This window comes from Proteus terrae subsp. cibarius (assembly GCF_011045835.1).
Lineage (GTDB): Bacteria > Pseudomonadota > Gammaproteobacteria > Enterobacterales > Enterobacteriaceae > Proteus > Proteus cibarius.
This window is the reverse complement of sequence record NZ_CP047349.1, coordinates 3,517,966-3,575,636: the sequence shown is the minus strand read 5'-3', so window position 1 is coordinate 3,575,636 and position 57,671 is coordinate 3,517,966. Positions and strand designations below refer to the sequence as shown.

The following is a 57,671-nucleotide window of genomic DNA, read 5'->3' as shown; positions in this document are numbered from 1 at the left end:
AAAAGCTCAACAGATTATTTTAACGGACCAATTTACAGCACCAACTTACATAGCAGGTGCTGATGTTGGTTTTGAAGAAGGTGGCGCAGTTACTCGCGCCGCCATCGTGATAATGCATTACCCTTCTTTTGAAATTCTTGAATATCAAATTGCACGAATACCTACAACTCTTCCTTATATTCCTGGTTTACTTTCGTTTAGAGAGTGCCCTGCATTACTGACTGCTTGGCAACTAATCAAACAAAAGCCTTCTCTTATTTTTGTCGATGGACAAGGTATTGCTCATCCTAGAAGGCTTGGTGTCGCAAGCCATTTTGGTTTATTAGTGGATACGCCTACTATTGGCGTGGCAAAAAGTCGTTTATGTGGCATTGATAAAACAGTCAATGAAAAGATGGGAAGTCATGAACCGTTAATGGATAAGAATGAGCAAATAGGGTGGATTTATCGTAGTAAGAAAAAATGTAAACCCCTGTATATTTCTCCGGGTCATAAAGTGAGTATGAATGGCGCTTTGCAGTGGGTTGAGTTGTGTATGAAAGGCTATCGATTGCCAGAACCTACGCGTTGGGCTGATGGTATTGCTTCAAATAGGCGATTATTTGAGCAGTTGAATAAGAATAAGCTCTAAATGACCGGGAAATATGTGGATATTTTTAATTTTCAGGTAAACTGCGCCTAAGTTAAGAAAATGAGTAATCACGAATGTTGAAGAACCCAATCCATTTACGTTTAGAAAAGCTAGAAGCTTGGCAACACCTGACGTTTATGGCATGCCTGTGTGAGAGAATGTACCCAAACTATCAGGTATTTTGTCGAGAAACAGGATTTACCGATCCAATGCTTTATCGCCGTATTCTCGATCTGGTTTGGGAAACTTTAACGGTGAAAGATGCAAAGGTTAATTTTGATTCTCAATTAGAGAAATTAGAAGAAGCTATTCCTGATGCATCTCAGTTCGAGATTTATGGTGTCTATCCTGCGATTGACGCCTGTGTTGCACTTAGTGAAATTGTTCACTCTCGTTTAAGCGGTGAATCATTAAGTCACGCTATTGAAGTGAGCAAATTATCAGTAGGGACAGTTGCTTCACTTGAAATGACACAGGCAGAAAGAGAAATGAGCGAAGAAGAGCTTCGATCTCTACCTGCTGTTATTGAAGAGTTCGATATCCAATGGGAAATTTACCGTCTACTTGTAGAATGTGAAGAAAGAGATATCGAACTGATCAAGGGTCTACGTGCAGACCTTCGTGAAGCTGGAATGAGCAATATCGGTATAGAATTAACGCACTAAATCAGAAAAACGTGATTTAGTGCTTGAAAAGCGACGTTTAAAGACTTCACATCACCCCCGTGTATGTTCTACATTGGGTACGAAAAGAAGTGGCTCAGGTGTTTTACTTAATTTATCCTCTTAAAAAGATAAGTTAAGTTTTTTCACCAGATGTTTTTCAAACGATAAAACATACTTTAAGGACTATTTTATGAACAAAGCTGAATTAACCGAATCAGTTGCTGAAAAAGCGGATCTGACAAAAACTCAAGCAAAAGCTGCTATTGAAGCGTTTATCGATTCAGTAACAGGTGCTCTGAAAGAAGGCGATTCTGTACAGTTAGTTGGTTTCGGTACATTCAAGGTGAATCACCGTGCAGAGCGTACTGGTCGTAACCCTCAAACTGGTAAAGAAATTAAAATTGCAGCAGCTAACGTTCCTGCATTTACTGCCGGTAAAGCACTGAAAGACGCAGTAAAATAATTCCTTTGAACGGAATGAACAATAGAGGGGGATTTACTCCCCTTTTGTTGAAACGACAGGGGCTGTTAGCAATAGGATCTGCTTTTTTGCTCAGCGCCTGCTCCTCTACTGTGCAACTACCTGAGTTTTCTGCAACAGGTTATATTGCAGATGAAGGTGTTGTCCGGCTATGGCGTTTAAATAATACAGCGTCAGAGCCTCAAGTGATCATGAGTGTTTATAGCTTTTATAAAAAGCCAGAAACTGTCATCACATTCTATGAGTATCGTCAAAATAAGCTTTGGCAAGTTCGCTCTGAAGTTATCAATCCAAATGATCCCTCCTCTTGGCATCTTCGTTTAAATAAACGAGGAGAAGTTATTTTCATGCAACAAGAAAGCCAGAAGCAAAAACGAGCATTGACAGAAGATGAGCGTTTAAGAATGGTATTTGCTGCAAGTAAAGAGCGTGAAATTAGTGAAGCGCTTACTATTGGGAAAGTAAATTTAGTACAGGGTATTTGGTATCAAAATACGATGACAACATGTGCTGGTGAGAAGGTGAGTGTTTCATTTGAAGGTCCAGAACAACGTTGGTTAAAAACAAGAACACGTAATTCAAGTAAGCCTTCTTATGTTGCTTGGCTTGATTCACCAGAAGGTAAGCAATTACTTATGGTTGCAGAACACGATTTTTGTAAATGGGAACCAACAAAAGAGAGCTTGTGATCACTCCCTTTTGTTGTTGGTAATTTATTTCTTTAAGCGCGCAATCGCTCGATAGCCGATATCATGGCGATAAAAACTACCATTCCAATGAATATCTTTCGCTAAGGCATAAGCATTTTGTTGAGCCTGCTCGATATCATCACCTAATGCAGTCGCACATAATACTCGCCCGCCAGCAGTGATAACGTCGCCTTTGTCATTGAGTGTTGTTCCTGCTTGAAATACTTTTGCTGTTGTTGATGATGTTGGTGTTAAGCCTTTGATAACATCACCTTGACGATAATCTGCAGGGTAGCCGCCAGCTGCAATCACAATTCCTAAAGCTGGACGAGGATCCCAAAGAGAATCTTTATCTTTTAAGTTACCTTTTGCTCCAGCTAAACACAGCTCAACTAAATCAGATTGCATACGCATCATAATAGGTTGAGTTTCTGGATCACCAAAACGACAGTTAAACTCAATAACCTTAGCAATGCCTTGTTTATCAATCATCAGTCCTGCATAAAGGAAACCTTGGTAACGATAGCCTTCAGAAGCCATTCCTTTTACTGTTGGATAAATGATTTTTTCCATTACTTGCTGGTGGATTTCTGGTGTAACTACAGGTGCTGGTGAATATGCTCCCATTCCCCCTGTATTAGGTCCAGTATCTCCATCACCAACACGTTTATGATCTTGGCTTGTTGCCATTGGAATAACGTGTTCACCATCAACCATCACAATAAAGCTAGCTTCTTCGCCATCAAGAAATTCTTCGATAACAATACGATGACCTGCATCACCAAAAACATTGCCAGCCAGCATATCTTTAATTGCGGCTTCAGCCTCAGCTTGTGTCATAGCAACAATAACGCCTTTACCTGCGGCTAAACCATCTGCTTTGATAACAATTGGTGCGCCTACTTTATTAAGGTACTCAAGTGCAGGTGCTATTTCTGTGAAATTTTGATAATCCGCAGTTGGAATTTTATGACGAGCCAAAAAATCTTTTGTGAAGGCTTTAGAGCCTTCTAACTGCGCGGCTCCTTTTGTTGGGCCAAAGATGGTCAATCCCGCTTCTTTAAATGCATCTACAACACCAATAACCAGAGGTGCTTCAGGGCCCACGATAGTCAAATCAATTTTATTTTTGAGAGCAAATGCGACTAATGCAGGAATATCTGTTGCACTGATAGCGACATTCTCAACACCACTTTCTAATGCAGTGCCTGCATTACCAGGGGCAACAAAAACGTGTGTTGTAAGCGGCGACTGAACCGCTTTCCAGGCTAAAGCGTGTTCACGACCGCCATTACCAATAATCAAAATCTTCATATCAATACCTTATTAATGACGGAAGTGACGCATATTGGTGAAAATCATTGCGATGTTATGCTCATTTGCAGCTGCGATCACTTCATCATCACGAATTGAGCCACCAGGTTGAATAACACAAGTCACGCCGGCAAGTGCTGCTGCATCAATACCATCTCTAAATGGAAAAAATGCATCAGATGCCATTGCACAACCTGCAACTTCTAAACCTTCATCAGCAGCTTTAATACCTGCGATTTTTGCAGAATACACACGGCTCATTTGCCCTGCACCAATACCGACTGTCATATCGTTTTTAGCGTAAACAATGGCATTTGATTTTACGAATTTGGCGACTTTCCAGCAGAAGAGTGCATCTTTAAGTTCACGCTCACTAGGTTGACGTTGGGTGACCACTCTTAAGTTTTCTTCTTTTACCATACCTAAGTCACGATCTTGAACTAACAGCCCACCATTAACACGTTTGAAATCTAATGCTGGTTTGGCTTCTTGCCATTGACCACAAGCTAATACACGAACATTTGGTTTAGTTTCTAAAATTGGTAATGCATCATTATTAATAGAAGGCGCAATGATCACTTCAACAAACTGACGTTCGATGATGGCACTTGCTGTTTTTGCATCTAATGGGCGATTGAATGCGATAATGCCACCAAATGCAGAGGTTGGATCGGTTTTAAATGCATTGTCATATGCTTGTGCGAGCGTGTTCGCAATTGCAACACCGCAAGGGTTTGCATGTTTCACAATAACACATGCCGGCTCGGAAAATGATTTCACACATTCTAATGCTGCATCAGTATCAGCAATATTGTTATAAGAAAGTGCTTTGCCTTGTAATTGGTTTGCAGTGGCAATAGATGCTTCTTCTATATTCTCTTCTATATAGAAAGCTGCTTGCTGGTGAGCATTTTCACCATAACGCATATCTTGTTTCTTTATATAGTTCAGATTTAAGGTACGAGGGAAAGTACCTGATGGTTGTGAAGTATCACCATAATAAGGTGCAACCTTCTGGCCGAAGTAGTTAGCAATCATTCCGTCATAAGCAGCTGTGTGTTCAAAGGCTTTAATCGCCAAATCAAAGCGTGTATCTAAAGTAAGGCTATTTTCGTGATTATCCATTTCTTCAATCACTCTTTCATAGTCATTACTATTTACTACAATCGTAACGTCTTTATGATTTTTTGCCGCGGAGCGAACCATTGTTGGTCCACCAATATCGATATTCTCCACAGCATCTGCTAATGAACAATCTGGATGAGCTACTGTTTTAGCAAAAGGATAAAGATTTACGACGACCATATCGATAGGACGAATTTCATGTTCTTCCATAATTGCATCATCTTGTCCACGACGACCTAGGATCCCACCATGTACTTTAGGATGCAGTGTTTTCACTCTGCCATCCATCATTTCTGGAAAGCCTGTGTAGTCGGAGACTTCAATAACCGGTAAGCCAGCTTCTGCTAATAGACGTGCGGTTCCACCTGTAGATAAGAGTTCTACTTTTCTTTCAACAAGTGCTTTAGCAAATTCTAAAATACCTGCTTTATCAGACACACTTAAAAGTGCACGGCGGATAGGACGAAGATGTTGCATGAGTTTTATCCCTTGGGGTTGGTATAACGGTAGTAATGGTGAAGTTAAATCACATTAATACAGTGAGATTGTGTTTGCTTAACTAACATTTCAGAAGATGGACACAAAATCAATCTTACTTAATCGACCGTCATGATAACGCAAACGATTGCGTTTGACATGCTAATTTTATATAAAAAGGTGCTCTGTGGATAAAATTGTTGATAAGTGCGTATAAGTGGGTGTTTTGCTGTGGAATTAAGCAAACGATTTTTTTTCTTAAAAAAACTATTGCCAGCCTCAGAAAACTCCCTATAATGCGTCCTCGTTGTCACGGCAAACCACGCTAAGTGAGTTAGCCGAGAGAACGAAGAAAAAAGTGGAAGGCCTTGTAAATAAACGCTTGACACTGAATGAGGAAGATGTAGAATGCACCTCCTCGCAATAACGCAGAAGACCGGAAACGGCAGCGAATGTTGCACTGCTCTTTAACAAATTATCAGACAATCTGTGTGGGCACTCGCAGAGACGATATCTTCTAAAATATTAGATGTATCAAGTCTTGAAGAGTGAACAACAAAAGTAAATTCATTTATGAATAGCTAAGTTTTCGATTTCTTTGAGCATCAAACACTTTTAATTGAAGAGTTTGATCATGGCTCAGATTGAACGCTGGCGGCAGGCCTAACACATGCAAGTCGAGCGGTAACAGGAGAAAGCTTGCTTTCTTGCTGACGAGCGGCGGACGGGTGAGTAATGTATGGGGATCTGCCCGATAGAGGGGGATAACTACTGGAAACGGTGGCTAATACCGCATGACGTCTACGGACCAAAGCAGGGGCTCTTCGGACCTTGCGCTATCGGATGAACCCATATGGGATTAGCTAGTAGGTGGGGTAAAGGCTCACCTAGGCGACGATCTCTAGCTGGTCTGAGAGGATGATCAGCCACACTGGGACTGAGACACGGCCCAGACTCCTACGGGAGGCAGCAGTGGGGAATATTGCACAATGGGCGCAAGCCTGATGCAGCCATGCCGCGTGTATGAAGAAGGCCTTAGGGTTGTAAAGTACTTTCAGCGGGGAGGAAGGTGTTAAGATTAATACTCTTAGCAATTGACGTTACCCGCAGAAGAAGCACCGGCTAACTCCGTGCCAGCAGCCGCGGTAATACGGAGGGTGCAAGCGTTAATCGGAATTACTGGGCGTAAAGCGCACGCAGGCGGTCAATTAAGTCAGATGTGAAAGCCCCGAGCTTAACTTGGGAATTGCATCTGAAACTGGTTGGCTAGAGTCTTGTAGAGGGGGGTAGAATTCCACGTGTAGCGGTGAAATGCGTAGAGATGTGGAGGAATACCGGTGGCGAAGGCGGCCCCCTGGACAAAGACTGACGCTCAGGTGCGAAAGCGTGGGGAGCAAACAGGATTAGATACCCTGGTAGTCCACGCTGTAAACGATGTCGATTTAGAGGTTGTGGTCTTGAACCGTGGCTTCTGGAGCTAACGCGTTAAATCGACCGCCTGGGGAGTACGGCCGCAAGGTTAAAACTCAAATGAATTGACGGGGGCCCGCACAAGCGGTGGAGCATGTGGTTTAATTCGATGCAACGCGAAGAACCTTACCTACTCTTGACATCCAGCGAATCCTTTAGAGATAGAGGAGTGCCTTCGGGAACGCTGAGACAGGTGCTGCATGGCTGTCGTCAGCTCGTGTTGTGAAATGTTGGGTTAAGTCCCGCAACGAGCGCAACCCTTATCCTTTGTTGCCAGCGCGTGATGGCGGGAACTCAAAGGAGACTGCCGGTGATAAACCGGAGGAAGGTGGGGATGACGTCAAGTCATCATGGCCCTTACGAGTAGGGCTACACACGTGCTACAATGGCAGATACAAAGAGAAGCGACCTCGCGAGAGCAAGCGGAACTCATAAAGTCTGTCGTAGTCCGGATTGGAGTCTGCAACTCGACTCCATGAAGTCGGAATCGCTAGTAATCGTAGATCAGAATGCTACGGTGAATACGTTCCCGGGCCTTGTACACACCGCCCGTCACACCATGGGAGTGGGTTGCAAAAGAAGTAGGTAGCTTAACCTTCGGGAGGGCGCTTACCACTTTGTGATTCATGACTGGGGTGAAGTCGTAACAAGGTAACCGTAGGGGAACCTGCGGTTGGATCACCTCCTTACCTAAGAGATACGTGTTATGTGCAGTGCTCACACAGATTGTCTGATGAAGAACGAGCAGAAATACCGGTATAGGCTTGTAGCTCAGGTGGTTAGAGCGCACCCCTGATAAGGGTGAGGTCGGTGGTTCAAGTCCACTCAGGCCTACCAAATCGTATTGATACTGCGTTGTGAAATCACTCGTTTACTGATGTAAACTTCGTGACTTCACGCCTTGTCTCACTGCGATTGGCTCAATTCTTACTTAAAGGAACACTTCCAATAAGAAAGAAACCTGAGAAACAAAACGGTATTAAAGAATGCATTATGGGGCTATAGCTCAGCTGGGAGAGCGCCTGCCTTGCACGCAGGAGGTCAGCGGTTCGATCCCGCTTAGCTCCACCATAATCTCTTGAATATAAAACAATAATTCAGAGTATATTAGCAATAGTATACTGCGAATTATTTTGCTCTTTAACAATCTGGAACAAGCTGAAAAATTGAAAACAAATCAATATATCACCGAGGTATATTGATGAGTCTCTCAAAATCTCAAATCTGAAAATACTCTTCAGAAAGGATATGCGAGCAAAATGATTTCAAGGCGGACAGCGCACAGCAAGCGGAGCATACTTAAAGTATGTGAGCATTGCGAGCACTGCCCAACGTCGAAATCATGAAGCGTAGCAATCCGTTTTAGAAGACATCTTCGGGTTGTGAGGTTAAGCGAATAAGCGTACACGGTGGATGCCTAGGCAATCAGAGGCGATGAAGGACGTGCTAATCTGCGATAAGCGTCGGTAAGGTGATATGAACCGTTATACCCGACGATTTCCGAATGGGGAAACCCAATATCCAATGGATATTATCATTAACTGAATACATAGGTTAATGAAGCGAACCGGGAGAACTGAAACATCTCAGTACCCCGAGGAAAAGAAATCAACCGAGATTCCCCTAGTAGCGGCGAGCGAACGGGGAACAGCCCAGAGTCTTAATCAATAGCAGCATCAGGAGAACGGTCTGGAAAGTCCGGCAGTAAAGGGTGATAGCCCCGTATCCGAAGATGCTGTTATTGTGAACTCGACGAGTAGGGCGGGACACGTGTTATCCTGTCTGAATATGGGGGGACCATCCTCCAAGGCTAAATACTCCTGATTGACCGATAGTGAACCAGTACCGTGAGGGAAAGGCGAAAAGAACCCCGGCGAGGGGAGTGAAAAAGAACCTGAAACCGTGTACGTACAAGCAGTAGGAGCCCCATCACTCAAGTGCCTCGCACTGAGTGATTGGACAAACCACTCGAAAACAGCGCAGCGTTTACCTACAAAGTGGATTGATTTTTTCAAGCCGTCGCGCAGTGTACATAGAAGTACACGAGCAACGGAAGTTAAAAAATCGAGCCAGTTTGACAGTAAAAGCAAGCGGGACATTTGAGGATGGGGTGACTGCGTACCTTTTGTATAATGGGTCAGCGACTTATATTCTGTAGCAAGGTTAACCGTATAGGGGAGCCGTAGGGAAACCGAGTCTTAACTGGGCGAATGAGTTGCAGGGTATAGACCCGAAACCCGGTGATCTATCCATGGGCAGGTTGAAGGTTGGGTAACACTAACTGGAGGACCGAACCGACTAATGTTGAAAAATTAGCGGATGACTTGTGGATGGGGGTGAAAGGCCAATCAAACCGGGAGATAGCTGGTTCTCCCCGAAAGCTATTTAGGTAGCGCCTCGTGAATTCATCTTCGGGGGTAGAGCACTGTTTCGACTAGGGGGTCATCCCGACTTACCAACTCGATGCAAACTGCGAATACCGAAGAATGTTATCACGGGAGACACACGGCGGGTGCTAACGTCCGTCGTGAAGAGGGAAACAACCCAGACCGCCAGCTAAGGTCCCAAAGTCATGGTTAAGTGGGAAACGAAGTGGGAAGGCTCAGACAGCCAGGATGTTGGCTTAGAAGCAGCCATCATTTAAAGAAAGCGTAATAGCTCACTGGTCGAGTCGGCCCGCGCGGAAGATGTAACGGGGCTAAACCATGCACCGAAGCTGCGGCAGCGAACGTATCACTTAAATTTGTTTGAGTGAGACACGATTGACGGAACGAAGTGACGTCAATGCGTCCATGAAAGTCGAGGCGAAAGCCCGATAAGCGAATTTAAGGATACGTTCGTTGGGTAGGGGAGCGTTCTGTAAGCCTGCGAAGGTGTACTGTGAGGTATGCTGGAGGTATCAGAAGTGCGAATGCTGACATAAGTAACGATAATGCGGGTGAAAAACCCGCACGCCGGAAGACCAAGGGTTCCTGTCCAACGTTAATCGGGGCAGGGTGAGTCGACCCCTAAGGCGAGGCTGAAAAGCGTAGTCGATGGGAAACGGGTTAATATTCCCGTACTGGTGGTAACTGCGATGGGGGAACGGAGAAGGCTAGGTTGTCCGGGCGACGGTCGTCCCGGTTCAAGCATGTAGGCAGAGTGATTAGGCAAATCCGGTCACTTAATGCTGAGGTGTGATGACGAACCACTAAGGTGGTGAAGCAATTGATGCCCTGCTTCCAGGAAAAGCCTCTAAGCTTCAGGTTACCAACAATCGTACCCCAAACCGACACAGGTGGTCAGGTAGAGAATACTCAGGCGCTTGAGAGAACTCGGGTGAAGGAACTAGGCAAAATGGTGCCGTAACTTCGGGAGAAGGCACGCTGGCGGTAAGTGAAGTCCCTTGCGGACGGAGCCGAAGCCAGTCGAAGATACCAGCTGGCTGCAACTGTTTATTAAAAACACAGCACTGTGCAAACACGAAAGTGGACGTATACGGTGTGACGCCTGCCCGGTGCTGGAAGGTTAATTGATGGGGTTATCCTTAGGGAGAAGCTCTTGATCGAAGCCCCAGTAAACGGCGGCCGTAACTATAACGGTCCTAAGGTAGCGAAATTCCTTGTCGGGTAAGTTCCGACCTGCACGAATGGCGTAATGATGGCCAGGCTGTCTCCACCCGAGACTCAGTGAAATTGAACTCGCTGTGAAGATGCAGTGTACCCGCGGCAAGACGGAAAGACCCCGTGAACCTTTACTATAGCTTGACACTGAACATTGAGCCTTGATGTGTAGGATAGGTGGGAGACTATGAAGTGTGGACGCCAGTCTGCATGGAGTCAACCTTGAAATACCACCCTTTAACGTTTGATGTTCTAACCTAGGTCCATAATCTGGATCGGGGACCGTGTCTGGTGGGTAGTTTGACTGGGGCGGTCTCCTCCTAAAGAGTAACGGAGGAGCACGAAGGTTGGCTAAGCATGGTCGGACATCATGCGGTTAGTGCAAAGGCATAAGCCAGCTTGACTGTGAGAGTGACGGCTCGAGCAGGTACGAAAGTAGGTCTTAGTGATCCGGTGGTTCTGAATGGAAGGGCCATCGCTCAACGGATAAAAGGTACTCCGGGGATAACAGGCTGATACCGCCCAAGAGTTCATATCGACGGCGGTGTTTGGCACCTCGATGTCGGCTCATCACATCCTGGGGCTGAAGTAGGTCCCAAGGGTATGGCTGTTCGCCATTTAAAGTGGTACGCGAGCTGGGTTTAGAACGTCGTGAGACAGTTCGGTCCCTATCTGCCGTGGGCGTTGGAAGATTGAGAGGGGTTGCTCCTAGTACGAGAGGACCGGAGTGAACGCACCACTGGTGTTCGGGTTGTCATGCCAATGGCATTGCCCGGTAGCTAAGTGCGGAAGAGATAACCGCTGAAAGCATCTAAGCGGGAAACTTGCCTCGAGATGAGTCTTCCCTGTCACCTAGAGTGACCTAAAGGAACGTTTAAGACTAAGACGTTGATAGGCTGGGTGTGTAAGCGTAGCGATACGTTGAGCTAACCAGTACTAATGAACCGTGAGGCTTAACCTGACAACACCGAAGGTGTTTTGTCTGAGAGACGACAGTAGATGAAGTAAGCTTGTTTAAGATTGAACATTGCTGGTTATAGCGTAGAGATACAAAATAACGGGTAATTAGACAGAATTTGCTTGGCGGCCATAGCGCAGCGGACCCACCTGAATCCATGCCGAACTCAGAAGTGAAACGTTGTAGCGCCGATGGTAGTGTGGGGCCTCCCCATGTGAGAGTAGGGAACTGCCAGGCATTAAATAAGACGAGAAAGCCAACCCAATGGGTTGGCTTTTTTGCGTTTGGGGTTTTTATATAGCTTAAAAGTCTAAAAACACGAGTTGTTTGTTTTATATTGAGGCTGTTAATAGGATAATTGCTAAATAATACCTTGGCTCCAACGAGAAAATTGCTCAATCCCCATCCTGTTCAATATATAACGAAACCAAACACTGTAATTTTGTGCATTCTCTTGAATATCTTGATAAAGAGAATCAAGAGAGATCCAGCGATAATTCATTACTTCATCTGGATTGCTATGTGGTAATTCGTTACTAAACCCAAGAAATAGGTGATCAAATTCATGCTCTATCAGATCATCTGTCACTTTTTCGTTATACAGAATAGTTCCAATAGATTGCATATCACATTTCATACCTAATTCTTCATCTAGACGACGATGAATAGCATCTGAAAGTAATTCGTTTGGAAGCGGGTGACTACAACATGTATTTGCCCATAAACCACCAGAGTGATATTTAGATATTGCACGTTGCTGAATAAGTAACTGCTGTTTTGAATTAAAAATAAATATTGAAAAGGCTCGATGTAAGGCGCCTACAATATGAGCTTCAAGCTTTGGCATTGTTCCCAGCTCATTATCATTTTTATCTACGAGAATGACAGCGTCTTCCACAAGAAATCACCTTAATAAAATAATATATTGTTATAGCGTGAATATAACATGACTGTATATCAAATAATGATTTATTGTGTTGTTCTTTTTATGGCATCACAGGAATGATGCCTAGAATAAAAGGAAAGGAAGATCTAAGGGGTATAATATTGAACACCAATCTTAATAAGTTCTCTACCTTGTGATTTTCGATGCTTATTTGTATCTCTTAATGAATAAATACAGCCGCAATATTCTTGTTGGTAGAATTGTTCACGTTTACTTATTTCGATCATTCTGGCTGAGCCTCCTTTTTTACGCCAATTATAATCCCAATAAACCATATTAGGATAAGGTGCTACTGCTCTTTCACCACAGCCATTTATCTGTTTCATATCTTTCCAACGTGAGATCCCAAGTGAACTGGAAATAACGGAAAAGCCATTTTCAAAGGCATAAAGGGCTGTTCTTTCAAAGCGCATATCAAAACACATTGTGCATCGAATACCACGCTCAGGCTCTTTTTCCATTCCTTTAGCTCTTTCAAACCAATTATCTGTATCATAATCAGCATCAACAAAAGGAATATTATGTTTTTTAGCAAAACGAATATTCTCTTCCTTACGAATTAAATACTCTTTTTGGGGATGAATATTGGGATTATAGAAAAAGATAGTGTAATCAATACCTGAAGCTTGTAATGCTTCCATGACTTCACCAGAACAAGGAGCACAGCAAGAGTGTAGTAAAAGCTTATTTGCATCTGCAGGTAATGTGAGCTTTTCTCGTATAAGAGTCATAGATGATCCTAAATAACATTATTTTAGTTGTAAAATGATGTCTTTATTATAGTAATAAATACGTAGGTAATCTGCTTTTTTAAAATTATTTAAAAATAACCACTTGTTTTATATAAATTAAAAATGATGAACGAAAATGATTTAGGTAATGACTATCAGAGAGTTTACTAGATTCATATTATGATGAGAGGTAAGATGAAATACTAATTCTGCTACTGTTTGTAGCAAAATCTAAAATAAAGGAATTTAGTTATGTCATCTATATTACCTCGCTCTGTAACCTCGCCAAAAAAATTCTTTATTGGTAGCCAATTACTGTCTTCTGTCGGCAAATATGTAAAAGATTTTGGTGATAATGCATTTATTATTAGTGATGAGTTTTTTTTAGAAAAAGTAACTAAAGAAGCAGTTCCTTCTCTAAAAGAAAATGGCATTGTTTCAATGGTTGAAAAATTTAATTATGAATGTACTGAGGCAGAAGTTAATCGCTTAGGTAAAATTGCCGTTGAAAATAAAGCGAACGTTATTATTGGTATTGGGGGCGGTAAGACATTAGATGTGTCTAAAGCAGTTGCTTATTATCAGCACATCCCTGTTATTTTATTCCCAACAATCGCTTCAACGGATGCACCTTGTACTGCATTGTCTGTGCTATATAAAGAAAATGGTGAGTTTGATAAATATTTATTCTTACCACAAAACCCTGATGTTGTTATCGCAGACACCGCTATTATCGCATCAGCCCCACAACGCTTTTTCTCGGCGGGTGTTGGTGATGCACTAGCAACTTACTTTGAAGCTCGTGCTTGTTATCAAGCTGACGGCTTAAATTTAGTTAATCAACGTCCATCACGTACAGGCCTTGGTTTAGCGCAACTTTGCTTTGAAATGCTAAGTGAAAATATTGATAAAGCAATGGATGCGATTCGCCATAAAATTACCACTCCTGCATTAGAGCAAACTATTGAAGCAACAATCTACCTTAGTGGTGTTGGTGCTGAAGCAGGTGGCTTAGCAGCTGCTCACGCAGTAAATAATGGTATGTCTGCAGTTGAGTCTTTACACCGTGTTCAACATGGTGAAAAAGTAGTATTTGGTTTATTAACTCAGCTAGTGTTAGAAAATGCAGCACAAGAAGAAATTGATGAAGTGATCCGTATTATCAAAGCGGCAGAATTACCACTGACACTTGAAGATATGGGTATGAAAGAATTTATTGAAAGCGAATGGCGTACTGTTGCTAAAATTGCCTGTGCTGAAGGCGACACAATGGGCAATATGCCAATGAGAGTGACTGAAGAAGATGTTTATAATGCAATGATTGCAGCTAACGCATTGGCTCATCGCTATAAATAATTCTTAGCTTGGCAAATGATTATCTTAAAACCCCAAATTAAGTTTGGGGTTTTTCTTTAGTCTAATGTTGGATTCATTTGAGCAAGATCGAACGGTGTTATCTGATAAACATAGTAGTTCAACCAATTTGCAAACAATAAATGTCCATGACTACGCCAAGAAGCGATAGGTTTTTTGTTCGGATCATTATTAGGAAAATAGTTTTCTGGTAATTGAGGATCTAATCCTGCTTTAACATCACGGTGATATTCATCTGCGAGTGTATTAGGATCGTATTCAGGATGTCCTGTTGCAAAAACAACTCGTTTATCTTTTGATGCAAATAAATAAGCACCTGCTTCTTCCGAAGTTGCAAGGATCTCCAAATCAGTATTATTTTGAATAAAGTCGATAGGAAAACCGGCATAACGAGAATGGGGAGCAAAGAAAGTCTCATCAAATCCTCGCGTTAACAGTGAATATGGTGAGCAAGTATTATGGCTATATACGCCTGAAATTTTTTGTTCTAGCGTATATTTAGGAAGGTTATATAAGATATTCAATCCAGCTTGAGCCGCCCAACAAATAAAGAGTGTAGAAGTAACATGCTCTTTAGCCCATGTAATCACCTCTTTTATTTCATCCCAATAAGCTACATCTTCAAATTCAACTAACCCTAATGGCGCGCCCGTGACAATAAGGCCATCAAAATTTTGCTCTTTAATTTGGTCAAAATCGCAATAGAAAGTATCGAGATGCTCTACAGGTGTATTTTTAGGAATACGAGAGTCAATACGCAATAATTGAATATCAATTTGAAGAGGACTATTAGAAAGCAATCGCAGAAATTGATTTTCTGTTTCTATTTTCTTTGGCATTAAATTAAGGATAAGTACTTTTAAAGGGCGAATGTCTTGAATACTCGCTCTGCTGGATGTCATAACAAAGACATTCTCTTTTTGTAAACAACTGACTGCGGGTAGCTCATCGGGTACTCTAATTGGCATTTCAATAACCTCTAAAAACTTCTAGACATCTAGAAGCCTAAATTTAGCTAATAACCTTTTGAATGTCGAGGTCTTCATGTTGTGCATGAAGAATATTCATATAAGAAAAAGCTATATAGCTAAAATCATCAAGCATTAACCATTCCTTTTCTCTGTTTATTATCGATCTCTTCCAGATCCCTCGAGTTATTTTTGAAATTCTGATTTTTGTACAATAAAAAAACACCGATGTAATCACATTGTTAAAAATTATTTAAATAAAAATGGAATTCATTTTTGATTTTTGTAAAAACTGCATTAGTCTTAATCAGGTGTGCAAAAGCTTTTAGGGGAATGCAGAATGTCACAATCATTAACTACAGAAGAATTAAATTTTACGCAATCTTTTGGTGATCAGGAAAAAGAGATATTAAATCAAGATGTTAAGTTATTCTTGGCTGATTTGGTAAATCAATTTTCAGATAGACGCCATGCTTTATTAGCTGAAAGGGATAGCTGGAAATACAGAGTTGATAATGGCGAGCTTCCTGATTTTATTTCGGAATCTGATTCCATTATAAAATCGGAATGGAAAGTTAATCCTATACCAAAAGATCTTCAAGACCGTCGTGTTGAAATAACGGGACCTGTTGATCGCAAAATGGTCATTAATGCATTAAATGCTAACGTAAAAGTCTTTATGGCTGATTTTGAAGATTCCTTAGCACCTACATGGGACAAAGTGATTGATGGTCAAATCAATTTGCGTGACGCCGTCAAAGGCACCATTTCTTATACCAATGAACAAGGCAAGTGTTATCAGCTTAAAGCGTCACCTGCGGTATTGATTGCCAGAGTAAGAGGTCTTCACCTTCCTGAGAAGCATGTGTTATGGCAAGGCAAGCCTATTGCAGGGGGATTATTTGATTTTGCTCTGTATTTTTACCATAACCACAAAGCCTTATTAGAAAAAGGGAGTGGCCCTTATTTTTACATTCCTAAATTGCAAACATGGCAAGAGGCTAAATGGTGGAGTGATGTTTTTCATTTCACAGAGAAACGCTTTGGTTTAGCAACAGGAACCATTAAAGCCACAGTATTAATTGAAACCTTACCCGCTGTTTTCCAAATGGAAGAAATTCTATTCCATATGAAAGAGCATATCGTTGGACTTAACTGTGGTCGTTGGGATTATATTTTTAGCTATATCAAGACATTAAAAAATTATCCTGATCGTGTATTGCCTGATAGACAAGGGATCACGATGACTCAACCTTTCTTAAGTGCTTATTCACGTTTACTGATCCAGACTTGCCATAAACGTGGTGCTTTTGCGATGGGGGGAATGTCTGCGTTTATCCCAAGTCGAGATCCAGAGCAAAATGGCATTATTTTGAAAAAAGTATTTGATGATAAAGAGCTTGAAGCAACAAATGGCCATGATGGTACTTGGATTGCTCATCCAGGCCTTGCTGAAACAGTATTGTCTGCTTTTGATGCTGTATTGGGGGCACGTTCAAATCAACTTGATGTGCAACGTAATGAAAAAATAACAGCAGAAATGTTATTGGCACCTTGCACTGGAGAGCGCACAGAAAAGGGCATGAGAGCTAATATTCGTGTTGCTGTGCAATATATCGAAGCTTGGATTTCGGGTAATGGTTGCGTACCTATCTATGGATTAATGGAAGATGCGGCAACAGCAGAAATATCGCGTACCTCTATTTGGCAATGGATCCGCCATCAAAAAACACTGTCTGATGGGCAAGTCGTGACTAAAGATCTCTTTCGTAAAATGCTGAAAGAAGAGCTTGAAGTCATACACCAAGAAGTCGGTGAAACTCGTTTTGAAGAAGGGCGTTTTAAAGAAGCGGCTTCTTTGATGGATAAGATTACAACCCAAGATGAATTAGTCGATTTTCTGACTTTACCGGGTTACCAACTTTTAAATTAAAAAAGATACGTCAAAACGTATTTATAAACTGCAAACATCATCACTATCGTATTTATAGGAGCTGTTTTTATGACTATTAGTAGATCAGAGCAAATCGCCCAATTAGAGAAAGAGTGGGAACAACCTCGCTGGAAAGGTATTACCCGTCCTTATAGCGCTGAAGATGTCATTAAATTAAGAGGTTCGGTTAACCCAGAACATACCTTAGCAAGACGCGGCGCTCAAAGGCTTTGGTCATCATTAAATGGAAAATCAAAGAAAGGTTATGTTAATGCATTAGGTGCTTTAACGGGTGGACAAGCATTGCAACAAGCAAAAGCAGGGTTAGAAGCTGTTTATCTTTCAGGGTGGCAAGTAGCAGCAGATGCTAACACGGCAGCAAGTATGTACCCTGATCAATCTTTATATCCGGTTGATTCTGTTCCTAATGTTGTTCAGCGTATCAATAATACATTTAGACGGGCTGATCAAATTCAGTGGTCAAATGGTATTGGTCCTCAACATAAAGATTATATTGATTTTTTCCTTCCCATTGTGGCTGATGCTGAAGCAGGTTTTGGAGGAGTATTAAATGCCTTTGAATTAATGAAAGCGATGATTGAAGCTGGAGCTGCGGGCGTTCACTTTGAAGATCAGCTAGCAGCGGTAAAAAAATGCGGACATATGGGAGGAAAAGTATTAGTTCCAACCCAAGAAGCGGTACAAAAGCTGGTCGCTGCGCGTTTAGCTGCGGATGTGTCTGATGTGTCTACCTTACTTGTTGCGAGAACAGATGCCGATGCCGCCGATCTTTTAACTTCAGATTGCGATCCTTATGATAGCTCGTTCTTAACTGGAGAACGTACGCCTGAAGGTTTCTTCTGTACTCACGCGGGAATTGATCAGGCTATTAGCCGTGGTCTTGCCTATGCCCCTTATGCAGATCTGGTCTGGTGTGAAACATCACTTCCTGATCTGAAAATGGCAGCTAAGTTTGCAGAAGCTATTCATGATAAATATCCCGGGAAAATGCTGGCTTATAACTGTTCGCCTTCCTTTAATTGGAAAAAGAATCTTGATGACCGCACGATTGCGCATTTCCAGGATGAACTTTCTGCGATGGGCTATAAATTCCAGTTTATTACTTTAGCTGGCATTCACAGCATGTGGTTCAACATGTTCGATCTAGCACATGATTATGGCAAGGGCGAAGGTATGAAACATTATGTTGAGAAGGTACAAGAAAAAGAGTTTGCGGCGCTTAATCAAGGCTATACCTTCTCATCGCATCAACAAGAGGTGGGAACAGGGTATTTCGATAAAGTAACGACAATTATTCAAGGTGGTATGTCTTCTGTAACGGCACTAACAGGCTCAACAGAAGAGCAACAATTCTAAGATCCCAAAATATCATTATCTGTTTTTGTGGTGATAATTCAGGAGCAGGATGCTCCTCTTTTTCGTGAGGTTGTGAATGACGCCAGAAAATTTGATTGCTCAAACAATTTTACAAGGCTTTGATGCTCAATATGGTCGCTTTCTTGAGATAACATCAGGAGCACAATATCGTTTTGAGCAAGCAGATTGGCATGGTGTCCAAATCGCGATGAAAGAGCGCATCCGTTTATACGATAATCATGTGGGATTGGTGGTTGAACAACTTAAATGTATTCGACATGATATTGACAAAGAAAGTCTTTTTCTACAAAAGGTGAAAGAGAATTATACGCAATTATTGCCCAATTACCCTCGATTTGAGATTGCCGAAAGCTTTTTTAATTCTGTTTATTGTCGTCTGTTTTACCATCGTGAATTGAATAAAAAGAATCTTTTTGTTTTCTCATCACAACCGGCTTACCGCTTTACACAAGCACCTCGACCATTATCAAAGCAGTTTGTTATTCAGAGTGATTTACCGACATTAGTGCAAGATATTTTATCGCGCCTACCTTTGCGGTTACCGTGGCAAAATAAACAACGCGATATTCACTCTATCTGTGATGTACTTACTGCTCAGTTCACTTCTGAACAATTGCACAATGCGATATTTCATATTGCAAACGAACTCTTTTATCGTAATAAAGCTGCGTGGCTAATAGGTAAAATTGTTATTGATAATCAATATATTCCATTCCTATTACCCATTCATAATATTGAGCAACAGCTACTGATTGATACTTGCCTTATCTCTGCGGATGAAGCGAGTATTGTTTTTGGTTTTGCTCGTTCTTATTTTATGGTTTATGCCCCATTTCCTGCGGCATTAGTTGCTTGGCTAAGAGATATATTACCAGGTAAATCTATTGCTGAGCTTTATATGTCTATTGGATGCCAAAAGCATGGTAAAACAGAATATTACCGAGAATATCTTGCCTTTATGAATTTTTCATCAGAGCAATTTATTGAAGCTCCTGGGGTAAAAGGTATGGTGATGTTGGTATTTACATTACCAACATATGATCGTGTTTTTAAAGTGATTAAAGATAAGTTTGCACCACAAAAAACGATCACTGCAGAGCGAGTAAAAGAGTGCTATCAATTGGTTAAAGAGCATGATCGTGTTGGACGAATGGCGGATACTCAAGAATTTGAAAATTTTGTGATCGATAAGAAAAGAATTAGCCCTGAATTAATGGCGATCCTTGAACAAGAGATCCCCAATAAGTTGGAAGATCTGGGTGATAAAATACTGATCCGCCATCTTTATATGGAACGTAGAATGATACCGCTCAATATCTATATGGAGCAGTGCGATGAAAATCAACTTAAAGCTGTTGTTGAAGATTATGGGCAAGCGTTGAAAGAGCTTATCGCGGCGAATATTTTTCCCGGCGACATGCTGTTTAAAAACTTTGGTGTGACTCGGCACCATCGTGTGATTTTCTATGACTACGATGAAATTAGTTATATGACAGATATGAATTTTCGTGCTATCCCGTCGGCTCGTTATCCTGAAGATGAATTAGCGAGCGAGCCTTGGTATAGCGTTGCAATCAATGATGTATTTCCTGAAGAATTTCGCTATTTTTTATGTAGTGATAAGCAAGTTTGCCACTATTTTGAAGCTCAACATCGTGAGCTTTTATCCCCAGAATATTGGCAGCAACAACAGCAAAAGATTAAAGAAGGGTATATCGAAGATGTTTATGCCTATTCTCAATCTAAGCGATTTATTTAATAAATAATCCGGAGAAAAGATAAAAATAAAGGTAGGTACAAGGGGATACCTACCTTTATTGGATAAAACTTATTCTTATACAGAAATAATTAACGCTGAGTGCCAGCGACGGCTTCTTTAGCTAATTCAGTAATACGCTGGAAATCACCTGCTTTCACTGCATCATTAGGCACTAACCAAGAGCCACCAATGCAAAGCACACTCTCAAGTGCAAGGTAATTACGGTAGTTTTCTGGCGAAATACCGCCTGTTGGGCAGAAGCGGACTTTTGAGAATGGTCCTGCAATTGCTTTTAATGCCTTCACTCCACCATTAGCTTCAGCTGGGAAAAATTTAAATTCATTTAACCCGTAGCTCATTCCCAGCATTAATTCAGACACTGTCGAAATGCCCGGAATTAAAGGGATAGTTCCCGCAACAGCTGATTTGAGTAACGCTTCTGTTAATCCTGGGCTGATAGCAAATTGAGCACCTGCTTCAGTGACTTGCGCTAATTGTTGAGGATTAATTACTGTACCTGCGCCCACAATAGCTTCAGGAACTTCTTTGGCAATACGGCGGATCGCCTCAATTGCGCATTCTGTACGTAATGTTACTTCTAAAACTTTTACACCACCGGCGACTAAAGCTTTTGCAACAGGGACGGCATCATCAATATGGTTGATAACAATAACAGGAACAACAGGCCCTGATTTTAGTACAGACTCTGCACTTGTATTCCAATGATCCATGATTGTATTTCCTAATCAGAAAGTGGTGAGCAAATGAATTTAATCTGCTCCTCGTTAAGCTTCAAAACTTGCCTACATTAAAAATCAATGCAACAAGCACCTTGTTCAGCACCTGATAAATGACGGCGTAAATTAACGAATAACTCACGACCACAGCCTGTATTATTGGCACTTAAATCAGGAATTTCATCTTGGCGAGCATTTAATGTTTGCTCATCAACAAGCAACGTTAACTCACCTGTTTGACCATTAACGCGAATGATATCACCATCACGTACTTTGGATAGTAAACCACTATTTACCGCTTCTGGAGTAACATGAATTGCGGCGGGTACTTTACCTGAAGCCCCTGAAAGTCGGCCATCTGTAACTAATGCGACTTTATAGCCTTTATCCATTAATACACCTAAAGGTGGCATAAGTTTATGTAATTCAGGCATACCATTCGCTTGTGGTCCTTGATAACGTACAACAACCACACAATCTTTATTTAGCTCACCAGCTTCAAACTTAGCAGCAATATCATGTTGGCTATTAAACACAACAGCAGGCGCTTCGATGATTTTATTTTCATCAGGTACCGCAGAGGTTTTCATTACGGCTCTACCTAAATTACCTTGCATCACTTGTGTGCCACCATGTGATGAGAATGGGGTATTAATATCCGCAATCACATCTTTATCTAAAGAGCTTATAGCGCCTTCACGCCAATCAAGTTTGCCGTCATTTAACCAAGGCTCTAAGGTATAACGCTCAATACCAAATCCTGCAACAGTGTTTACATCCCGATGGATTAAACCTTTTTTCAGTAGCTCACGAATGATCAGTGCAATACCACCGGCTGCTTGAAATTGGTTAATATCAGCAGGGCCATTAGGATAAATGCGTGCAATAAGAGGAACAACTCGTGATAGTTCAGAAAAATCATCCCAATTAATAATAATACCTGCCGCGCGTGCCATTGCGACTAAGTGCATGGTTAGATTAGTTGAACCTCCTGTTGTTAGTAGCGCAATAATGCCGTTAACAATGACTTTTTCATCAACTAATTGACCGATAGGAAGATAATTACCTGAATTTTCGGTTAATCGTACAATCTGATTTGCCGCCGCATCAGTTAATGCATCACGTAGTGGTGTATCTGGATGAACAAAGGAAGCGCCGGGTAAATGTAATCCCATCATTTCCATGACCATTTGATTAGAGTTTGCGGTGCCGTAAAAAGTACAGGTTCCAATGCTATGATAAGACGCTGCTTCGGCTTCTAATAAAGCATTACGATCAACCTTACCTTCAGCATAAAGTTGACGAATACGAACTTTCTCTTTGTTTGGCAAACCGCTAGTCATAGGGCCTGCTGGGACAAAAATAGCAGGAAGATGACCAAAAGAGAGAGCAGCCATAGTCAGCCCAGGAACAATTTTATCGCAGATCCCTAAATAGAGTGCGCCATCAAACATATTATGAGACAAACCGACCGCCGCAGACATTGCAATAATATCACGACTAAGGAGCGACAACTCCATGCCATCTTGACCTTGAGTAACACCATCGCACATTGCAGGAACACCGCCTGCGACTTGTCCTACTGCACCAACAGCATGTAATGCTGTTTTAATTTTTTGAGGATAATCTTCATACGGCTTATGAGCCGATAACATATCATTGTAAGCAGTGATAATGGCAATATCATTATGAACCATATTTTTCAGGCGATTTTTATCTTCTACCTGACAAGCTGCGAAACCATGAGCCAAATTACCGCAAGCCAATTGAGCACGATGCACGGTTTGGCTTTTTGCTGTTTCAATTTTGTTCAGATAAGCACGACGAGTCGCTTGTGAACGAGCAATAATACGCTCAGTCACTTGTTTTACTGTCTCGTTAAGGGGGACAAAGTCGTTCTGAATTGGGTCATGATTTTTAGGGTTCATAATGATGCTTCCTTTATTCACACAAGGGTGATGAGCGTTACTATTAGCTTTAGAAAAAGAATATTTAAATTCGCTATAGTATTTGTTACCGGTAACATTGTTACGGGTAACAAGAAGAGTTGCAATACTCTTAATAGGTCTTAAACAACATCTGTGATCGACGTCAATTTTTTAAGGTGATAAGTAACAGTTTTTTAATATTTGATGGGAATAAAGAGGAAAAAGTAGGTTTTTTACCAAGCTGAATCGTTTTATTTTGGAAAATACCTTCCTTGTTGTTGATGACAAGGAAGGCAAAAATTGGATTAACTTTTTACGCCACCGTATTCACGGCTAATTTGTTTTGCTGCTTTGATAACCATCGCACCTAATTCAGTAATGCGTGAATCTGTCATTCTAGAAACTGGACCTGAAAGTGAAATAGCCGCAAAAGGCTGGTGGTGTTCATCATAAATACAAGCACCAATACAGCGAAGACCTAAAGCATGTTCTTCATCATCGAAAGAAAAACCTTGTTTACGAGCTTGCTCTAAGTTTTCTTTTAGAGATGAAGGGAGTGTTCGGGTGTGAGGTGTATAAGCCATTAAGCCTTTTTTCTGGAGCAAAGGCAGTAATTTATTTTCTGGTAAAGTAGAAAGGAACGCTTTACCTGCACCAGATGCATGCATTGGTAATTTACCGCCAATAGGGGCAGACATTCTCATTAGTGCATTACATTGCACTTGATCGACAATCACCGCATCAAATTCAATTTGGTCAAGAATAGCCAGATTAACGGTTTCGCCAGAATCTTCCATTAATTGACGCAAAATAGGATGCACCATTACCAAAAGATTACGAGTTTGTAGAAAACTACTACCAACAATAAAGGCGTGTGTTCCCACAACCCATAAACCTAAATCCCCGACTTGGCGGACAAAACCATGCTGTTGAAGTGTAGTGAGTAGGCGGTGTGTTGTGGAATTAGGTAATCCAGCTTGAAAGGCAAGATCTGTTAAGGCGATACCACCCGGAGATTCGGAAATATATTCCAATAATGTCAGTCCACGACTTAACGACTGAACAGGACCTCCTTGTGCGGTGCTTTGAGTGGCGGTTGTTTTCGTCTTACGCACTTTTTTATTTGTTGGGGAAACTGTCATGTATACACTCCAGAAATGCTATCCATATTAATATCTATTATGAACTATCTCGCATAATAAAACTCCTCCGATCACTGCATTTATCAAAACAAGAAGTGCGATAAGAAATATTTATTAAAAACGTTAATCGCTACGTGAAAATCTCTCATCTTCGTCTTAGAAATCTTTGCAAAAAGATATGGTAGGATAAAAAAACAACGAAATAACAATAAAGAAAAACAGTACAAAAGCATTCTCGATTAAGAGGAAACAACGTGGCAAACATAAAACAACAACTGGTGGAAGCATTAGAAAAACGTATCTTAGTACTTGATGGCGCAATGGGTACGATGATCCAGCAATATCAACTTACAGAAGCCGATTATCGAGGTGAGCGTTTTGCTGATTGGGACTGTGATGTTAAAGGGAATAATGATCTTTTAGTCTTAACACAACCTCAGATTATTGCAGATATACATGATGCTTATTTTCAAGCTGGTGCTGATATTGTTGAAACTAACACTTTTAACTCAACATCCATTGCGATGGCTGACTATCACATGGAGTCGCTCTGTTTTGAGTTGAACGAAGAGGCGGCAAAATTAGCGAAAGCCTGTGCAGATAAATGGAGTGCCTTAACACCGGATAAACCTCGCTATGTAGCGGGCGTTTTGGGGCCAACAAACAGAACAGCATCCATATCTCCTGACGTTAATGACCCCGCTTTTCGTAATATTTCATTTGATAAGCTGGTGGACGCTTATCGAGAAGCAACGCGTGGATTAATTAAAGGCGGTGTCGATTTAATTATGGTCGAAACTATTTTCGACACATTAAATGCGAAAGCAGCTATTTTTGCGATTAAATGTGAATTTGAAGCGCTGAATATTGAATTACCTGTGATGATCTCTGGCACCATTACAGATGCTTCAGGAAGAACTTTAACGGGTCAAACAACAGAAGCGTTCTACCACTCTTTACGTCATGCTGATGCGCTCTCATTTGGTTTAAACTGCGCGTTAGGCCCTAAAGAATTACGCCAATATATTCAAACACTCTCACAAATTTCTGAAACTTATGTCAGTGCTCACCCTAATGCGGGTTTACCTAACGCATTTGGAGGCTATGATTTAGATGCCCAAGAAATGGCTGAGCAAATTAAAGAGTGGGCACAAGCGGGTTTTCTCAATATTGTTGGTGGATGCTGTGGAACAACCCCTGCGCATATTCTCGCGATTTCACAAGCAGTAGAAGGTATTGCGCCAAGAGTATTACCTTCCTTGAAAAAAGCATGTCGTCTTTCAGGTCTTGAACCATTAATCATTGATGAGAATTCACTGTTTGTGAATGTGGGAGAACGAACTAATGTTACAGGCTCTGCTAAGTTTAAGCGATTGATAAAAGAAGGTAATTATCAAGAAGCGTTAGATGTTGCACGTCAGCAAGTTGAAAATGGCGCTCAAATCATCGATATCAACATGGATGAAGGCATGTTAGATGCTGTTGAAGCCATGACGCGTTTTCTTAACCTTATTGCTGGTGAGCCTGATATTGCTAAAGTACCCGTGATGATTGACTCTTCTAAATGGGAAGTGATTGAAGAAGGCTTAAAATGCATTCAAGGCAAAGGAATTGTTAACTCCATTTCGATGAAAGAAGGAGAAATACCGTTTCTTGAACATGCTAAGTTGGTGCGTAAATACGGTGCCGCTGTTGTCGTTATGGCATTTGATGAAGTAGGACAAGCAGATACTAGAGAACGCAAAATTGAAATTTGCCGTCGAGCTTATCAATTATTAACAGAACAAGCGGGTTTTCCACCTGAAGATATTATTTTTGATCCTAATATATTTGCTGTCGCAACAGGAATTGCAGAGCATAATAATTATGCTGTTGATTTTATTGAAGTCTGTGCAGATATTAAATCTCAACTACCTTATGCTTTAATTTCTGGTGGGGTATCTAACGTTTCCTTCTCATTTAGGGGGAACGATCCTGTTCGTGAAGCAATTCACTCTGTTTTTCTTTATTACGCCGTAAAAAATGGCATGGATATGGGGATTGTAAATGCAGGGCAACTTGCTATTTACGATTCATTGCCAGATGAACTGCGTAATGCGGTTGAAGACGTTATTTTAAACCGTCATGAAGAAAGCACAGACAACTTACTCGCGTTGGCAGAGCGTTATCGCGGAATAAAAAGTGATGAACAAAACCATCAACTGGCTGAGTGGCGACAATGGGATGTAGAGAAACGTCTAGAGTATGCTTTAGTTAAAGGGATCACCGAATTTATTGTTGAAGACACTGAAGCTTGTCGCCAACAAGCATCAAGCCCCATTGAAGTGATTGAGGGGCCGTTGATGAATGGTATGAATACTGTGGGTGATTTGTTTGGCGAAGGCAAAATGTTTTTACCTCAAGTTGTGAAATCAGCAAGGGTGATGAAACAAGCTGTTGCTTATCTTGAACCTTATATCCAAGCGACAAAACAGGCAGGCACTTCTGCAGGTAAAATTTTACTGGCTACTGTAAAAGGGGATGTTCACGATATTGGTAAAAATATAGTGGGTGTTGTTTTGCAGTGTAATAACTATGAGATCATCGATCTTGGCGTAATGGTGCCTTGCGATAAGATCCTACAAACAGCGATTGATGAAAAAGTCGATATTATTGGTCTTTCAGGGCTGATAACCCCTTCACTTGATGAGATGGTGAATGTTGCCAAAGAGATGGAAAGGCGCGGTTTTTCTTTACCCTTAATGATTGGTGGAGCAACAACTTCTAAAGCGCATACCGCAGTAAAAATAGAACCTAATTACAGCCATCCTACCGTTTATGTACAAAATGCATCGAGAACTGTAGGTGTTGTTGCTGCACTATTATCTGAAACACAAAAAGCCGATTTTGTTGCTAAAACGCGCCGTGAATATGAAGTCGTACGCCAGCAATATGCCAGAAAAAAACCTCGTACACCGCCTGTTTCTTTAGATATTGCGCGAAAAAATGCGCTATACATTGATTGGCAAAATTACACACCACCAAAACCCAATCAATTAGGTGTGCAGGAGATCACTACAAGTATCGAAATCTTGCGTGAATATATCGACTGGACACCTTTCTTTATGACGTGGTCTTTAGCAGGTAAATATCCTCGTATTTTAGAAGATGACGTGGTCGGTGAAGAAGCGAAACGGGTATTTGCTGATGCGAACACGATGCTGGATAAGCTAAGTCGTGAAAAATTATTAACACCTAAAGGAATAATGGGGATCTTCCCTGCTAATCGTTTGGGTGATGATATTATTATTTATCAAGATGAAAGCCGACAGCATGAGTTATTGCACAGCTGCCATTTGCGTCAGCAAACAGAGAAAAAAGAGTTTCCTAACTACTGTTTAGCCGATTTTATTGCGCCAGTGGAAAGTGGTATCCCTGACTATTTCGGTGCTTTTGCTGTAACTGGGGGACTAGAAGAAGATGCCCTCGCAAATGCTTATGATAATGCTCATGATGATTACAATAAAATCATGGTAAAGGCGTTATCAGATAGATTAGCAGAGGCTTTTGCGGAATATCTTCATCAATTGGTTAGAACAAAAATTTGGGGTTATAGCCCTGATGAGAACCTCTCCAATGACGAACTTATTCGAGAAAAATATCAAGGAACGCGACCTGCGCCGGGATATCCTGCCTGTCCTGAACACACAGAAAAAGCCAAAATTTGGCAATTACTTGATGTTGAAAATCGCATTGGGATGCAACTGACAGATGCTTACGCCATGTGGCCCGGTGCTTCGGTATCAGGTTGGTATTTTAGTCATCCTGAAAGTAAATATTTTGCTGTTGCGCAAATTCAAAAAGATCAGGTTGAAGATTATGCGAAACGTCGAGGAATGAGCATAAGTGAAGTTGAACGTTGGTTGGCGCCTAATTTAGGGTATGAGTCTTAGTTTATTTTTATTCTCAGATCTCAATAATGTAATAAATAGTGAGGGGATAGTAATATCCTCTTGTTATTTCCTCTAGCCGTTCCCATTAAAGATGTTTAAGCTATAAGCTTGTATCAGAAAAAAGGACATTACAATGAGCTATACTTTGTACCTTCAGAAAACACCACCTGCTGGCGCTGAGGTGCCGTTTCCTTCTTTAGCAAAAGGAAATTATCCACTAAGTGAAGTTTTAATTAATGCTTTTTTAAATCTGATGCAACTAACAGGAAATTTAGACACTGATGCTGTTTTAGATGAAAAAGCATTTGATAAAATTTGGCTAAAAGCAGAAATGACGCCTGCACGAATTGAAGAAGTCGGGGACTATATTTATCATAAAACTCCGACTTCCCCAGAGCCTGTTGAAGAAGAAATAGCATTATTTAAGCAGGCAATGAAAGAAGAAGAAGCGTTGCTGGCTCAAGAGAGTAAAAAAGAAGGGAATATCCCTATTCATAAATTCGCTACTAATGATGGTTGGATTGTCACGCCGAAAGAGTGTGAGATTATTGCTTCTACACTTACCGCTAACTTGTTGGAAGATAACCGACTTTTTGTTGAAAAAATTGCAAAGATGTCTCATTTATCGCATAAAACTTTAGAGATTGCCTTAATTGATTTTGGTAAATTTAATCAATTTGCTAAGAAATTTGGTGGTTATAGGGTTTATTAAATTATTAAAAAATAGGCTTCTAAAAAAAGAAGCCTTAATTAAATATTAAAATTTAAGATAAGTAGTATTTATTTTTTCTATGCTTTCTTTATGATTTGTTATTAATTCTAATATTTTATTGTGATCTTTTAATTGGTCACTATTTTCTAATATGGAGATATAATTTGAAGTAATTGTGCATAGTTCATCAATGACTTTATTTAAGTTTTCATTATACTTATTGGCTTTACTTGTTTCTTTTTCAATTTTCATCCCTATGTTTTTCTGTGATGTATTGTATTTAATTAAGCTTGATAGAATTTTATTTTGGTCATCGTATTCATTTATTTTCTTTTCGAGTTCTGGTGTTTCATCTAGTTTGTCTTTAAGATTTTGAAAATAACTATCTAGAATTTTTATTGTGTCTTTTATTATAGTATGATTATCTATGATTTTATCAGATAATTTCATAAATTCCTTTGTAAGTTTAATTTCTTTATTTATAGTATTTATGCGTATTTTTTCTAATATATTTGAATAAATGCTAATAGCTGAATAGTCTTTTTTCTTTTCTCTATGATGTATATCAATCATAGAGAAAAGGCTATCCTTATCGACTAATTCTAGATTGTTTATAGCATCTATATTTTCAGAAATAGGACGATTATTTTCTATATGTTTTAAAAGAGAAAGCGTAGTGTCGAGAGGAGTATTCAGCGTAACTGAATTATTGTACAAAGAATTAATCTCTTTTTTTATGTCTTTAAGAATACGAGTATTAGGATTCTGATTAATTTTATTATTTATAATTTCATTTATATTCATGCTGCTATTGCTAGTTATATTTATGTTGTTATTGTTATTTATCTTCATTTTTTATTACTCCATTAATAAAGTTAGATTTTGATTCTAATTATTATTAAATGAAGTTCTTTAAAGCTTACACCCTTTCAGCAATAAAGGTTGAATTTTGAGAGAGATAAAATTTTATCTCTCTTCTATATATTGGAATTTGTTATTAATTAAAACAAAGTATCATGTAATTTACGCACAATATTATCCGCATCTTTGCCATCAACTAATAAACATAAATTATGAGTACTTGCACCATGGCTAATCATACGAATATTGTAATCTTCTAATGTGCCGAAAATCTTAATACCTAATCCATTTACCTGTGAAAGTGAGTTTCCAATCACAGCAACTAATGCCAGATCTTCTTCTACTTCAACACGGCATAATGCAGAAAGCTCGGTTAATAGGGCATTGGTTAATAAACTGCCCGATGAATTTGTTGTGCCCGTAGTATCAAGGGTTAGAGCAATACTGACTTCAGATGTTGTTATCACATCAACCGAAATATGGTGGCGCGATAAAATAGTAAAAATTTCAGCCAAGAAGCCACGCGCATGAAGCATTTTCAAGCTATGTAATGTGAGCAATGTTTGCTTTCTACGCAGTGCAATTGCGCGAAATACCGGTGGGTTTTCTGTTTGCGCACAAACTAAAGTACCACCTTCTTCGGGAGCTTTGCTTGATCCAACAAACACTGGAATACCGCTACGAACAGCAGGTAATAATGTCGCAGGATGTAATATTTTAGCGCCAAAAGTTGCCATCTCTGCCGCTTCATCAAAGGCGATTTGATCGATACGATGTGCCTCTGGCACTATTCTTGGATCGGTACTGTAAATACCAGGTACATCTGTCCAAATATCGACACGAGACATTCCTAGAGCTTCGCCAATCAAGGCAGCTGTATAGTCACTTCCACCACGACCTAGTGTTGTGGTTCTGCCTTTTGGCTCTTGACCAATAAAACCTTGCGTTACGATAACTGTTTCTTCTAGGCGAGGTTGAATAAGGCTTTTTGTGAGTTCAGTAAGCTGTGCCATATCGGGTTCAGCGTGACAAAATAGATCATTCGTTTTCATCACTTTTCTGACATCAAACCAATCTGCCTGTATGCCTTTTTCACGCAATAATTCAACAAAAAGCAAGGTTGACATTAATTCACCGTGACTGACTAATTCGTCTGTCAATGCATCCGATGTGGCAAGTGAAGCAGCTTCAGAAAGCATCTCAATATTTTCAAGCAGACGGTTTATTTCTTGAGAAATAATCTCTGGCTGAGAAAGCTGGTTGATAATCGCGTATTCAATATCACGAACTTGTGAGAGTAAAGCTTCTCGTTGTGAAGGTTCAGTACCAGCTGCAAGCTCAATCAATAGATTAGTAATTCCCGCAGATGCCGAAAGAACGACGACACGAACTGACTTTTGTTTAAGAATAATATCTGCACATTTTTCCATTGCTGAAAAGTTAGCAACACTGGTGCCACCAAATTTAGCGATAGTGTATGGTGATGATGCAGTTGAAGGCGTAGCAGTATTATCAGTCATTGTCGTATTCCTTTAGGCAAAAATGAGATGTTGGACACACTTAGGAATATCGGTTATTAAGTAGAGAGTCAATGCAGAGTGAAGAATAATCAATTTAATTAATAATCAGCTCCGCATTATCGGTTTTACCTATGTAAGTAATTAGTACTAGATTTGTTGAATGGTTTTGACCAATATCATCAAATGAGAAAGAATTGACTGTAACTATTAAATGTCAGGCTACAATCTGAGAATATTGGATTGTAATCTTAAGAGAGTATTGTGAATGAAAAATGTAAACCCAACCCAAACCTTAGCCTGGAAGGCATTAGAAAACCATTTTTCGGTTATCAAAGATACCGAGATGAAAACACTGTTTTCTCAGGAACCATCACGCTTTGAGCAATTTTCAAAGACGTTTTCAGACCAAATTCTAGTGGATTTTTCAAAAAACCGTATTACGAAAGAAACATTAGAGAAATTGCAGGCTTTGGCTAAGGAATGTGATGTTGAAGGTGCGATAAATAGCATGTTTATGGGTGAAAAAATCAACCGTACTGAAGATCGTGCTGTATTACATACCGCATTACGTAATCGTAGCAATGCTCCCGTTATTGTTGATGGCAAGGATGTCATGCCAGAAGTTAACGCTGTGCTGAATAAAATGAAGAAATTCAGTGAGCGTATTATTAGTGGTGAGTGGAAAGGTTATACAGGTAAGGCGATTACTGATGTTGTAAATATTGGTATTGGTGGTTCTGATCTTGGCCCTTATATGGTGACAGAAGCATTACGCCCGTATAAAAATCATCTTACTATGCATTTTGTTTCTAATGTCGATGGTACGCATATCGCAGAAACGCTGAAAAAATGTGATCCTGAAACAACGTTATTCCTCATCGCATCAAAAACATTTACCACACAAGAAACCATGACAAATGCGCATTCAGCAAGAGATTGGTTCTTAGCTTCTGCGAAAGAGAGTGCTTTTGTTGCTAAACACTTTGTGGCGTTATCGACTAACAGCACCGAAGTGGCAAAATTTGGTATTGATACCGCCAATATGTTTGAGTTCTGGGATTGGGTTGGTGGCCGTTATTCATTATGGTCAGCAATTGGCTTATCTATCGCATTATCTGTTGGTTATGACAACTTTGAGCAATTGCTGGAAGGTGCTCATGCTATGGATAACCACTTTAGAACAACAGATGCTGAAAATAACATCCCAATGATCCTCGCTCTGATTGGCATTTGGTATAACAATTTTTTTGGCACAGAAACTGAAGCGATTCTGCCATACGATCAATACATGCATCGTTTCGCTGCTTACTTCCAACAAGGCAATATGGAATCTAATGGTAAGTATATTGATCGTGATGGAAACAAAGTGAATTATCAAACGGGTCCTATCATTTGGGGAGAGCCGGGTACAAACGGTCAACATGCGTTTTACCAACTGATCCACCAAGGAACCAAAATCATCCCTTGTGACTTTATTGCTCCAGCAGTTAGCCATAATCCATTATCAGATCATCATGCAAAACTGATGTCTAACTTCTTTGCTCAAACAGAAGCACTTGCTTTTGGTAAAACCCGTGAGCAAGTTGATGCTGAATTTGCCGCAGCAGGAAAAGATCCTAAAACCATGGATTATGTTGCACCTTTCAAAGTGTTCGAAGGTAATCGTCCAACTAACTCTATTCTGCTAAAAGAAATTACGCCTTATTCATTAGGTGCATTGATTGCAATGTATGAACATAAGATCTTTGTACAAGGTGTTATTTTCAATATATTCACGTTTGACCAATGGGGTGTTGAATTAGGTAAACAGCTGGCTAACCGTATTCTTCCTGAATTGAAAGGTAAGGAAAGTGTTAACAGCCATGATAGCTCAACAAATAATCTGATCAATCGTTATAAAGCATGGCGTTAATCGAATAATCTGAATATAAGTAGTTGGTTAGATAAAAAGGAGGTTTTTATAACCTCCTTTGCTTTTTGATTGTTTAGTGCTCAACCTGATTTTCTTTTAACGCTTTTTTAGATTATTTATGCGAAATGTTATCAGCTTTTAACTTCCATTAGTCACATCATGATATCCTTATGCATCATGACTCACACAAGCTAGGATCATCAAAGCGTGATGATGAATAAATGTTCAAAAAATCAATAATTACCCCTGCACCTATTCATTGGCTACCCAGTGAGGAACATGCAACTATTCAAGAAAGTACATTAAGTTGGTTAATGGAATTAGGCTCAATGACACGGCGATTTGAACAATATTGCCAGAAAGTTACTGTAATGCCTTATCAAGAAGGATTTATTGACGTTATTGAATCAACTGATGAATGCGCGTGTTTACCCAAAAGTCAGCGTTATTGGTTAAGAGAAGTGGTATTGTGTGGTGACGATACTCCTTGGTTATTAGGGCGGACGTTAGTACCAGAAGAGACATTGACAGGCGAAGATAGAAAACTGGTCAATCTAAGAACCGTTCCACTTGGGCGTTATCTGTTTCAGGAAACAACCTTAAGTCGCGATTTTATTCATATCGGGCAACAAAATGGGTATTGGCTACGCCGTTCTCGTTTCCAGCTTTCAGATAAACCTTTATTATTAACCGAGATGTTTCTACCGGCATCACCAGTGTATAAGAAGTAATTAGGGGGAGCTAAAATTGGAGGGAAGTATGACGCAAAGTAAATGGCAAGCATATAGCCGTTTAATGCGTATAGATAAACCTATCGGAGCGCTATTATTACTTTGGCCAACTTATTGGGCTTTATGGATTGCTGCTAAAGGCTTTCCTGATTGGCATATTCTGATTGTCTTTACTATTGGCGTGTTTTCTATGCGTGCCGCTGGGTGTGTAATAAACGACTTTGCTGACCGAAAAATTGATGGCAGTGTTGAACGAACTAAAAATCGACCATTACCTAGTGGGGCTGTGACAGAAAAAGAGAGCAAAATTTTATTTATCGTATTGGTGCTCTTGTCCTTTGCATTAGTCCTAACACTTAATACTATGACTATTTGGCTCTCTGTTGCAGGGCTTGCGCTGGCATGGTTTTATCCTTTCGTTAAACGGTTTAGTAATCTACCTCAGCTTATTTTAGGTATGGCTTTTGGCTGGTCAATCCCAATGGGATTTGCTGCCGTTTCTGAAAGCTTGCCGTTAGTGTGTTGGCTATTATTCCTTGTCAATATTGTCTGGTCAGTGATTTACGATACCCAATATGCGATGGTTGATCGTAATGATGATATAAAAATAGGGGTTAAATCTACCGCTATTTTATTTGGTCGTTATGACAAAATTATTATCGGTATTTTACAACTGGTGATGTTAGCACTATTAGTGGGTATTGGTATTTTGTTAAATTTGAAAGGTATCTATTACTGGTCGCTATTGTTAGCAACGGCGCTGTTTATTTATCAACAGAAGTTGATTGCAGAGCGTGAAAGAGCGCCGTGTTTCCAAGCTTTTATGAATAATAACTATGTTGGCTTTGTTTTATTTGCGGGTATTTTATTTAGTTACTTTTAAGGTAAGTAAGCGCTGAAGTATTCTCTACTATTGAGTAGAAACAAAAAGGGATAAGCATATGCTTATCCCTTTTCTATTCCAATCATACTGCTATTTACTGATTAATCATCAGCTTTAGACTCACTTTTTTCTTCAATAGCTTGTACTGAATTATTATCTTCAGTGACACCGACGCTTTCAATGGTTAAGCGAATTTCTGGTGACATTAATTTTGCAATCACTTGGTAGAGGGTTGATGCATCTGCTTTTAGGATATCTTCATTATCATTGAGATAGCCTTCTTCACGTAGCGTTGAAACTAAGGTAGAGAATACCGCTTTATCAAAGAATTCAGGTGCGTTGATACCATGTAAGACAGAAAGACGTTGTGCCAAGATACGGCTCTCTTTTTCCAATAATGCACGGCTAATTTCAGGAGCAAAATTGAGTAAGGAAAGCGTAATCCCATAGCGTTGCAGTGTTTCTCTGACGCTGGCGGCTAAAAGTTGTAATGGACGAATACGCGCCGGATTAATGCGCAGTAAGCCATCAGTATCACAACAAATCAGGCGCTGACGGCACAGTTCTGTAATCAAAGTATTAATGACTTCAGGGAGCTCTTCTTTCTCATAACGAATAAATAGTTCCGCTTTAATAAGAGGGAAAATTAGCTCAACTTGTTTCATTAAATCATCACGATGAATTTTTTCATGATGTAAGACGATGCTGGCAATTAATGATGGAGTGATCATTAAGTGGATTGTGTTGTTGCGGTAGTAAGTCATTAATACCGCACTTTCACGGGGGAGCACCACAATATCGCCTAGACTATCTTTTTCGACTTGGAATTTATCTGATTGCAACGCGTGTTCTAATAAGGCTTCAGCATTTTTATCAGATACAATCATGTCTGTCGAATAAGGCACATTGCGTAATAATTGCAGATAACAATCTACTTGCTCTAACAGCTGTTCTCTAGTGAGAGCACGTTGACGTGATGCCAACAAGGCTGTTGAAACAAGGTTGATTGCATTAATAGACGCCGCATTATTGATATGAACCATGATGTTGTCTGCCAGTGTGCTTACTGTTGGGTTTAACCAACTTGGGCGTTGTGGTTCAATTGGGTCAATATCATCACGCCATTGTGGAACAGCCTGGTTTAAGTATTGGACAACAGAAATCGGCTCACCAAAGTTCACATAGCCTTGACCAAGGTTACGTAATTTACGTAATCCCCGGACCATCTGCATAAAGCCTTCTTTCTCTTTTGTTGCGCCACGTAACTCTTTGGCATAGGTTGCCACTTCCATAACGTGTTCATATCCAATGTAAATTGGAACAACTGAGATAGGGCGTGTTTCACCGCGTAACATGGCTTGTACTGTCATTGAGAGTGTCCCTGTTTTAGGATCTAACAATCGACCTGTACGAGAACGTCCACCTTCAACGAAATATTCAATCGAGTAACCGCGTGTAAATAGCTCACCTAAATATTCGCGGAAAATGGTGGAGTAAAGCTTGTTACCTTTAAAGGTTCTTCGGATAAAGAAAGCCCCTAAACGACGGAAAATAGGCCCTGCTGGCCAGAAATTGAGGTTAATACCTGCCGCAATATGAGGTGGTACTAAGCCTTGGTGATAAAGCACATAAGAAAGTAGTAAGTAGTCCATGTGGCTACGGTGACAAGGAACATAAACGATTTCATGCCCATCTTGTGCGAGTTTACGTACTCGCTCGGCATTATAAACGTTAATACCTTGGTAGAGCTTATTCCATGTCCAACTTAATACACGATCACTAATACGCACCGCTTCATATGAGAAATTAGCTGCAATTTCTTCCATGATATCTGTGGCATTTTTACGCGCTTTATCGAGCGAAATTTTCTTCGCTTTTGATTCATCTTCAATCGCTTTTTCAATGGCTTTCGAGGAAAGTAATTTATTGAAGAGATCTTGGCGTGCTGGCAATTTCGGACCAACAGCCGCTAAACGCTGACGTGAAAAGTGGATACGTGCAACACGCGCGAGTTTTCGGGCTATACTGGTGTCAGTACCGTGTTCGTTCGCCATTTCACGCATTGAAACCGTGGGGGAAAAACGAACAAAGCTATCACGACCTAGCCAGAGGATAGCGATAAATTTTTGGATACCGTTAAGCACACGTAAATGTGGAACGCCATTATGGCCTTCACGACCAGGAGAGCGCCCAAACATCACGGAAACAGGCAACATCTCGATATCAAGATGTGGGTTATTACGATGTGCATCCAGATAAGCGTGGAATGTCTTCACGGAATCTTTACGAGGATCGGGCGAGTAGTAACGGAATACTCTTGGGCCGTCATCAATAAAGACATACGCAGGAAGCTTAGTTCCACCGATCTCAATAGGTTGTAGCGGATCAGGCAATCCTAAAGAGAGACACTGCTGTCGTAATGTCAGTAAGTCCGCCTTTGAATGATAAGGCAGAACATAAAGGAAAGATCGCGACGTATCTAACCCTAATTCAGCGATAGGATCAGTCGGAACTCGTTTGCTTTTTACCAATAATTTTAGTGGTAAATTCAATGTGTTATAATATAGTTTACGCCAAGCTGACATAAATAGTTGTAGCCTCTTATTAGCAATACTTCGAAAGCATAACAGAAAGTCTTTCGTAGATCTGTGGTGCTGTGACAATATTAATAGAGAAAAGTGGCAAAATAATCGTTTGTTTTCGATAGAGTTTATTATGGCTAATCAAAATAAAGGTCTTACCCGAATCATCAAAGCTGGTGGCTATTCATACAAAGGCATTCGTGCTGCTTGGATTAATGAAGCCGCTTTTAGACAAGAAGCAATTGTGACCTTGGTTGCAATTATCCTTTCATTTTTCATCGATGTCAGTGGTCTAGAGCGCATTTTACTCATTGGTTCCGTTGTACTAGTTGTGATCTTGGAACTGGTAAATAGTGCAATAGAAGCCGTTGTCGATCGAATTGGATCTGAATATCACGAATTATCCGGACGTGCAAAAGATATGGGTTCTGCCGCCGTTCTGATAGCTATTATATTGGGATTATTTACTTGGGTAACCATTCTTTGGGGGCATTTCTTCGCATAAAGTTAAAAAATTCGATTTTTGTCGAAAAATAATCCAAAGATGCGTGTTTTATATTCATTTAAGGTTTCAAATCGTCATATACCTGTATATACTCACAGTCTGACTGTATAAACAAACAGGGGGCGGAATGAAAGCATTAACTGCAAGGCAGCAGCAGGTTTACGATTTGGTTCGTGATCACATTTCGCAAACGGGTATGCCACCAACACGGGCTGAAATAGCTTCCCAACTTGGGTTTCGCTCACCAAATGCGGCAGAAGAGCACTTAAAAGCTCTTGCTCGTAAAGGCGTGATAGAAATTGTCTCTGGTGCATCCAGAGGTATCCGTTTGCTAATGGAAGAAGAGCCAGAAGGACTGCCATTAATTGGGCGAGTCGCTGCTGGTGAACCACTTTTAGCGCAAGAGCATATTGAAAGCCACTATCAAGTTGACCCAATGCTATTTAAACCAAGTGCAGATTTTTTATTGCGCGTTAATGGCATGTCAATGAAAGATATTGGTATTATGGATGGCGATTTACTTGCTGTGCATAAAACGCAAGATGTTCACAACGGGCAAGTTATTGTGGCTCGTATCGAAGATGAAGTGACAGTAAAGCGCTTTAAGAAAAGCGGTAATAAAATTGAACTTCATGCAGAAAACCCAGAATTTTCACCTATTATCGTCGATTTACGCGAACAAAGCTTTACTGTAGAAGGTTTAGCTGTAGGGGTTATTCGTAACGGCGAATGGCTGTAATTTGTACCAAAGTAAGTCAATACAACTTATTTTAAAAAGATGCAGATGATGTGTAAAACCACAAAATCATCTGCATTTTTTATTTCTAATTTGTATAAAAAAACACCATCGCACTACAAATGTAATTACAATATGATGTGTTTTAATTACGGAGGTGCCTATGACAACGATACAAGTTAGAGTAGATGATGAGCTCAAAAAAGAAGCTTATCAAGTATTTGAAAAAATGAACCTGTCTCCTTCAGATGCCATAAGATTATTTCTACGTTATGTTTCTGAAAATGAAAAATTACCTTTCTCAGAAGTTTCTGTCGTTGTTGGGGAACTGGATGAAGATGAGGATATTTTAGCTGTTGTACGTGAACGTTTGAAAAAACCAAGTAAACGTATAAGAGTAAATATTGATGATCTTTAATATTGAGTTTGATAAGCGTGCCTTAAAAGAATGGCAGAAACTCGATCAAAGCATTAAAGAGCAGTTTAAAAAGAAATTAAAAAAATTGTAGGAAAACCCTTATATAGAGTCAGCTCGCTTAAAAGGTGATCTCGCGGGTTGCTATAAGATTAAATTACGAGCATCTGGTTTTCGATTGGTTTACCAAGTTATTGATTCTGAAGTTGTGATTTTAGTTATTGCTATTGGTAAGCGTGAAGAGAGTAAAGCTTATTCATTAGCTGAAGTGAGAATTCAAAAGAACAACATGTATTAGCCAGCATTTAGCTGGCTTTTTGTTTTTATAAGCTCAACGGGGCTTATAGTCGCCGGTTTTTTTCTGTTTAAGATTATCATCCATACTGTGATCATGATGACAACCTTCAGGATGTGTACACTCTTGTGCTTCATGGCACTGTGAACATAATCCATGAATTTCTATGACGCTATGTCGTAAATGAAATCCACTCTCTTTTGCTAGTAATGAAATTGCATCTTCAATTTTATGGCTATTCTTTTCAGTGACAGATAAACAACGATCACAAATTAGCATTACTGACGTATGTTCAACATCATCAAAGTGATGACAAAGCACATAGCTGTTGGTGGATTCTATTTTGTGGATAAATCCTTGCTCAAGTAAAAATTCTAACCCGCGATAGACCGTAGGTGGTTTTGCTTGTGGTTCAACTTGGCGTAATAAATCCAATAAGTCGTATGCGCTGATAGCAGAAGGTTGCTGTATTATCAGACGCAATACTGCCAGACGTTGTGAAGTCAGGCGAACACCTCGTTTCTGGCAGATCTTTTCTGCCTGAGCGAGCAATTTCTCTTCATTCATGGGGATCAGATGCTCTCAGACGTTGTTAATGGCACCAATCCTATCATATTTTTCAAGAGTAAACCTTTGTGTAAAGTGGGGGGTTGTGAAAATAACCTCAGCCTCAATTTTCGTTTAAATGAAGATATTGAGAGAAATAAAGATATTTTGCCTCTGAATTGAGAAATTTTTATCGTGTAAAACTATTTACATGGAGTATGTACTAACTATTAACAACAAAAAACCCAGCTTGAGCTGGGTTAGTTTTTTAGGTGATTTTAGATAAATTGTTCTGAAATTTAGAACGGTTATGGTTACCTTGAGCAAAGGGATGGCCAATTAAGTCATTGTTAAACAACAAATAAGAACCAACCACAACCAAAACCGTAAAGAATTACGTTAAAAAAGTCACGAAAACCAATAAAACTTTACAAAAACACATCAAGCTATCTTGTATGCGATGATACCATTCTAATCGTATATGAGTAACCACACTTGTTTCTCTAAACATATATCAAGGGTTATCAAAAGTAGCGTTTAATGCCTATTGAAATGGGAAAGGGGGTGGGGGCACCTCGACTCTGTAGACACATCCATGCATAAATAAAATTTGGTCAAATGGCGAGTAAATTAGGTAAGATAGAGATGCCTGTTCTAACCAATAATATGGCGAAAGTGAGCTATACGATTTACTTAATTAGTAAGTTATGGATTAGATTAAGTACTGCGATCATCTTAGTGCTTAGTGTAAGTGCCCAAAGTCACAGGAACTGATCTACGTCACTGCTTTTCTAAATGGGAAGTATAAGAATGCAATTGACTGCAACTATTCACTAAATTGTACAAGAGCTAAAAAATGATTAACACCATAACATTAAAAGGTGTAGCTAGTTACTCACCAACTTCGCCAGTGGTTATTCAAACTGACAACAAGAAGATAAACCTATTCTATGGTTTAAATGGTTCTGGTAAGTCCACAATAGGTAAATTTTTACATTCTCCTGAATTACCCGAATATCGAAACTGTTCCATTCAACCTCGTGAGTTGGTTGAAGATATCTTTGTTTATAATCAAGATTTTATACGTGGCAACTTCTATGAAATTCCTGACTTTCAGGGGGTATTCACTCTGAGCGAAGAAAACAAAGAAGCCGAACAAGCAATCGAAGAAGCAACAGAAAAAATAGCTCGCCTACACCAAAGTATCAAGGTTTCCAAAACAAAGATAAGTCGCAAGCAAAGTGACATAGAAAATGAAGAGACTTCACTAAAGGAATCTGTCTGGAAAGCAAAAACCACATATGAAAATGGCGCACTAGATTTTTGTCTAGAAGGATTACGGAGAAACAAAGTTGGCTTTCTGAACAAGGTCAGATCAAGTAGTGGAAGTGTCACATCTACAATTGAATCTCTGCAAAAAGAGGCTCGTGAGTTAACAGGGCAAGACGGTAGTCTACGTCCAAGCGTACCCAAGATTAGCCTTGATGTCAGTAACTTTGAAAATGCTCCGATTTTAACTCAAATTATTGTGGGATCTAAGGATTCATATCTATCCGATTTAGTCGAAAAACTAGGCAATTCTGACTGGGTAAAATCAGGTCTGGGATATATGAAACCCGATAATCCGTGTCCTTTTTGCCAGCAAGAGTTAAGCTCATCGATTACTGAAGCGATCAATCAACTATTTGACGAGACATATTCCCAAAAAGTCAGCCAGATAGAAGGGTTATCTAGCAGCTACAGAGCTTTAGTTAACGATATTCAGAGCAAATTATCGGCTCCAGTATACGCTTTTGAAGATGGTGTAGTTACATATGGCTTCGTAGACAAGAGAGATCTACTGCTTGAAAAGTTATCAGCTAACTTGTCTCAAATTGATCTTAAAATCAGCAACCCGAGTACGGTGGTTACGCTTACCGATACGAGCACTCTAGTGGCAGATGTTAATACTGCGATAGCCAAAATACAAAGAGATATAGATCTATTCAATGATAGGGTCAGAAACAAAAAAAGCCATTTGAATAGAATAGATTCGGAGTTTTGGGTGATCCTGAATGAGCAGTTTAGCGCTCTCATCGCAGCTTCAGATGAAAAGGTTAACGACCTTCAAGCTGAAATAGAAAAACTATCCGATGAAATCGGGCTGTTTCGTAGCCAAGAGATTGCTCAAAGAATTATCATTACTGAAAACCAGAAAAAAATAACTAACATTGATTCGTCGATAAACAATATCAATCAACAACTGGTTGAGCTAGGTATACACAGTTTTAAAATTGTTAAAGCAGCAAACGATCAGCAACGTTACAAAATTGCCCGCCCTACAGGTGAAAGTGCTGACGTATATAACACCCTTAGTGAAGGAGAAAAAACACTCATTAGCTTTCTTTACTTCCTAGAGTGTGCTTCAGGTTCAACAAACGAATCCTCTCCTGTTTTGCTGAACAACCGAATCGTTGTAATTGATGATCCTATTTCTAGCTTGTCACACAACTACGTCTATGATATTGCAGCCCTGATACATCACAAAGTCTTTAGTGAAAACTTCAAACAAGTCTTCCTACTGACGCATAACCTATTCTTTTTCCACGAATTATTAATGCTCAAGAACGCATCTAACAAATGCCCTGCTGGATATAAACTGTATAGAGTTGCCAAATCACAGTTTAGCCTCGTTTATGATTTAAAGAGGGATGAACTTCAAAATGATTACCAAATGTATTGGCAAGTCGTCAAAGACAGTACTTCTAATCCAAGCTACGCACACATGCTACCCAACGCGATGAGAAATATACTGGAGCACTACTTCAATTTTGTTCATAAGAAAGAGTCACTAAAGCAAACATTGGAGCAATTAGGTCAAACAGAGTCAGATTTTAAGCCTTTGTTTAGGTACATAAATAGAGAGTCTCATTCTGATTCGATTAACCTAGTAGACTTTGAAAGAATCAATGCTGAAAGGTACATTGAAAAATTCAAACAGATATTTGTAGAAACTGGTTTCGAAGAACACTACAACAGCATGATGGGGATTGAAAGCACGACTAAGATTGATGCAGAAGCAGAGTCTGCTTAATTGAAGCTTGGTGGGGCTACCGATGACACCTATCGTCTAGGGAGTGAACGAAGATGTTGACAAACATCTTCCCATTTTCCTAGGCGATAGCGTTGATATTTTCTAACATTGACAACTTTCGGTTTCATGTTAGCTACCTCGCATATCTGCGACAGTGATAGTCACTGACAACTCTTGCAAACCATTTACAAGCTGTAATTGTTGCATTTGTTGTTGGCAGTAGGCGGTAGCCCCAGCTCATTTATAGCAAATTCAGATTATTATATCTACCATAAAATGATTTCACGGTATCATTTTTTTCTGTTGCGAAACCATAAACTATTGTAAGGCAGAAACGCCAATCCAAACGTGGCACCTTTACTGTAATGCGTGTTTTGGGCCAAGGATGTGTTTGCAGTGATCGGCTCTAGCACATATCTGGGCAAAAGCATCATAGCACGGAACAGATTGAATCAGAGGTGAGCTGAACTAAATAGAGAAGATGAACCGAGGAACTAATTTAACTGAGGTAAATTAAAGTGCATTGGGTTGAAGGCTGGGTAAACCAGATAACCCCATTGAAACAGCAATAACGGTCGCCTTGACCCAACGCAACATTTTGGTTTTCAGGCTATTATTCATAGGCTTATTCCTCTTAGTTGGTGTTTTCAGAACTGTTGTTTTATCCTTACGGATGGTTGTTGTTTCAGGAAGATTTGAACTTCCAAGTATACATGCTTCTAACTCTATGCTTATTGGCGATGATGTTTCTACGCTATAGGCCAAGCAGATGCCGTTACCGCCTTCATGCCAATGCACTTTAACCAGTTGAATATAGCACGAAAACCTCTGAAGATGAATGTAATTTAAATGTGTATTCACTGTGTATTGAACGGTAACTAGCGTAGATCATTTCTGATTTTTATTGATAAGTTCAAGTCGCCCAAAAAATTCATCAGAGCCTAACTCTTCATTTGGGCTAAATCATTTTGAGGCATAACCGATTTAGAATGACCTGTCAGTTCAAGTCACATCGAGGTGACGAAGCTGACAGATTTCATTCAGACTAATTCACTACACGCTTAGAAACTTCTGTGCTATTTAGTTTTGCACCACGGCTGATTGCTGCCACATCCGTGGCAGACTGTATTTCTTTTTTAGCTAAACTTTCATCGGCTTGCGAGCCATGGAGTTCCGTAGCTATTTTGCTCATTGAGCACTCATTTTTCTTGTTTAGTTTCCAATGGTTCGTTTAGTTGCTCAATCGTAATTCCATGCTGGGTAGCGTTGTACAACCAAGTATGGAATTGCTCAAGTAGTCTGTTGTTCTCGGCTTCAAGTCGCGCAATGGTTCGTTCCCGCTTTTCTAGTTGATCAGCCGCAGCCTTCAAACTGGATGGAAGGTGTCTATTTCGTGCAGCAACAGCCTTAGGAGAATTACCCGAGACAAGCGCCTTAACCTCATTAAATGCGCGCTTGATACGTACCTGCTTTTGCAGTGTTTGCCTCGTGGTAGAAAGCTTGTAATCGTGTGCTACTGCATCTACCAATCTATCCCATGTCAGCTTAGAGTCCGTGGGCCAATCATCTAGAAGCTCACAAACATTGCTAATATCCGTGTCTGTTAAGTGTTTAGCCACAATAATCAATCCTCAAAAAAATCTATTGCATCCATTTCATCTAAAGCATCAAATAGTTCATCATCAAATGATGACGGATTGTTCTCAATACCAATCATTTCATCAACAGTGACGATAGTTTTCTGGCTCTCTTTGATGCGCTGAAAGTTTTCAATCTTAGGTAAACGCTTTTTACCATTCGCATCCATCGCACGATCCAACTGGGTAACATCCTCTACGTTAAGCAGCCTGATTAGAGATCCATCCTCGATATTCGGGTCTCCCATCATGGCAAGCAGTTGCTCACAGCGCTCTGTGGTCAGTTTCCTGCGCTCATAGAACTGCCTAGCCCCTTGAACACCATCATCAACCGCTTTTTTGTCCATTTTGAGAAGTTTTTTCTCCTCTTTTAGACGCTTACGAATGCGCTCACATTTGCCGTCATCGCCTTTTACACAAACTTGCTGGTCGCAGTTAATACAGTCGCGATATTTAGTGCAAACCTCTTCCATGTAGGACGTCACACACATGCCAAATTCGTTTGTATGTGCGGTTAAAGCCGTCTTGGTGTTCAATTCTTGCACTGTTCTTGGGGTAGCAACTTGCACCTGAATTTGTATAGTGCCTGTTGTTGGATTCTCCATCAAACCCTGTGAGACAAGATCTGCCTCTCGGTCTTCAATAAAGTCCGCACCATACTCCTCCGGAGTTGTGTGGTCGTAATAACGATTGTGCCTAGGATCGCTTCGCATCGCCCAATTAGCACGTTGCTCTCCATCCATACCATTGACTGCCGCCATGGTGTCTAACATATGACGAATCTGATGCGAAGTTATGATCAAATCACCATGCCCCCAACGCTGAAAAACTGAACGCACACCTGTCGCTAGCTCTCCTGTGGTTCTGTTCTTTTTTTTCGTTGGAGCAAGGTCTTCATTCAACGTATTAATGGTTGGAATGTACAACTCGGTAGAAATGGTTGATTTTGCAGTGTCCAAGCAATTGGCAAAACCAGCATACAAAGCCTCTGACCATTTAACCTTTACATGTCCATTACCTTTATCAAATGGTATATAAGGGAATCCCTTAGGAAGGTCTTTTCGAAGGATTACATTTAAATCTTGGAGCGTAACTTGGTAATCTTTAGGTAAGATCCCCTTACGCTTTAAGAATTGGTTTCTAGATGTTCGCCATTGTCTGCGACTTTTAATATCAGAAATGTCACCATACTCTGACCAGTCCAGCCCAAGTGCCATTGCAGTTTCATCCATCGTTAGGAGTTGGTCTTCAGGGGCATCAGGACAAAGTTCGTGCCGTGGAAAACACGAATTCTCTTCTAGCATTTTTGCAAACTTTCGTGCAGGCTCTGACATTGCTCTCAAACGCTCCACAGCAGCTTCTACAGCGCCGTACATACACGTAGGGATCCACTTGTGTGCGTGCCCAAAGCCCTTACCTGAGTACCATTTTATGCCTTTAATTTGGATGGTTGCGGTAAGGTCTAGTTCTTCATCGTCAGCATCCTGAGAGTCTTCGGTTTCATTCCCCGCACTGTCAAATACGGCACCATTGTCACCCTCAAATACAATATTGTTCTCTTTTTGGTATTTAAGGATTTCCTTAACATCCTCCTTAGTAAAACCATCCATTTTTAGCACTTCCCAAACTTTCAGCTCATCGGTATGAATAGGATCGGAAAGCAAGTACAGAGGCTCTGAACCACGGTTTGGGGCAACCAGCAACAAGGTCATCGTAGATGTCGTGAAAATATCCCGAGGACTTAAGTCTTCTGTTTTTTGAGCATTAACGGAGGCGAGAGCCATTAACGCATTTTCGTCAGGCATTTTGTCTTGCCTTCTCTTGTCAGCATCATCCCCTGTTGCATTTTCAGCCGGCTTTTTTAGTCCGCTTTTCCACTTAAATGGCTTCAGTAATTTGTACTCAATCAAGAAGTTGAGAAGATTATTTAAACCACGACCAGTCTGATAAGCAGCTCCTGCACTTAACGATTCCTCAGCTGCGCGTTGAGCTGCATCGAAGGCCTTTCCCGTAAGCTTGGTAGTTTCAAAATTTTCGCCCTTGTGTAACTGCTGCCAAGCTGCATTGATTGCGCGTAAGGCTTGGAATTTAACGTTGATGCCTGCTTTGGTTCCGCCGCCATAGGTAACGTAAGCTTTTGCAAAGGGAATTAAAGATTCATCCAGTAACTCATCTGGATTTTTTTGTCGACTATTGGCACCAAAAATGGTGAAGTTCCCTACTTGACGCCAGTAATTTTCATCGTAGACATACTCATCGTTTAATGGTGCTATCTGACGTCCTAATTTGATAAAATCGGTTTGATTTTTAGTATGCTTAAGCTCGTGCTTAGGCTTAAAAATCAATACATCAACCATTGTTATGCTCCTTGCATAGCTGGATTACTTGGCATACTGCTAGAATGGCATTGTCATTGATTGAAACGATTTGCATGTCGCCATTGGCATCTACTTTTAATCGCTCTCGCTCTTCAATCAACCATTCGAGGATCAGGTGATGCGGAGCATGTGCCCACGGACGGAATTTAGGGCATAAATAGCAAGCGATAGGGGCATAATCTTGGCAAAAACTGCTTGAGCCACATGAGCCGACCTCACAGTCTTTTTCTCGACAAGGAATGCGTGCCGCACCTGCATTTTCTGTATTGGCTTCAGCCTCGTCTTCAACCAGTTTGCCTGCGAAAGCAGAGGCATACCGAGCCAGCGGTTGGTTCATGATTTTTGAAATATGCACAGCATGCTCAGGGGCGTTAGCAACATACACTTTTACATTTTGCGTATCAGACTGGTCAAGCAAATTGGCAATAGTAAGTATACCAGCTCCCTCCCTAGCAGCTCTGGTACCCAAGGTATAGCGAAAACGGTAGCTTGTTGATTTTAAAGATTCGCCAGTTCGCTCACTGATGACTTTTAGCTTTTTGACCGCACTGTTTAACTTACTCGTTAGGTTGTTTGTTTTAATATGCGGTAGTTCGGATTTGAGATAGTTCATTAATGAATCTGGAGGTATTGATTGAATTTCTACAGTGGTACCAACATCGATAAACAAAGGTAGTTCACCTTTTTCTTCAAACGTCATTTTCCGCCCTAAAGCTGCTTCCACCTTAGCTGTCTGTTCTTTGATATGTAGTTCAACAACCTGTGCAACCGAATTCACTAAAGCATAAGGCTTTAGGATACTACGGAACTTTCCTCCACGTACTTTTGCCCTAGGGATCAGCACCACATACGTTGGAGATCCGGTATATTTAGTCGAATAAGAAAAGTCTTTACACTTGATAGATGCAATCTGAACAGGACGACGACCGGACGCCTTAAACATCGAGAGACAAGCATACTCATCTGTTCTAAGCGCTCCTTCAGCATATCGATGAGCAGCATGTAAACCAATTGCTTGAAACTCTAAATCACTGAATGGCCCTGTTTCAGGGTCAAGAGTAAGTACAGCTACCCCTTTATCATTGCCACCTAAACTCCATTGATCAGTCAGCTTAAACACTGCATCATCAATATGTTTATCCAGCCCCAAATAGCGCATTTGTCGCAGCATTCCCCGAACAACTGAGACCTTGTACCAATCCTTCTTAGGTAATGCATTTTTAAAGGATGCAAACCCCTGTTCAGTTAAGTCATTTTGACCTGTTATCGTTTGGTAAAGTTTAAGCTGCACGGATATATTTTGGGTGTGTTTAGCAGATGAAGTTTCAGCATAAAACACCAGTACTTCTCGAATATCCTCTTGTAACGGCTGTACAAATGAATCTAAGAAATCCACCAATACCGTGACATTCCGATTGAGAGTCCATCGGTCTGAAAGGTAATTAAACTCAAAGCCATTGTATGACATACATGTTGTTACTTTGCTTTCGTTGGCAAATTCAAAATTCACATGATCGTGATTCATTTTTTATTATTCCCCTGTCCAAACCCCTTCATCACGTTGTTGGACAATTGAATTTATAGTGATTAACTCTTCTTCTTGAAGGTCTAATGCCATGTCCATTGCACGTTTATCATCATGTCGTTTTGAGTAACGTTTTGCGCTACTGGAATCTTCACTCCAGCCCATCAATTTTCGTCTATCGGCTTCCGACTTGGCTTCCGTTGTTTTTCCTTCGGCAATACGTTTATCTGCAAACCTACTGTATTCATCGTTCCACGTATGACGTATCCCATGAGGATGAACCCTAAAGCCAACCACCTCAGAGATCTCACGAAAAATCTTATTTACCTGAGCCATTGATAAGGCGGTGTTGGTTTGCACCTTATGGTTATGAGTAACGAACAGGTACTCGATATGCTCAGAACCAGCAGCATTAGGACGGTGATGGGTAAGGTAGTTTTCATACATATCGGCCAAACGTTTATCCATTGGGACGAATCGCCCCATGGTTTTACCTTCTGGCCTGTGCTTGCGTTTGTCGCGGTAGTCAGTTTGTGAGCGGATCATAACGAAGTAACGGCCATCTTTGTCACGCTTTCTGATATCAGATTGATTGCTGTCTGTTTTTACTCTGATTTTAAGCAGTTCTCCACGGCGACAGCCAATAGCAAACAATATATTTACGATAAGTTGATTACGATATCGAACAGATTCTGATTTCCAAGGATTCTCTGAGGAGTCAGGGTGAACCACATCAAGGACTCGAGTTTTTTCAATTGGCTCTAGAGAGCGCCAATCTCCCCAATCAAGAGCTTCATCACTGGTGCCAAACTTGTTGCCCCTGATTTTCTTGAGTTCGATCTCTGCCGTGGAATCTTTAGAGGGAAACAATTCTTCTTCAAGCCAACCAATAAATTGCGCAAACACAGTTAGTCGGTTGTATACCGTGTGGGGTGAGATGTTCCCCTCATGATTGACGACAAAATTGGCTCTTGCCGTTTCAAGTTTATTTTTCTTGATGATTACGACATTAGAGGATTTATGTCTCGCAACCATTTCACGGAATGACGCTACTGTATGCTTTGAGTATTTCTTAATGTTCTCAAACTCTTTCTTTGTCAGAAAATCACCTGTTTTACATCGTTCAATCAAGTCAATATTTTCAAACCGACAAATTTCCTCAAGAAAGCTAAGGTGATCAAAAACACGAGAACAGGTGTTACTTGCTTTTGATTGATTTCGGTAATGCAGGGTGACAAAAAGGTTATGGTAAGGCAATGGCATACCATCCTCACCTAAAAGAATTGAGTAGCTTTCTCCACTCGCCATTTGAAATACTTTTGTCTTCATTCAGTCCTTAAATTCACTAAAAACTTAACAAATTCTCAAGGTAACCCGTAACCATAAAATCAGCATAAAAAAAGTTTACAGAAGTTGCAAGACTTACTGTAAACTTTTATCTCAAGCCTTTGTTATATTTAATTTAAATAATAAAACTTAACAAAACTAGGTCTCAAGTAACCGTCAGAACGGAATATCGTCATCAAAATCCATTGGTGGTTCATTGTTTGGCGCTGGTGCGGCAGCTGGTTGTTGTGCTGGGCGAGATTGTGCACCACCGCTAAATTGTTGTGATGCTTGTGGCTGTTGTGGTTGACCCCAACCGCCTTGACCACCTTGAGAAGGTGCGCCATCTTGGTTACCACGGCCGCCTAACATTTGCATTGAGCCGCCAATGTTAACAACAACTTCAGTGCTATATCTGTCTTGACCGCTTTGGTCTTGCCATTTACGTGTTTGTAACTGACCTTCGATATACACTTGTGAACCTTTACGCAGATATTCGCCTGCAATTTCCGCTAATTTGCCGAAAATTACCACACGGTGCCACTCGGTTTTTTCTTTCATTTCACCGGTTTGTTTATCGCGCCAGCTTTCTGATGTTGCCAGTGTTAGATTGGCAACTGCACCGCCACTTGGCATATAACGGATTTCTGGATCCTGCCCTAAATTACCGATAAGAATAACTTTGTTTACGCCTCTGCTCGCCATGTGAGGTACTCCTGCGAAAGTAAATTTTTTGAAATCATAAGCGAATAAGTTTATCACGTACGCTAAAATTTGAATATGACGTGTGATGAATTTCTCAATTGTGAACATTGTCGAAATTTTTCTGTCTCAAAATGACAGAGTTACATCACCATTCAATTTCACTATATATACTGTATATCCATTCAGTTAACTTTGTGTCATAATTATCCGATTCTTTCTTTTTCGGCGACTCTTTCAATCCGGGATATATTCATGGATAAAATCGAAGTACGGGGCGCTCGCACCCATAATCTAAAAAATATCAACTTGATCATTCCTCGCGATAAACTAATTGTTATTACGGGGCTTTCTGGTTCAGGTAAATCTTCTTTAGCCTTTGATACGCTTTATGCAGAAGGGCAGCGACGCTATGTAGAATCGCTTTCTGCTTATGCTCGTCAGTTTCTTTCGTTGATGGAAAAACCTGATGTTGACCATATTGAAGGTTTATCTCCCGCTATTTCGATTGAGCAGAAATCTACGTCGCACAACCCACGTTCTACAGTGGGAACAATTACAGAAATTCACGACTACTTGCGTCTTTTATTTGCACGTGTTGGTGAGCCTCGTTGTCCTGATCACGACATTCCACTTGCGGCTCAAACAGTCAGCCAAATGGTCGATAATGTACTTGAGCAACCTGAAGGCAAGCGCTTAATGCTTTTAGCGCCTGTGGTGAAAGAGCGTAAAGGCGAGCATATTAAGTTACTTAATAATCTTGCCGCTCAAGGCTATATTCGTGCTCGTATTGATGGTGAAGTGTGTGATCTTTCAGATCCGCCAACATTAGAGTTACAGAAGAAACATACCATTGAAGTGGTTATTGACCGCTTTAAGGTTCGTGACGATCTAGCTCAACGTTTAGCTGAATCTTTTGAAACCGCATTAGAGCTTTCTGGTGGTACCGCTGTTATCTCTGATATGGACGATAGCAATGCAGACGATATTGTTTTTTCTGCAAACTTTGCTTGTCCTGTTTGTGGTTACAGCATGAGCGAACTAGAACCTCGTTTATTCTCCTTTAATAACCCTGCTGGTGCGTGTCCAACGTGTGATGGCTTAGGTGTTCAGCAATTCTTTGATCCTGAATTAGTGATCCAAAATAGAGAGATCTCTCTTGCTGGTGGCGCAATTAAAGGGTGGGATCGCCGTAATTTCTACTATTTCCAGATGCTTCGCTCATTGGGTGAACACTATCATTTTGATGTTGAAGCACCATTTGATTCGTTACCAGATAATATCCAGAAAGTCATTTTAACTGGGTCAGGCAAAGAGAATATTGAATTTAAATACACAAACGATCGTGGCGATGTTGTTGTTCGTCATCATCCTTTTGAAGGTGTATTAAATAATATGGAACGCCGTTACCGTGAGACAGAATCTAGCGCGGTACGTGAAGAACTTTCTAAATATATTAGTAATCGCTCATGTGCTTCTTGTGGTGGTACGCGTTTACGCCGAGAAGCACGTCATGTGTATGTTGAAAATACAACATTGCCAGAAATAGCCGATTACAGCATTGGTCATGCAATGACCTTTTTCCAAAATCTGAAATTGAGTGGTCAACGCGCGAAGATTGCAGAAAAAGTCTTAAAAGAGATTGGTGACCGACTAAAATTCTTGGTAAATGTGGGATTAAATTACCTCACACTTTCTCGTTCCGCTGAAACATTATCAGGTGGTGAAGCACAACGTATTCGTTTAGCGAGCCAAATTGGTGCGGGATTAGTTGGCGTTATGTATGTGTTGGATGAGCCTTCAATTGGTTTACATCAACGAGATAACGATCGCTTACTTGAAACGCTGATCCACTTACGTAATTTGGGTAACACCGTGATCGTCGTTGAGCATGACGAAGATGCTATCCGTGCAGCTGATCATGTTATTGATATTGGACCTGGTGCGGGTGTTCATGGTGGTGAAATTGTCGCTCAAGGAACTCTTGAAGATATCATTAATAACCCGAATTCATTAACGGGGAAATTCTTAAGTGGTGAGCGTCGTATCGCAATTCCAGAGCAACGTGTACCGGTTGATCGCGAAAAAATGCTGACCATTCTTGGCGCAAAAGGTAATAACTTAAAAAATGTTAATCTGAAATTACCTGTAGGTTTATTTACCTGCATTACAGGCGTTTCAGGATCAGGTAAATCAACGCTTATCAACGATACGTTATTCCCTATTGCCCAACGCCAATTAAATGGGGCTACAAATAGCGTACCTGCGCCTTATTTAGATGTTGAAGGGCTAGAGTATTTCGATAAAGTTATTGATATTAACCAAAGCCCAATAGGTCGTACTCCTCGTTCAAACCCTGCAACTTATACGGGTGTCTTTACACCTATTCGTGAGTTATTTGCGGGTGTACCTGAATCTCGTACTCGTGGTTATACGCCGGGTCGTTTTAGTTTCAACGTCAAAGGTGGTCGTTGTGAAGCTTGCCAAGGCGACGGCGTCTTAAAAGTTGAAATGCATTTCTTACCTGATGTGTATGTACCTTGTGATCAATGTAAAGGTCAGCGTTATAACCGTGAAACCCTTGAAGTTAAATACAAAGGAAAAAATATTCACGAAGCGTTGGATATGACCATTGAAGAGGCGAGAGAATTCTTTGATGCAGTGCCGGCATTAGCTCGTAAACTACAAACATTGATTGATGTTGGTCTTTCTTATATTCGTTTAGGGCAATCAGCTACGACTTTATCGGGCGGTGAAGCGCAGCGGGTTAAGTTAGCAAAAGAGTTGTCAAAACGTGGAACAGGACAGACACTCTATATTCTCGATGAGCCGACAACCGGGCTTCACTTTGCTGATATTGAGTTGTTGCTTGAAGTTCTTCATCAGTTACGTAACCAAGGTAATACTATTGTTGTCATTGAGCACAATCTTGATGTGATCAAAACAGCAGACTGGATTGTAGATCTTGGCCCTGAAGGCGGAAGTGGTGGTGGTCAAATTTTAGTGTCAGGCACACCAGAGCAAGTTGCAGAATTTGAAGGTTCACATACTGCAAAATTCTTAAAACCAATCTTAGAGCGTGGTTATTAAGATTACGTCACTTATTCCCTTATGATCTAAGCGCTACAGACAATAAATACTTTACTGTTTGTAGCGCGCTTTCTTCAAGAAAAGTAAATCCGCGGAGTATGATAGAATTTAATTCTATTGAAAAAAGTATTCTCTTTTGGCTATTCACTTCCTTATCGATTTTTTATCTTATTAACTGCCTATTTTTATAAAAAGCAGATTAAATGGTTAATTATGCTGTTTTGTAACGATATGTTAACCAAATACGAGATAACAAAGCTAAATAGAAAGGATTATCATAGTATATCGTGATGGACAGCACAGTTTATTTGGTGATTTGTTTCAATTGTTATACTTGACTATTATTGTATAACAATGGGTGTTTTTTATTATTAATCAATCAGTTATTTATTTTTGAGGGGTGCAGTAGAGGGAAGGTTATTATTTACTATGCTCTTTGAACAGATAATCCTACTTTTCTCCTTACGATAGAATTTTTTTCCAAATCATTTCAGGCTATCACGATTTATAACAACTTTTTTCTCCGTAATATTCCCTATCATTTACCCATAATAAATAATACCTGCAAAGAGTAAGGCTATTTCGACATCGCAATGTTAGATAGACTTTTTTTACCCCCAAAAATTCGTTTTGCTATTAACAATTACAATATAAAAAGTGAGTACTAAAATGGAAACGGCTTCCTCAAAAACAGAGACAACAAGCTATCCCGCAACTAGTGCTGGCGCTCGCCGCGCAGGTATGACTGAACAAGAATGGCGTGCAGCAATTAAATTCGACGGCAATGATGTGGGCTGGGTTATCATGAGTATCGGTATGGCTATCGGTGCAGGCATTGTGTTTTTACCTGTACAGGTAGGCCTGATGGGATTATGGGTTTTCCTACTATCCTCAATCATTGGTTATCCAGCGATGTATCTTTTCCAACGTCTATTTATTAATACGTTGGCTGAATCTCCGGAGTGTAAAGACTACCCAAGCGTTATCACTGGTTATCTCGGTAAAAACTGGGGTATTTTATTAGGTGCACTCTACTTTGTGATGTTAGTCATTTGGATGTTTGTTTACTCAACAGCTATCACCAATGACAGTGCTTCTTACTTACAAACATTTGGTGTTACAGAAGGTTTACTGTCAGAAAACCCATTCTATGGTTTGATCCTGATTTGTGCGTTAGTGGCTATCTCTTCTCGTGGTGAACAATTACTGTTTAAAGTATCAAGCTTTATGGTACTGACTAAACTGTTTGTTGTTGCAGCGTTAGGGCTCTCCATGATTGGTATGTGGCATCTTTATAACGTAGGTGCATTACCACCGGCTGGACGCTTAATCAAAGAAGCAATCATTACATTACCTTTTACACTGACTTCAATTCTGTTTATCCAAACATTAAGCCCAATGGTTATCTCTTACCGTGGTCGTAATAAAAACCGTGAAGTTGCTCGTCACAAAGCATTACGTGCAATGAATATCGCGTTCGGTGTGTTGTTCTGTACTGTTTTCTTCTATGCAATCTCATTCACATTGGCAATGGGTCACGATGAAGCAGTTAAAGCGTATGAGCAAAATATCTCTGCATTAGCGATTGCTGCGAAATTCTTCCCTGGTGGTTGGGTAACCGTTGTAAGCGTAATGCTGAACATCTTTGCCGTAATGACTGCATTCTTTGGTGTTTACTTAGGTTTCCGTGAAGCGACACAAGGGATCGTGATGAACATCCTGCAACGTTATCTCCCAACAGAGAAAATTAACCAAAAATGGGTACAAAACGGCATCATGATTTTCGCTGTGTTACTGGCATGGGGCGCAATCATCCTTAATGCACCAGTATTGAGCTTCACTTCAATTTGTAGCCCAATCTTCGGTATGGTGGGTTGTCTTATCCCTGCATACTTAGTGTACAAAGTGCCAATGTTACATAAATACAAAGGTGCGTCACTTTACCTGATTATCTTTACCGGTTTACTGCTCGTTATCTCTCCGTTCTTGGCATTCTCATAGTCGCCAACTTCGGTTCTAGTTAGGAGTTGTTTTTAAAAACTAAATTAATCCAAGGTGTTAGATTATGAGCCAGAACAAAAATTCTCATTTATGGTCACAGTTTGTTCGCCAGTTACGTGAAGGTGTTAAGCCCGCAGTCGGTTGTACTGAGCCAATTTCATTAGCATTGGCAGCAGCGAAAGCAACCGCACTTTTAGGCGAGCCTGTTGTTCGTATCGAAGCTTGGGTTTCACCAAACTTGATGAAAAACGGAATGGGCGTAACAGTGCCGGGAACGGGAATGGCTGGGCTACCTATTGCAGTAGCATTAGGTGCAACAGGAGGAGATCCTGATGCAGGGCTGGAGGTCTTGTTAAAAGCATCCGCTGATGCAGTTGCTCAAGCTAAGACACTGGTCGCTGAAGGTAAAGTCACCGTGGGTGTAAAAGCACCTTGTGAGGATGTTCTTTACTCTGAAGCGAAAGTGTATAGCCAATCTGGTTATGCCATCGTCAGTATCGCAAGAGAGCATACACATGTTGTTCGCTGTGAATGTAACGGTAACGTTGTTTTTGAGGAAGATAAATCAGCGCTTACCAATAATTGTGAATGTACTGATGAAAAACCTTTTACTGATGTTTGTGCTGAAGATATCTATAACTTTGCACTTAATGTGCCAGTGAGTGAAATTGAGTTTATGCTCAATGCCGCTCGTTTAAATGGCGCTTTATCGGAAGAGGGGCTACAAAACACCTATGGATTAGCCATTGGTCGTACCTTAATTCTGCAACAAGAGAAAGGTTTGTTAGGTAAAGACTTACTTAATGAAATCATGATCAGAGCATCCGCTGCATCCGATGCTCGCATGGGTGGAGCGGTATTACCGGCAATGAGTAATTCAGGCTCAGGCAATCAGGGAATTGCTGCAACATTGCCTGTGATGGTTGTTGCTGAATTTATCAAAGCAGATGATGAAACTTTACTGCGTGCGTTGGTTTTATCTCACTTAATGGCAATTTATGTTCATAGCCATTTTCCACCTCTTTCCGCCCTTTGTGCTGCAACAACCGCTTCAATGGGAGCAGCTGCAGGAATGGCATGGTTACTCACAAAAGATTTCACCACTGTCAGTATGTCTATCAACAGTATGATTGGTGATATCAGTGGCATTATCTGTGATGGCGCATCGAATAGCTGTGCAATGAAAGTATCAAGTAGTGCAGCGAGTGCTTATAAAGCCGTATTAATGGCGATGCAAAATCAAAGTGTTGCGGGTACTGATGGTATTGTCAGTGACGATGTCGATAGCTCAATAGCGAATCTCTGTGCATTAGCCAGTCGTGCAATGCAACATACGGATATTCAAATCATTGAGATTATGGAAGAAAAAGCGCGTCGTAATGCTGGGGAAAAGAAGCAAGCTGTCAATATATAAAAGGCGAAAATCTAAAGCGACAGTGATGTTGTGATGCAGTAAAAAGAAATACCTGCTTATGAGAATAGGCAGGTATTTTTTATCATGAAATCACGTTGATTGACTTAGATACTCACAGCAGCAAAGGCTTGGGCAATGCGCTGAACATTACCTGTATTAACACCTGCCATACAAACACGACCCGTACCGACAAGATAAATGCCAAATTCGTCACGTAATCTATCAACTTGTGCTTGTGTAAAGCCGGTATAGCTAAACATACCGCGTTGAGTTAATAGATGATCAAAATTCTTTTCAGGCAGAGCAACTTTTAAAGCTTCGACTAAAGTCACGCGCATTTCTTTAATACGGTCACGCATATGCGCGACTTCTTTTTGCCATTGTGCAGTTAAAACTTGGTCTGATAGCACTTTATTAACAATTTGCGCGCCATAGTTTGCAGGGCTTGAATAGATACGGCGTACACCCGCTTTTAGCTGACCTAATACGTGTTCGCATTCAGTGGCATTATCACAAACAATGGATAATCCGCCCGCGCGTTCACCGTAGATCCCAAATATTTTTGAA

39 protein-coding genes, 2 tRNA genes, 3 rRNA genes and 1 pseudogene (2 of these 45 only partly in view) are annotated in these 57,671 nt (G+C 40.5%); 26 read left to right on the top strand and 19 right to left on the bottom strand.

Translation table 11 applies throughout. The annotated features are described in order from the left end of the window. From nfi to GTH25_RS16370, 4 genes are all read left to right on the top strand, one after another. Positions 1–631, top strand: partial view of a deoxyribonuclease V gene (gene nfi / locus GTH25_RS16385; protein ID WP_075673759.1) — the 3' portion only. The gene continues 38 nt to the left of window position 1, outside the view; the window shows 631 of its 669 coding nt (coding positions 39–669); its start codon lies beyond the left edge, outside the window; the stop codon is at positions 629–631. A 74-nt stretch (positions 632–705) separates the two neighbouring features. After that, a complete protein-coding gene (locus GTH25_RS16380) occupies positions 706–1,296 on the top strand; it encodes a YjaG family protein (protein ID WP_075673760.1) in 591 nt (196 codons plus the stop codon). Positions 1,297–1,486: 190 nt separating this feature from the next. Beyond that, positions 1,487–1,759, top strand: coding sequence for an HU family DNA-binding protein (locus GTH25_RS16375; protein WP_004246922.1), 273 nt, complete (start codon positions 1,487–1,489; stop codon positions 1,757–1,759). 44 nt (positions 1,760–1,803) lie between these two features. After that, positions 1,804–2,466 carry a DUF1481 domain-containing protein gene (locus GTH25_RS16370; protein ID WP_223672925.1) on the top strand — a complete coding sequence of 221 codons (663 nt, stop codon included), beginning with the start codon at positions 1,804–1,806 and terminating at the stop codon, positions 2,464–2,466. A 24-nt stretch (positions 2,467–2,490) separates the two neighbouring features. Here GTH25_RS16370 and purD read toward each other — a convergent pair whose 3' ends face one another. Together purD and purH are read right to left on the bottom strand one after the other, a co-directional pair. After that, positions 2,491–3,780, bottom strand: a complete 1,290-nt coding sequence (gene purD, locus GTH25_RS16365; RefSeq protein WP_075673762.1) for a phosphoribosylamine--glycine ligase — start codon at positions 3,778–3,780, stop codon at positions 2,491–2,493. 12 nt (positions 3,781–3,792) lie between these two features. Next, the gene (gene purH, locus GTH25_RS16360; RefSeq protein ID WP_075673763.1) at positions 3,793–5,382 is read right to left on the bottom strand and encodes a bifunctional phosphoribosylaminoimidazolecarboxamide formyltransferase/IMP cyclohydrolase; all 1,590 of its coding nucleotides are present in this window, start codon (positions 5,380–5,382) and stop codon (positions 3,793–3,795) included. Positions 5,383–5,998: 616 nt separating this feature from the next. Here purH and GTH25_RS16355 point away from each other — a divergent pair. The 5 genes from GTH25_RS16355 to rrf all read left to right on the top strand — a co-directional run bounded on the left by GTH25_RS16355 (position 5,999) and on the right by rrf (position 11,649). Further along, positions 5,999–7,541: ribosomal RNA gene (locus tag GTH25_RS16355) — 16S ribosomal RNA — on the top strand. 71 nt (positions 7,542–7,612) lie between these two features. Next, a tRNA-Ile gene (locus GTH25_RS16350) sits at positions 7,613–7,689 on the top strand. Positions 7,690–7,847: 158 nt separating this feature from the next. After that, positions 7,848–7,923 (top strand) — tRNA-Ala (locus tag GTH25_RS16345). Between the two features lie 315 nt (positions 7,924–8,238). Then, positions 8,239–11,415, top strand: a 23S ribosomal RNA gene (locus GTH25_RS16340). 118 nt (positions 11,416–11,533) lie between these two features. Then, positions 11,534–11,649: ribosomal RNA gene (rrf, locus tag GTH25_RS16335) — 5S ribosomal RNA — on the top strand. Together the 16S, 23S and 5S rRNA genes with 2 tRNA genes alongside form the textbook arrangement of a ribosomal RNA operon. A gap of 124 nt (positions 11,650–11,773) precedes the next feature. On the opposite strand, the gene idi is transcribed toward rrf, so the two are convergent. Both idi and GTH25_RS16325 read right to left on the bottom strand, forming a co-directional pair. Continuing rightward, positions 11,774–12,310 carry an isopentenyl-diphosphate Delta-isomerase gene (gene idi / locus GTH25_RS16330; protein WP_109419922.1) on the bottom strand — a complete coding sequence of 179 codons (537 nt, stop codon included), beginning with the start codon at positions 12,308–12,310 and terminating at the stop codon, positions 11,774–11,776. A gap of 134 nt (positions 12,311–12,444) precedes the next feature. Further along, entirely contained in the window at positions 12,445–13,089 is a 645-nt protein-coding gene (locus GTH25_RS16325) for an epoxyqueuosine reductase QueH (protein WP_109419923.1), read from the bottom strand. Positions 13,090–13,341: 252 nt separating this feature from the next. On the opposite strand from GTH25_RS16325, the gene GTH25_RS16320 reads away from it, so the two are divergent. Further along, positions 13,342–14,445, top strand: coding sequence for a glycerol dehydrogenase (locus GTH25_RS16320; RefSeq protein ID WP_099660514.1), 1,104 nt, complete (start codon positions 13,342–13,344; stop codon positions 14,443–14,445). A 56-nt stretch (positions 14,446–14,501) separates the two neighbouring features. Here the strand turns inward: GTH25_RS16320 and metA are convergent, their stop codons facing one another. Beyond that, a complete protein-coding gene (gene metA / locus GTH25_RS16315; protein ID WP_099660513.1) occupies positions 14,502–15,431 on the bottom strand; it encodes a homoserine O-acetyltransferase MetA in 930 nt (309 codons plus the stop codon). A gap of 340 nt (positions 15,432–15,771) precedes the next feature. Between metA and aceB the strand changes: the two genes are divergently transcribed. From aceB to aceK, 3 genes are all read left to right on the top strand, one after another. After that, positions 15,772–17,364: a malate synthase A gene (gene aceB / locus GTH25_RS16310; RefSeq protein WP_075673081.1), complete on the top strand. Its 1,593-nt coding sequence runs from the start codon at positions 15,772–15,774 to the stop codon at positions 17,362–17,364. Between the two features lie 69 nt (positions 17,365–17,433). Next, complete coding sequence (gene aceA, locus GTH25_RS16305) at positions 17,434–18,741, top strand: isocitrate lyase (RefSeq protein ID WP_156734269.1); 1,308 nt, start codon at positions 17,434–17,436, stop codon at positions 18,739–18,741. Between the two features lie 76 nt (positions 18,742–18,817). Continuing rightward, the gene (aceK, locus tag GTH25_RS16300; protein ID WP_075673079.1) at positions 18,818–20,521 is read left to right on the top strand and encodes a bifunctional isocitrate dehydrogenase kinase/phosphatase; all 1,704 of its coding nucleotides are present in this window, start codon (positions 18,818–18,820) and stop codon (positions 20,519–20,521) included. Between the two features lie 89 nt (positions 20,522–20,610). Here the strand turns inward: aceK and GTH25_RS16295 are convergent, their stop codons facing one another. From GTH25_RS16295 to iclR, 3 genes are all read right to left on the bottom strand, one after another. Continuing rightward, complete coding sequence (locus GTH25_RS16295; protein WP_075673078.1) at positions 20,611–21,252, bottom strand: bifunctional 4-hydroxy-2-oxoglutarate aldolase/2-dehydro-3-deoxy-phosphogluconate aldolase; 642 nt, start codon at positions 21,250–21,252, stop codon at positions 20,611–20,613. A gap of 77 nt (positions 21,253–21,329) precedes the next feature. Beyond that, positions 21,330–23,186, bottom strand: coding sequence for a phosphogluconate dehydratase (edd, locus tag GTH25_RS16290; protein WP_075673077.1), 1,857 nt, complete (start codon positions 23,184–23,186; stop codon positions 21,330–21,332). A gap of 305 nt (positions 23,187–23,491) precedes the next feature. Next, positions 23,492–24,328: a glyoxylate bypass operon transcriptional repressor IclR gene (gene iclR, locus GTH25_RS16285; RefSeq protein WP_075673076.1), complete on the bottom strand. Its 837-nt coding sequence runs from the start codon at positions 24,326–24,328 to the stop codon at positions 23,492–23,494. 254 nt (positions 24,329–24,582) lie between these two features. Between iclR and metH the strand changes: the two genes are divergently transcribed. Together metH and GTH25_RS16275 are read left to right on the top strand one after the other, a co-directional pair. Further along, positions 24,583–28,260, top strand: coding sequence for a methionine synthase (gene metH / locus GTH25_RS16280; RefSeq protein WP_159241849.1), 3,678 nt, complete (start codon positions 24,583–24,585; stop codon positions 28,258–28,260). A 133-nt stretch (positions 28,261–28,393) separates the two neighbouring features. Further along, the gene (locus GTH25_RS16275; protein WP_223672846.1) at positions 28,394–28,972 is read left to right on the top strand and encodes a hypothetical protein; all 579 of its coding nucleotides are present in this window, start codon (positions 28,394–28,396) and stop codon (positions 28,970–28,972) included. A gap of 45 nt (positions 28,973–29,017) precedes the next feature. Here the strand turns inward: GTH25_RS16275 and GTH25_RS16270 are convergent, their stop codons facing one another. Both GTH25_RS16270 and lysC read right to left on the bottom strand, forming a co-directional pair. Further along, complete coding sequence (locus GTH25_RS16270; protein WP_156734259.1) at positions 29,018–29,824, bottom strand: hypothetical protein; 807 nt, start codon at positions 29,822–29,824, stop codon at positions 29,018–29,020. A 149-nt stretch (positions 29,825–29,973) separates the two neighbouring features. After that, positions 29,974–31,353: a lysine-sensitive aspartokinase 3 gene (lysC, locus tag GTH25_RS16265; RefSeq protein WP_075673072.1), complete on the bottom strand. Its 1,380-nt coding sequence runs from the start codon at positions 31,351–31,353 to the stop codon at positions 29,974–29,976. A gap of 265 nt (positions 31,354–31,618) precedes the next feature. On the opposite strand from lysC, the gene pgi reads away from it, so the two are divergent. The 3 genes from pgi (at position 31,619) to ubiA (ending at position 34,879) form a co-directional block, all read left to right on the top strand. Continuing rightward, on the top strand, positions 31,619–33,265 hold the full coding sequence (gene pgi / locus GTH25_RS16260; protein ID WP_164530755.1) for a glucose-6-phosphate isomerase: 1,647 nt from the start codon (positions 31,619–31,621) through the stop codon (positions 33,263–33,265). A 221-nt stretch (positions 33,266–33,486) separates the two neighbouring features. Continuing rightward, on the top strand, positions 33,487–33,996 hold the full coding sequence (ubiC, locus tag GTH25_RS16255) for a chorismate lyase (protein WP_075673070.1): 510 nt from the start codon (positions 33,487–33,489) through the stop codon (positions 33,994–33,996). A gap of 28 nt (positions 33,997–34,024) precedes the next feature. After that, complete coding sequence (gene ubiA / locus GTH25_RS16250; protein ID WP_075673069.1) at positions 34,025–34,879, top strand: 4-hydroxybenzoate octaprenyltransferase; 855 nt, start codon at positions 34,025–34,027, stop codon at positions 34,877–34,879. Between the two features lie 101 nt (positions 34,880–34,980). Here ubiA and plsB read toward each other — a convergent pair whose 3' ends face one another. Continuing rightward, on the bottom strand, positions 34,981–37,464 hold the full coding sequence (gene plsB / locus GTH25_RS16245) for a glycerol-3-phosphate 1-O-acyltransferase PlsB (protein ID WP_075673068.1): 2,484 nt from the start codon (positions 37,462–37,464) through the stop codon (positions 34,981–34,983). A 130-nt stretch (positions 37,465–37,594) separates the two neighbouring features. On the opposite strand from plsB, the gene GTH25_RS16240 reads away from it, so the two are divergent. From GTH25_RS16240 to GTH25_RS16225, 4 genes and pseudogenes are all read left to right on the top strand, one after another. Next, positions 37,595–37,966 (top strand): diacylglycerol kinase, encoded by a 372-nt coding sequence (locus GTH25_RS16240; RefSeq protein ID WP_006536373.1) that lies wholly within the window; start codon positions 37,595–37,597, stop codon positions 37,964–37,966. Between the two features lie 127 nt (positions 37,967–38,093). Then, positions 38,094–38,705 carry a transcriptional repressor LexA gene (gene lexA / locus GTH25_RS16235; RefSeq protein WP_023583074.1) on the top strand — a complete coding sequence of 204 codons (612 nt, stop codon included), beginning with the start codon at positions 38,094–38,096 and terminating at the stop codon, positions 38,703–38,705. Between the two features lie 160 nt (positions 38,706–38,865). Beyond that, the gene (locus tag GTH25_RS16230) at positions 38,866–39,120 is read left to right on the top strand and encodes a type II toxin-antitoxin system RelB/DinJ family antitoxin (protein WP_075673067.1); all 255 of its coding nucleotides are present in this window, start codon (positions 38,866–38,868) and stop codon (positions 39,118–39,120) included. Continuing rightward, a pseudogene (locus tag GTH25_RS16225) lies at positions 39,110–39,415 on the top strand (type II toxin-antitoxin system RelE family toxin). Before GTH25_RS16230 ends, GTH25_RS16225 begins: the two are co-directional and overlap by 11 nt. Before the next feature lie 33 nt (positions 39,416–39,448). Here the strand turns inward: GTH25_RS16225 and zur are convergent. After that, a complete protein-coding gene (gene zur / locus GTH25_RS16220; protein ID WP_006536370.1) occupies positions 39,449–39,979 on the bottom strand; it encodes a zinc uptake transcriptional repressor Zur in 531 nt (176 codons plus the stop codon). Between the two features lie 835 nt (positions 39,980–40,814). On the opposite strand from zur, the gene GTH25_RS16215 reads away from it, so the two are divergent. Then, positions 40,815–43,031, top strand: coding sequence for an AAA family ATPase (locus tag GTH25_RS16215; protein WP_164530754.1), 2,217 nt, complete (start codon positions 40,815–40,817; stop codon positions 43,029–43,031). Positions 43,032–44,076: 1,045 nt separating this feature from the next. On the opposite strand, the gene GTH25_RS16210 is transcribed toward GTH25_RS16215, so the two are convergent. The 6 genes from GTH25_RS16210 to ssb1 form a co-directional block, all read right to left on the bottom strand. Further along, positions 44,077–44,223: a hypothetical protein gene (locus GTH25_RS16210; protein WP_164530753.1), complete on the bottom strand. Its 147-nt coding sequence runs from the start codon at positions 44,221–44,223 to the stop codon at positions 44,077–44,079. 7 nt (positions 44,224–44,230) lie between these two features. Next, positions 44,231–44,650 carry a hypothetical protein gene (locus tag GTH25_RS16205; RefSeq protein WP_164530752.1) on the bottom strand — a complete coding sequence of 140 codons (420 nt, stop codon included), beginning with the start codon at positions 44,648–44,650 and terminating at the stop codon, positions 44,231–44,233. A 5-nt stretch (positions 44,651–44,655) separates the two neighbouring features. Continuing rightward, positions 44,656–47,025 (bottom strand): integrase, encoded by a 2,370-nt coding sequence (locus GTH25_RS16200; RefSeq protein WP_164530751.1) that lies wholly within the window; start codon positions 47,023–47,025, stop codon positions 44,656–44,658. Beyond that, positions 47,018–48,571 (bottom strand): site-specific integrase, encoded by a 1,554-nt coding sequence (locus GTH25_RS16195; protein WP_164530750.1) that lies wholly within the window; start codon positions 48,569–48,571, stop codon positions 47,018–47,020. Before GTH25_RS16195 ends, GTH25_RS16200 begins: the two co-directional genes overlap by 8 nt. Before the next feature lie 6 nt (positions 48,572–48,577). Then, on the bottom strand, positions 48,578–49,477 hold the full coding sequence (locus GTH25_RS16190) for a tyrosine-type recombinase/integrase (protein WP_202983524.1): 900 nt from the start codon (positions 49,475–49,477) through the stop codon (positions 48,578–48,580). A gap of 597 nt (positions 49,478–50,074) precedes the next feature. Further along, the gene (ssb1, locus tag GTH25_RS16185) at positions 50,075–50,602 is read right to left on the bottom strand and encodes a single-stranded DNA-binding protein SSB1 (RefSeq protein WP_075673066.1); all 528 of its coding nucleotides are present in this window, start codon (positions 50,600–50,602) and stop codon (positions 50,075–50,077) included. Between the two features lie 252 nt (positions 50,603–50,854). On the opposite strand from ssb1, the gene uvrA reads away from it, so the two are divergent. The 3 genes from uvrA to GTH25_RS16170 all read left to right on the top strand — a co-directional run bounded on the left by uvrA (position 50,855) and on the right by GTH25_RS16170 (position 57,104). Then, positions 50,855–53,689 (top strand): excinuclease ABC subunit UvrA, encoded by a 2,835-nt coding sequence (gene uvrA / locus GTH25_RS16180; RefSeq protein ID WP_075673065.1) that lies wholly within the window; start codon positions 50,855–50,857, stop codon positions 53,687–53,689. Between the two features lie 669 nt (positions 53,690–54,358). Then, entirely contained in the window at positions 54,359–55,690 is a 1,332-nt protein-coding gene (locus GTH25_RS16175; RefSeq protein WP_075673064.1) for an SLC5/6 family protein, read from the top strand. 64 nt (positions 55,691–55,754) lie between these two features. Then, the gene (locus tag GTH25_RS16170) at positions 55,755–57,104 is read left to right on the top strand and encodes an L-cysteine desulfidase family protein (protein ID WP_159241847.1); all 1,350 of its coding nucleotides are present in this window, start codon (positions 55,755–55,757) and stop codon (positions 57,102–57,104) included. A 104-nt stretch (positions 57,105–57,208) separates the two neighbouring features. Here GTH25_RS16170 and GTH25_RS16165 read toward each other — a convergent pair whose 3' ends face one another. Continuing rightward, positions 57,209–57,671 carry the final stretch of an amino acid aminotransferase gene (locus GTH25_RS16165; protein WP_075673062.1) on the bottom strand. Its footprint extends 734 nt past the window's final position, so the window shows 463 of its 1,197 coding nt (coding positions 735–1,197); the start codon falls outside the window, past its right edge — the gene reads right to left on this strand; the stop codon is at positions 57,209–57,211.

Coding starts and splice junctions, on each gene's coding strand:
- GTH25_RS16380 (WP_075673760.1), top strand. CDS start 706: ATGTTGAAGAACCCAATCCATTTACGTTTAGAAAAGCTAGAAGCTTGG.
- aceA (WP_156734269.1), top strand. CDS start 17,434: ATGACTATTAGTAGATCAGAGCAAATCGCCCAATTAGAGAAAGAGTGG.
- ubiA (WP_075673069.1), top strand. CDS start 34,025: ATGACGCAAAGTAAATGGCAAGCATATAGCCGTTTAATGCGTATAGAT.
- metA (WP_099660513.1), bottom strand. CDS start 15,431: ATGCCAATTAGAGTACCCGATGAGCTACCCGCAGTCAGTTGTTTACAA.
- GTH25_RS16175 (WP_075673064.1), top strand. CDS start 54,359: ATGGAAACGGCTTCCTCAAAAACAGAGACAACAAGCTATCCCGCAACT.
- zur (WP_006536370.1), bottom strand. CDS start 39,979: ATGAATGAAGAGAAATTGCTCGCTCAGGCAGAAAAGATCTGCCAGAAA.
- iclR (WP_075673076.1), bottom strand. CDS start 24,328: ATGACAGTTTCCCCAACAAATAAAAAAGTGCGTAAGACGAAAACAACC.
- lysC (WP_075673072.1), bottom strand. CDS start 31,353: ATGACTGATAATACTGCTACGCCTTCAACTGCATCATCACCATACACT.
- pgi (WP_164530755.1), top strand. CDS start 31,619: ATGAAAAATGTAAACCCAACCCAAACCTTAGCCTGGAAGGCATTAGAA.
- uvrA (WP_075673065.1), top strand. CDS start 50,855: ATGGATAAAATCGAAGTACGGGGCGCTCGCACCCATAATCTAAAAAAT.
- GTH25_RS16240 (WP_006536373.1), top strand. CDS start 37,595: ATGGCTAATCAAAATAAAGGTCTTACCCGAATCATCAAAGCTGGTGGC.
- purH (WP_075673763.1), bottom strand. CDS start 5,382: ATGCAACATCTTCGTCCTATCCGCCGTGCACTTTTAAGTGTGTCTGAT.
- GTH25_RS16295 (WP_075673078.1), bottom strand. CDS start 21,252: ATGGATCATTGGAATACAAGTGCAGAGTCTGTACTAAAATCAGGGCCT.
- ssb1 (WP_075673066.1), bottom strand. CDS start 50,602: ATGGCGAGCAGAGGCGTAAACAAAGTTATTCTTATCGGTAATTTAGGG.
- GTH25_RS16230 (WP_075673067.1), top strand. CDS start 38,866: ATGACAACGATACAAGTTAGAGTAGATGATGAGCTCAAAAAAGAAGCT.
- aceK (WP_075673079.1), top strand. CDS start 18,818: ATGACGCCAGAAAATTTGATTGCTCAAACAATTTTACAAGGCTTTGAT.
- GTH25_RS16320 (WP_099660514.1), top strand. CDS start 13,342: ATGTCATCTATATTACCTCGCTCTGTAACCTCGCCAAAAAAATTCTTT.
- GTH25_RS16270 (WP_156734259.1), bottom strand. CDS start 29,824: ATGAAGATAAATAACAATAACAACATAAATATAACTAGCAATAGCAGC.
- GTH25_RS16170 (WP_159241847.1), top strand. CDS start 55,755: ATGAGCCAGAACAAAAATTCTCATTTATGGTCACAGTTTGTTCGCCAG.
- plsB (WP_075673068.1), bottom strand. CDS start 37,464: ATGTCAGCTTGGCGTAAACTATATTATAACACATTGAATTTACCACTA.
- edd (WP_075673077.1), bottom strand. CDS start 23,186: ATGAACCCTAAAAATCATGACCCAATTCAGAACGACTTTGTCCCCCTT.
- purD (WP_075673762.1), bottom strand. CDS start 3,780: ATGAAGATTTTGATTATTGGTAATGGCGGTCGTGAACACGCTTTAGCC.
- lexA (WP_023583074.1), top strand. CDS start 38,094: ATGAAAGCATTAACTGCAAGGCAGCAGCAGGTTTACGATTTGGTTCGT.
- GTH25_RS16375 (WP_004246922.1), top strand. CDS start 1,487: ATGAACAAAGCTGAATTAACCGAATCAGTTGCTGAAAAAGCGGATCTG.
- aceB (WP_075673081.1), top strand. CDS start 15,772: ATGTCACAATCATTAACTACAGAAGAATTAAATTTTACGCAATCTTTT.
- GTH25_RS16200 (WP_164530751.1), bottom strand. CDS start 47,025: ATGGTTGATGTATTGATTTTTAAGCCTAAGCACGAGCTTAAGCATACT.
- ubiC (WP_075673070.1), top strand. CDS start 33,487: ATGTTCAAAAAATCAATAATTACCCCTGCACCTATTCATTGGCTACCC.
- GTH25_RS16210 (WP_164530753.1), bottom strand. CDS start 44,223: ATGAGCAAAATAGCTACGGAACTCCATGGCTCGCAAGCCGATGAAAGT.
- GTH25_RS16195 (WP_164530750.1), bottom strand. CDS start 48,571: ATGAATCACGATCATGTGAATTTTGAATTTGCCAACGAAAGCAAAGTA.
- GTH25_RS16215 (WP_164530754.1), top strand. CDS start 40,815: ATGATTAACACCATAACATTAAAAGGTGTAGCTAGTTACTCACCAACT.
- GTH25_RS16275 (WP_223672846.1), top strand. CDS start 28,394: ATGAGCTATACTTTGTACCTTCAGAAAACACCACCTGCTGGCGCTGAG.
- GTH25_RS16325 (WP_109419923.1), bottom strand. CDS start 13,089: ATGACTCTTATACGAGAAAAGCTCACATTACCTGCAGATGCAAATAAG.